The organism is Geomonas diazotrophica (genome assembly GCF_018919385.1).
GTDB lineage: Bacteria > Desulfobacterota > Desulfuromonadia > Geobacterales > Geobacteraceae > Geomonas > Geomonas diazotrophica.
In genome coordinates, this window is sequence record NZ_JAHLMF010000006.1 from 1 (window position 1) to 55,213 (window position 55,213).

Here is a 55,213-nt window from a genome sequence, read left to right on the forward strand (position 1 = left end):
TACAATCGCAAGAGGCTACACTCTGCCATTGGCTATTGCTCCCCAGAAGAGTTCGAGCAGCAGGAGTTGAAGATGGCAGCATAAGGGTTTCTAACGTGTCCTCTATTGCGAAGATAGGCCAGACGTATTTCATGGGGGGGGGCCTCCACGCAGGGGGGATTAGGGGGATTTTATCTTGGTTTTGCGGGAAGGCAATTCCACCTTCGTTAAACGCCTGGCAAGGCCAGGCAACTACGGTGGACTATAGTCCGGAAAAGACTACGGGCGTAAAACCACGCCCGAAGGTAATGGAGTTGGAAACCAGCGGAGGCCCACCTTCGTTAAACGCCTGGCACGGCCAGGCAACTACGGTGGACTTTAGACAGAAAGACTACGGGCGTAACATCACGCCCGGGTGTAATAAAAGACTGCAAAAGGTGGAGGCCCACCTTCGTTAAACGCCTGGCACAGCCAGGTAACTACGGTGGACTATAGGCAGAAAGACGGCGGGCGTAACATCACGCCCGCGTGTAATAAAAGACTGCAAAAGGTCGGAGGCCCACCTTCGTTAAACGCCTGGCACGGCCAGGCAACTACGGTGGTCAACCTCCGCAAAAGACAAGGCTCCGGTCGGCTCGTTAGAGCCAACCGGAGCCTTGGCGGAGGTTGGTGGAGGTGGCGTCCATCCAAAAATATCTAAAAGTAATTGATTTTATTGGCTTTAAAAAATAGACACCCTATAAATACCCCTAAACAGACCCCAAAACGCAGACCAAATCTGCCGTGGCGAGGGACTTTAAGAAAGACATTAGCTCTCTTGTCTCACCTCTCTAACTACGACTGAGCCCGCACCAGACCGGATCTCCTGGATTATACCTGATCTACAGCAACGGGGGCGGCCTTGACCGACGGCGTCAGCCGTCCGCGTCTAAGGCCGTGGTTGACGTCATTTAAAGTCTCTGCCCACTGCCCCCCCTACAAGTAGATCAAACTTTCTCATGACAGCGGCTGCATCGTGCTTCAGCACCTGTCCAAAGAAAAAACTTAGGAAGTGGATTGTATGAAGGAAATAACTCGATCTCAAGTTTTTTGCCGCAATATTCACACCGCAAACTTCCAATAAAGAAAAATGAAACGACTAAGGCAATAATCGAGGCAAGTAAAATAAGCATGCAGGTGCCCAAACTTTCAAGCGAATATAGGCCTAAAGAAAACAACCCCATACTGATCACAAAACTAATTAACGCCATGGCCGATGTGAGCTGATTTTTTCGCATAGACATATCAACTCCGGGGTAATTGAGGTCCAACGTGGTCGAGGCGCAGCGGCGGAGCGAAGCGAAGACCGTCTGCCGCCGAGTGGTTAGGCGCTACGTTGAACAACCTTCAACTCCTCAAGTGCATCAACAATATTGGAGATGCTTTCGTCAACTTCATTTGAACCAGATTTATGTTCATAAAGGTAAACTATCATGTTGATTGTATTGGTTAAGCACCACTCTGCGTTTGAGAAACGGTACGCGGAAAACTTCCAATCAACACCAACTTGAATATCGGGCCTTGTACATGCATTTTTCAATTCTTGTGATGGGTGGACCGCCATATCCCTGTACTTAATAACCTGACTTATACATTTACTAAAATCATTCAAAACGTCGGGCTTCAGCTTGTGTGTGCGCCTGAGCATTTCAACAATTTGTTTGGCCCTGGAGGTCTTATTTTTCCGCCATGCTTCAATTTCTTGAGAACTGATCTTTGCGTAAGGTCGAAGGGTGTCATACAGTGCGTCAAGGCCAATACCACAAGAGACAAATACCTGCATGGATGGAGCAAGCTCCGCCATCAACAGCTCTTTTTGAAGCTCAGAGTTTTCATTCCACTTTTCAGATATGGACTCAGATGCTGATTTAGATTTCTCACCGTTATCATTTACTGAGATACTGAAGTCCCCAGGCAAAAACCCGACCTTCATCCCCTTAAATATTAAAACTCCATCCGCCACACAAACCCCCTTGGCTCTACTTTTAGTCACACGACTACGGGGGCGGCCTTGACCGGCGGCGCTAGCCGTCCGCGTCTAAGGTCGTTGTTGGGATCCTTTGCATTTCCTCTCAAAAGTAGTCATCCTGTTGATGGCCGTAATCTGCCATTACTCTGGAACGGGCATCAACTCGTCTAAACTACAGCTGTCACTATGAAACAAATGGCTGCAGTAACGAGATATACTGAAACCATTGAGTAGTAGCTAGTTGGATTGTTCTCCCTTGTATAGACTTTACCGCGCACATAAATCTGCTTTTTCACCAGTGGCTCTAGCCCCAACACAAGAGACAAGCTTCCGAAAGCTAAGATGACGTAGTGACCATCAACTCTCAAATAGGTCATGATTACAGCGGCAACAACTATCGTTGCTTCAGTAACATCCCATCCATTCGCAAATATTTTCTTGGGTTCCATACCACTGCGCCTCTGCGATTCTTTTGATCTTGTCCAACGGTGTGCCCGGTTGACCCGCCTTGGGCGGTGTCTAACCGGCTGGTTGGGAATCTTTACTCCCTGTCATATTTGAACCAAGTCTTTTCATAAGCGAGGGATGCCTGCCATGAGTCAACCCACTTTTCACCAACTTCTATGATCATAAACTTCAGGAAGTTGGCTATACCCTCTCTCTGGCTTTTCGTGAATATTTTCCATGCCTGTTCCAACTCTTCTGGCTCCTTCTGCAGAGCATAAATAGGAGCGTCAACCGAAGCAGAGGCACTAGATCGGTAGTTTTTAAGAGCAAAGATCATGTAGGCAGGCAAATTGAATCGCAGGCCTTTTGGGTCCATAAAGCAAAGCGCCGAATAATTTTCAGCTATCACTTCATCTGGAATAGTCTCCCAATTTTCCCTATAATCGTTATTTCTGGCTTGCTCTCTTTTCTTGTCGCTCACGCACCCGTCTATTGCGTCGCTCTCAAGAATGCCGATCCCATCCTCAAGTGTCACGCCTGCAAATGCAGCCCTGATTTGTTCTATAACCTCTGCAGAGTCCATCTCATACCTTACCAACGGCTGGCCGGTGACCGGCGCGGGTTTTAGCGACAGGTCCACTGGCCTTGTTGGGATCTATCGCTGGCAGTTATCCATTTCTGAATGCTTGGCCATATTGACTCGCCTCCCCAATCCAACAGTAATTTCACTAATTGGTTCAGCCTTTTAGATCCCCGGTCCACCATTTTCGCGAGCCGCCGGTAGATTTACCGACCGTATCACCGAGATCGGGCCTATATGGGCGCAGCAATAGCAGTCCAGAGGCAACGGCCAACACGAACGTCCCAGTGAGGATGGATGTAATGAAGTCTCCCCCTTCTGGGTGAAAACGAAAGAAGACGCCCCAAGAAATGAAGGCAATTCCTCCAATCGCCCACCAGATCCCAACGCATCTTATCAGGACGGCGAATCTGCGCCAGTGCCTTCGTGTGTATTCTTCGCTAAACATTTTTGATCCGTTAACTTTTCAATCCCCAACGAGGCTGCGGGGTAGTGGCGAAGCCCACTGCCCCCGCTGGTTAGACCAAAATTTTGGAATCAATGTTGTCTTCAGAGGCACACGGCGGCACGGGTTCACCGACGAAATGTGAAGGCGTGCCGTCCTTGTACTCGACTCGCGCCCAAAGGCCGGTTCGTTTCACATAAGCGAGAACATCGTCAGCTTTTGCCTCACCGGTTAGAAACCTACGGCGAAGCTCGGCAAATGCCGCATCCTTGAGAACCGGCCATCCGAGACTAGCAACTTGGGTTGAAAGCGACTGAGCGACATCAGTAAGTATGTAGAATGCAGCCTTTCGCATTTCTGGTACTGAGCATGACAACGGCCACGCGATGTGGCAGAACTCGCTGCATTCGTGCCAATACTTTGAAAGCTTACCTATCTTAGGAGTGTCGAGCGGTGTATCGATCTTCAAAGCGACGAGTACGACACGCATGAACTCGAAGTGCCCATCTATCTCTCGTTGGTGACCAGCGAGTTCGTAGATCCGGTGCTCGACCCGCTTGAAGGACTCTATGTCGCGTAAGTCATGCTCTTCGGGCTTTCGGTCGAGCAAGGTCGCCCAGTAGTGGACAGCAAGGCGCTCCACGGCAAGACGCAGTTCAAATGCGGCATACGAGATCGCCGCAGTGTTCTCGCCTTCAGCGCTGGATGATAGCCATGCCATGCCTTGGTGAATATGATGTTCCAACCCAGGTCTGTGCTGGATGCTTATGTCAGTCATCGAGTGTCCTTGGGTCTAACGGTGCGGGAGATCCCCTGACGGCATTTTGGTCAGGTGCATCTTCCTGGTTAACTACATCCGGTAAGATGTTTCTTAATCACGCGCCAAAACGGGAGATTGCCCCTTTTGAATTTCTGCTTTCCATCGGCTTAGTTTTCCATCATCCATTTTCCAAAACATTTTACATAGGTTTAAGTACTCAATTACAGTGCTTCTCTCGCCTCGTTTTAACAGTTTATTGGCTAACACCATATTAGGCCCAAAAGTGTTGAGTTGAGGAGAACCAGGTGTTTTGCCCGCTTTCAGTAAATACGATTTTGCTTCGTTTATATTTCCATTTTCGACTGCTATTAAACCGAGAACTATATTTGCATCATGAACTGCATTTCCGTAGTTATAGCCGCAAGGGCTTTTTGCAGCTGATTTAAACATTTCTTCTGCGTAAAATTCAGCTGAAATAAAGTCTTTGTGTTTCATTGCTCTATTGGCGGCAAATGGAAGATAGAACTCGTAACGCCCCCCACCCAAAACAAGCCAGTAACTTAATCCAAGAGAGCTGAGAAAAAATAACAATCCAAGCGATATCGCTATGCGTTTAATCCATCTTCGCATTATTTCTCCTAAAGCTAACGGGGTGTCCCCATGACCCGCCCGCCGGGCTTTTTCGGCGGTCGGCGTCCATGGGGCTGGTTGTACGTTACGGTTTTATTTCTACAGGAGTTCCGTTCGCCACCAATCCTCCGATTTCATCAATTTCCTGGTTAGTTACGGCAATGCAGCCCTTCGTCCAGTCTAACCATCTGTGAAATTTGCCAATCCAGCCCAATCCGTTCCTGATACCGTGGATCATGACGCTGCCGCCCGGTGGGACTCCTTGCTGCTTTGCACGCTGAATGTCTTGTGCATTTGGGTAAGAGATATGAAGGGCAAGGTGGTAACTGCTTTTTGTATTGCGGGTGTCGATGGTGTAAATGCCTTCAGGTGTTTTATTATCGCCTTCCTTTTCCTTTGCTCCCTCTGGGTTTCTTCCTAATGCCACTTTATATGTTTTTATGATTTCTCCGTTTGACGACAGGGTGAGAGTTCTCATTCTCTTCTCGATTAGGACCTTGTCGGCCTTTACCGCATTTACCGCTACGACTGGAGGGTGGCTTTCTCGATGCTTTGTCAAATAAGGAATGACTATTGCTGCGACGACACCAATAGCAGGCACTAAGGTCATCCATAACATTATCTTCGCTTCTTTTTTGAAAAATCCGTCTTTCATTTTTCCTCGTACAACGTCGTAGCGCTTGACCTGGCGGGCAGCTTTATCGCCCGATCATGGTCTGAGCGTCTAGTTGGCCATTTTCCTGTTAGCGATGGCACTTCCCCACCACGCAAATAGCATGCATCCTACTAGGAACGTAAGGTGTTCGATAATTGATATTGTCCCGACAAACCAGTTGAACTGCTCAATCACATTCGGGAAGTTGTAAAGATTAAGCCCCGTCCCGACCACTCCAAGTGCCCCACCGACAATAAATGGCCTTTCTTTTGTCAGGTATCCTAGCGGCCACGCAAGAACGAACGCAATAATGACCGAACCCGTTGCCGCTCCTGCTGACAACCATGCTCCACAAACCAGTTTTGTTCGGGGGAGACTCGACGTGAATGGAATATATAGCGTTGCCCAAAGACCTTGAATTAGCGGATAAACCCATGTAGACAGGATGGTGAAACCAATCAGAATGACAATGATTTTTGTGGATTTATTCATCTTGTTTTATTTTCTTCTTTGTCTGGCCAACGGGTTAGCGCTTGACCTGACGGGCGGTCTTATCGCCCAGTCATGGTCTGAGCGCCTGGTTATGCCTTGTCTCCTAGCTCCTCAGTATCAATCCATTTATTCATAAGACCTTGGTAGGAACGTTCCACTCTTGCTTTCGCCTCCTCAACAGTACGGAATCCTCCTTGTACGCCCAATGAATTCCATTCACTGTCACAATGCTCGACCAATATTTCTGTTTCATCCGGGAGTTTGCAGATTGCAAGCCGTGGGACTGGTCCGAGCAACTTGCCGTTAACAAAAAAACAACCACGTTCAACATACTCGATTGAATCGTCGACTTCGGCATATGCAAGGACACTTGCGCCCCACAAAACTCGGGGTGAATTAGTTTGATCCATCTTTAATTCCCATCTCGTTTCCGTTTAGATTCTCTGGCATAACGAGTCAGCGCTTGACCTGACGGGCAGCCTTAGCGCCCGGTCGCGGTCTGAGCGCCTGGTTATGCGTCCCTCTTTTATTTGTAAATTCGTTTCGCAATACCGAAATACCCGATGAGTGCGAGGATAAAAGACAGCACAAAAACTAAGACTTTGTTCGTCAAGCCGAGCGTCAAACCGATTGAGATAATGCCGACTATTCCAAAAAAAAGAGTAACACTGACCCGTTTGGCCTCCTTCTTGGAGATTGTTGCTCCTCGAAAGACTACCTTGTAGTCATCTTCATCTTTATTCATCATTCTTCTCGCATAACGTAGTGGGCGGTGAGCACGTTTCACTGCTCCACCGTCCTGGTTGAAACTGTCTTGTATGCTGTCGGCAGGTGGTGATGTAGCCCATGAAGGCTCATTTACGCTTACACCTGGTGCACTAATTCCTATCGATTGTTTATGTAGATAATCGTGGCTATCACTGCAGCTACGAGAAATACGAGAGCTAAGGCATTACGGGCGTCATTTTCTTTGTTAAATTCGCTTCTAAATGATGAAGGACGGCCACGTAAAATCCATAGACAAAAAACACCGGTTACCAAAATCAATCCCAATATTATTTTTGTTATGGCTTTTTCCATTTTTCCTGTTTCAACGGGGCTGAGGCTGACCCCCGACCGTAGGGAGAGGGGTCGTGCCGATGGTTAGGTGGCTTTGGTTGTTTGTGCTGTTGCAGAAGTGCGTTGTAAGCTAAATAACTGTGCAAGTATTTCTACCTTCCGAAAGAGTTCGTCGTAGGTAACAATTTCCACTTCGCATGATGCGCGAAACAGTTCGAATGATCGCCTTTTTTCCGGGGTATTCAACTCAGCATGTGCGTTGCCAATTATCAGGACGCATTTTGGGGCGAATGCCTGAAGAGTTACAGCAGATCCATCTGTTACAGATTGAAGATTACGAATAAGCTCAGTGCGATAGGTTAACACCTGCACAACTGCACCTGTTAGTTCTGCTGATGGCGCGAAAACACCAGCTCGGTACCGACTACCTAGCAGCCTGCTTAAAGGTGTTTTTATTTCGACAAGAAGTGACTCGCGGGATGACTCAGCTGAGAATAAATAATCAACGAACTTTGCCTCGCTACGATCAACTCTCATTCCTCCGACATATGCTTTTTCCCCTACGAATACTACTGGAACAGCGAAAACCTGTGACAGAACATAAGAATGCTCGCTAAGAGTGAGTTGCCAAAACTCTTCATCTCCTTGTTTTTGATTTGAGTCCCAAATCTGAAGTACGTTGATAACACGCTTTGCAGAGTGCCCCATCCAAACAACCTCTTCAAGATGCTGTTTATAGATGAGCATAGCGCGGCATCTTTCCGCACATGCCGTTGCCCAACTTGCTTTCTCTGCATCATTAGATTCACGAGCATCACGTGCGACTGCCAGAAAGTGTCCCGACAACATTGCCCAGAATTCAGGACGATGCTTTTGCCCAAGAAGTATCTCTAAGATTTTTTCAATATGATCTGGATTATTGATGTCAAGAGGCTGAATTAGCTCCGATGAGTTAACAATAGTATCAATTTGAGCCTCAAGTGCAGTAATATCGACTAAAAAGGTTTCTTCTTTGTCAGGTAGTCCGTCTATAAATATTTGCGAAGCAAACCACTCCAACCCTGCAGTAGAAAAGTTAGCAGAGCTTTTTAGTGGATTGAGTGAAAGCTTTATGTACCCCTCAGGAATAATGAAAGTGTCACCGGCTGATATTTTAATACCTTTACCATGTTCCCCTGGTTCAACAATATGCATTTCCCTACCACATGCCGTACACTTCCTGATGACATGTGGCACGTCTAAACGTTCTTGTACATCACGGCAGACTTCACAGGCCATATCTGTATCCTTAAAATGATTATTTTCACCTAACGTGGGAAAGCACAGCAGTGGAGCGAAGCGGAGACTGCTGCTGCACGTTGTTGGGCGTTGTTTAAAGTTGATATACGAAGCTCAGATACAAAAATGACACGATCACTAGTACTCCGTATTCGATGCTTTTTATCTGAGTAAGAGTTGATTTAACGGTCATTTTATCAGTTTCGGGAAGAACCGTTTGGAAGAACCTCGCAGCTAAAAACGTGGACAATGCGAATGTCGGCAGTAAAAACACCATGATCACTAGAACGTTCAACCATCGATATGCTTCGTCTTGTATTAAGACTACTGATCCAATTGTAAGGCTGAAAATCACGTCTAAGGCTGATGCTGGATTTCGAATTATTGTAAATATTCCTGTGGTTTTGAAATGCATTGCTTCTATAACAAGGTGTCGCACGTAAGTATGAAGCCAACTTTCCAAGACCATGAATACAACCGCAAGCAGGTGGACTGAAATACCAACCTTCAAGACCTTAAATTTCTTTTCAGCAAAATTTCTGGAAAGGTAAACAACTTCACATACAACCAATGGCACGAGAATAATGAGGTATGAGGGAAATGTAACAGTGACAGTTGGAGCATCCATAAAGGCTAATGCGGTTCGTGGAGCAAACATTAATGCTGCCAATATGATAATCGGCCTTATCTTCATTCGTGTCCTTGCCCAACGGGTCAGCGCTTGACCTGACGGGCAGCCTTAGCGCCCGGTCGCGGTCTGAGCGCCTGGTTATGCGTCCCTCTATTATTTGTAAATTCGTTTCGCAATACCGAAATACCCGATGAGTGCGAGGACAAAAGACAGCACAAAAACTAAGACTTTGTTCGTCAAGCCGAGCGTCAAACCGATTGAGATAATGCCGACTATTCCAAAAAAAAGAGTAACACTGACCCGTTTGGCCTCCTTCTTGGAGATTGTTGCTCCTCGAAAGACTACCTTGTAGTCATCTTCATCTTTATTCATCATTCTTCTCGCATAACTAGGGGATATACCGCATCGCTTTTAATCTTTTATTTATTCTGTTTCTACCCAAATTTTTCAAAATCACCCTACCACAGCGACATATTATGTCACAGTGGTGCAATATATTGGCCTCAAATGGGGGGGATATACCGCAACTGCATAAAAAAGGGGGATTTTTATGTTTGCACGATTTGAACAATTTCTAATCAGCAATGGAACAGTCCAGCAAAAACAAATTCCTTATTACGTTAAGTGGGTTACAAATTGCTACGCCGCTTGCAAGTGTCCCACTGACAAAACCCTCTCGGCCGAGCAGAAAAAACAGTTTCTTGATATGTTGGAAAACACTCGTGAAGATTGGCAGGTCAAGCAAGCTGAACAGGCATTACGGTTATACACGTATTTTGTTTCGCGATACGGTCAACGCCCTGCGCCGACAAGTGACGAAGGAAAGGAATGGAATCGAGTCACCGAAAAAATGATTAAGGTTTTGAGGCTCAAGCACTTATCACTGAACACTGAGAAAACTTATACTGGATGGAGCAGGCAATTTCAAGGATTTCTTAATGGTAAGGCTCCTGATGATCTCTCGACCGACGATATCCGAGGCTTTCTCTCGTATCTGGCGGTCGAAAAAAAAATTGCCGCATCAACTCAGAATCAGGCTTTGAATGCCCTCCTGTTTTTATATCGACACGGCCTGGGGAAACAAGTAGCAGACCTGGATGCTGTCAGGGCCAGAAAGAAACGGAGGCTCCCTGTTGTGTTTTCCCCAGACGAAGTCTGTCAGGTTTTCGATCACATGAACGGTACAATGCGGTTAATGGCCATGCTAACGTATGGCGGAGGTTTGCGGCTTACGGAGTGCCTCAGCCTTAGGGTCCAAGACATAGATATTCATCGAGGAACCATAACAGTCAGATCGGGTAAAGGCGACAAGGACAGGACTACACTCCTTCCGGATGTGTTGAAAGACGACTTAGCGGCACATTTAACTAGAATTCGGAAGGTTTACGATCAGGATCGATCTCAAAATGTGCCAGGGGTATATCTGCCGAATGCTCTCGAAAGAAAATACCTTAACGCTGACAAGGAATGGAAATGGTTCTGGCTCTTCCCGGCGCCAAGCTTAGCTGTTGACCCTCGCCTACTGATCGTCAGGAGGCATTTTCTCCATCCATCAATCTTCCAAAAAGCCTTTAAACAAGCAGTTACCAAAACTGGCATAAGTAAGCGGGCAACGGTACATACCCTTCGCCACAGTTTTGCTACGCATCTACTGGAAAACGGCTACGACATCAGAACCATTCAGCAGCTGCTCGGGCATAATGACATCAAAACAACAATGATCTATACCCATGTCACCAGCAAGACATTCCTTGGTGTGCGCAGTCCCCTTGATAGAACTTGAGATGGATGCAGGGTGACGCGAGAACTCTCGGTGAACGGCTTACATTTTCTGATGCGGGAGTACTGGCTGCGCCGATCGGACACCGTCGCGAGCCCTTCAGATAAATCACAAAATATGGTTTACAATAATAACGTAGACAGAACCTACCATCAATCATGCAATATGGTTTTGTACGTCTTTTCCAACTAGGCTGCCCGTAACGCTATACATCACAAATTCTGAATACCCAAAAAAAAAACTCCTCTCAGCGCCAAAGGCGCTGAGAGGAGTTTTAGAAGATAGTTACGAAAGAGGTCCTTCTGAGACTACGGCCGCGTCGCTTTAGATTGCTACGGTCAGCTTGCTGCCGTGGCCGATGGTCTCAATTTAGACCACCGCGGGAAGCTCCTTCCCGATTCGCCCCCTGATTATCCAGCGTGGGACTGTTCGCCGCTGCTACCCTTTGCAACACGTGCCGGTTTGGATAGAACCATAGGCAGATTTACACTTGCGTCGGCTCTGCAGGGCCAATCCGTGTGTCAAAAAGACAAAGCGTCACGGTACGCAAATAATGGTCCTATTCTGCCTATTTATGGGTACAATGTCAAACAGAAATTTCTGATTCATCTTCCGTTTTTTCTATTTGCATGTTGCGTTTAAGCCGTTTTAGCTTTTCCTGCAGACCTATTTTGTCCTTCTCGCAGTTTTTCAATCGCATAGACAACTCTTCATAGTCCTTATGATCAGATCTAAGAGAAATAAGGGCTTCCATCTCTTCTGCTATTGCCTTTCGTTCCGTTTTGATATTATCGCGTTCCTTTCGATTAAGTTTATTTCCCTCATCGATACTACGGCCAAGACCTGAATAAAATTCACTCATTGCACTTGCATCATTCATGATATCATTACTAGTTTGGACCGCAAAACGGGCCCAATCCTCGGCAACCCTAACTCTTTTGGCTGATTTTCCCTCTGACATAACGTACCCTAGACACCACGCTGCTTCAATGAAAGTTAGGTAAAAAGGTGTAGTTGTCGTCAAGACATTACTGCCATACGCAGGTAGAATGATCCACTTTAACCAGATAAGGGACACAAAGGCTAATACAGTCAGGATAACAAAATGTTTGTTGTTCATCTCAGGTATGCCTCCGTCGTTTTTTTTTCAAAATGCCCTACCTCTTGGGCCGTTATAGCCTTCGCCTTGTCATAGGGCATCCCACCTCGCTGCAACTCATCCATTCTCTCCTGGGCATAGCTATGCCTTAAGCCATGAGCCCCATTGGAAAATCCAAGGGCCCGAGTGCTGGCTGCGGAAAAGCTCTGGCTCCACGTCCTGCCGCCTCCGATGTTGTAGAACTGCGAGTATCTCACCACCCGGTCAACAATCTGGTTAGGTACGGCAAGGCGTTTTGATTCCAGTTCCACCGCGAGTGCTTTATCCAAGAGGACTTCACGGATGAGTCCCCCCTTGCCTTCAACGGTATATCTGACCCCGTCTCTACCTAAAAAGCGCCTTGTACTCCATTCTCTGTGACTTGAGGGGGCTCGTTCCTCCTCTCGTCGAATGGTCAATAACTCATGGGCCCTGAGCCCTGCACTATAAGCGATCTTAGTTGCCAAACTGTTCCTCTCTGACTGTGAAGCAGCGATTCGTTGAACTTGTGCTGGCGTGTAACTGCGGGTAGAGAGGATGGTAACCCTCGCGCTCTTCACCACATCTAAGCGTTCCCCCAGATGCATTTGGATGGCTTGCCGGTCCAAGTCTAATGTCTTCTGTGACACGGCTTCTGCCCTTTCAGCGAGATAGCGGATCGCCGTTTCTCGCGTGGCGTCCCCAAGGCTCCCAAACCGGTTCTTCTGGATGTAGTTAGCGAATCCCTTGAGAGCCTGTTGATATCCTCTCGCGGTTCCTACACTGTGGATCTTTCCGTCATCCCTGTGATCGTGGCGTCCAGTTCCAAGAGCCACCTTGTTTGAAACCGCGTGCTCTGCTTGTGATTTAACTGATCGAAATCTCATGCGCCCTCCGATCCGCACAACTCCGCTCGACGTATCGTATCTGCCCGCCCCAGTTCTGGAAGCGTTTTCAGGAAACGATCTATGGAACTGCGATGCACTTTAAGTCGGTGGCATAATCGTAGCCACTCTGCCAAGTCAGCGCATGATGCCCCAGCTTCCCGCATAGCAATCAGTTCCGAGCGGTATTTAGCTAGGCAACTCTTGCGATACCTCTTGCGGCGTAATTCCGCACGAAAAGCTATCACCCGTCTCAACTCACCTGGAGCATCAAATGTCTCATCGATCCTGCTCATTGCTCTGTCCTCCGTATTTTGTCGCGTCAATCTGCCAAAAAGGTCGCCTGTGCTGATTCCGCGCTATGTCGGCGAAGGCTGACATAGCGCGGAAACTTAGGGGGGGCACGGAGAGCCACGTTCTCTTGCACCTGTGCAACGGATTCGAAGGGACAATACGGCATATGACCTTTGGTCCCCCCCTCAGTTTTCGAATTCGCGCGACAGCGCGAATTTGCGTGCGGGGCGAAGCCCCGCCGCCGGTTTCACTCATTCAGACACGAGGAAATATCAGCACCTCCTACACGGTCCTGTTGCGACCGCAAGGCGTCCTCCCATGCAAGAAACTTAGCCGTTTCCACGCACGAGGTCGTCAGGGAAGATGCCAACGCCGAAGGTAACTCACTTCGAGCAGAGGTTTCGTACCTTTGCCGGTCCTCCTTCGGCAGGGATTCCCAAAAAGCATTGCGAGCTGCCGTTTCTGCACGCTCCTTGCTACGCAATTCCTCCAGCTCCGCTTCCTGTGCAGCGTTCTCTCGTTCGCGGGCCTGGATGGCTGCATTTCGAGTCTCAAACGCCACGTACCAACCTGGAAGAATGAGATCAACGCAAAAAGATCTGAGATACCCAGCAGGATTGCCGACATCTCCTTTGCGTCGCCTCCAGGTCTCCGCAGCAACGTCTGCAGCTTCAACAAGACGTTGTTCTCCGTAGGTCTTGCAAAAAGACGTCAACTCCGAATCAAGGATTTTGAGAAACGGAGTGCCAGCGAACAACACACGCAGGTGTTCTTGTGTTGTATCCTCAAGTCTGTGCTCTTCTTTGTTCTCCAGTGTGACGTCACGTGACAGCGATGGACAACTGTCACGTGACGCGGTTGTGAGACTCGGCAAGAAAATTTTTTCGCGTTCGCTGTCCCTTTGGCGTTGCTTACGCTTTCGATCAGATTCCCGCCTGGCCCCTAGCTTGTCCTCGCTCTGGTACTTGGCCCAGTTCTTTATGAACACGGCCCCCTCGTCCTGGTCGATCATCCCTAGCACTGAGAATGTCTCAAGCCCCTTCTGAACGATTCGCAGCGGCATGTTAGCCACCACTCCTATTGTTTCAGGGGTGTAGGGCATTGTGTCAGATATCATCAAGTAGCCTCCGTGGTTTGATTTACCTGCTTCTGCTAATAACACTATCCATAGAAGCGCTAGGCTGTCCCCTTTCTGACCTTTCCGAATCATTTCGATTTTTCGATGATGAATCAGATTACAACTGACTTTAAACCACTCCATTTATCTACCCTCGTAAGCTTCAGTCTGTGCAGATCCGGTTTCGATTAAGCTCCTAATCTCCTCTGCGCGATATACAGCAATCCTTTTACCCAACTTCACTGGCTTTGGGTAAATCCCAGACTTGACTCCGCTATACCAATGGCTGCGTGAGACACTTAGTAGAGCTAAAACTGTTGACAGCCGTACGAACCCTGTTTGAGGTAATGTGATTTGTGCCATAGTAGCCTCCCGACGTCGTTTTAAGCCTCATTGCTGTGTTAGATAATGTACGTTATGAACCTGATAGACACTGTAATGGACTAAATTTGCAAAATCAACACCAATAAAAAACTATTTTACAGTATAAAATATTAAATTTATGAGCTTTTATATAATTAATGTTGTTTGTACTGTTTTGCACACTGTCGAACCTCGACCGTGTACTATTTTATTCAATTTAAATATTGAATTCATAGCAAAGTTGTTGACTGTATGTTTTTTGTGTAATAATCTCAAATCAGGTTAAAAATTGCAGAATAGGTGATTTAAATGCAATCTGAGTCAAAAGTCATAGCTGAACAGTGCATAGAAATTATCAAACGACGCCTACCACTCACGGCGAGCGAGGACAGACTCCTTGGCAAGATCGTTACGGATATTCGGCTGCACTTCGAACTGGAGAATGAGAGGAGCCGATCCGTTTCGGTGACAGCTGAAGATGGGCCAGTGGAATGGTTTTGGTAGGGTTAAGACATGCGAGAGGAGGGGGGGGATGGAAAACCTTATTCCAGAAGACATGAAAGAGCCAAAGTGGATGATGCCGGTCTGCATCCTAACGTTCACCATTGGCATTTTCCTTTTGACAGTGCTCAGTACCGAACTTGTACCAGAGATGAGGGGACGTGCCGCCTCCCGTGGTCTGACTCAGTTCCTAGCTGCGATAGCGATTCTCAATGTTGCCAGTCCTATTGCTGTCCTGTATTACTATTGTGCTCAACAGGATAGCAGCGGAACGCCTCGAGCTTAGATTCAAGCGGCAAATCAAAAAGCAGATGGGTTTCTCAAAATGGGATACGAGTACCGTAGGTACCGAGGGGGAATTATGGCAGGCATTGTTACAGTGGCGACTTTAGAAGCAGCTATAGCGTTTGCACTACTGCCATGGTTACCTAAAACCTTACATGGCTTTGATGCTCTTGCTGTCTCAGGGATTTACATGGGGGTGTTCCTTAGCACCGTCGCCCTTTTGGACTACCGGAGTCGGAAACGGGATAGAGCCAATAAACTTGTGCTTAATTCTCAGAAAGGGAATTGGTTTTAGAGAGAGCACCAGCTAAGGGGCAAGAAGGGGCGAATATGAAGAGAATCACAGCTGGCGTGGCCATATTGGCCATCGACATTTTCATCGTACTAGTGGCTATGAGGCTGCTACCTACAAGCATTTCTGGAATTGATGTGGTATTGGTTGTAGGCGGATTAAGCTCTTTGGGAGGCGTCTCCCTGTTGGCCTGGTATTACCTCTCGACTTGGAGCGGCAGGAGTGGATGAACCCGAACGCAACCCGTAGTATCGCTGCCATACGATCATTCGCAGTTGGAGGTTTCTGGTAAGCAATGTGTAGTCCCCCTTGCCGTGTTCACGCAGAACAGCAGCACAACTCGAATTTAGATACAGGCCCAATGGGGAGTCACGCTGTGGAGGGTCAAATGAAAAAGCAAGATGACAATTACCTGGTTTTCCTTGTCAGCCTCTGCCTCGTAGTTGCATTCCTGGTTTTTGCAGCCGGTTTCATCCTATATCAGATTGGTTGGAGCGGAGTTGCTGCGTTCGGCATATTTGGGATGTTTTTCCTCCCACTGCTCATTGCCCCCGACTTAAAGTCCTCCCGAAAGTCCTCCCGATGCAGGCCGATGGGCGACAACTACTTTCTCGACCCGATATACAAGGGTTGGTTAGGGAACGTCTTCACCAAAAAATAAGTCCTTCTTCGCCGTGTGGCTTTGATCAGCGCAATCTCAGACTCCAGATAATAGCCAAACCATACTTGGCAGCGCACTCTATTGGCTTAGAGTGCGGGCAATTATTCTTGCCCTCGTTGTTTCAGTGGGATCTCCCTGGCCCCGGCCACCAGGTCATCTAGGTAATCAGCCCACACTTGCATCATCTTCCTGCGTTCCGCCAGATGGGCTGTACGATTATAGGCCCTGCCATTGGGGTCTTTAACGGCATGGGCGAGTTGGTGCTCGATGTAGTCGGGGCGGATGTTCAGAACCTCATCGAGTATGGTTCTGGCCGTCGCACGGAAACCGTGTCCAGTCATTGTATCTTTGTCAAAGCCCATCCGCCGCAGCGCGGCGTTGACCGCATTATTGCTCATCGGCCTCGCCACCGACCGCGCACATGGGAAGAGGTAGCGCCCTCTACCGCTGAAACTGTGCAACTCCTTGAGAATCTCTAGCGCTTGAGACGACAGCGGAACCGTGTGGGCCGCTTTCATTTTCATTCTCTCTGCGGGGATCGTCCATAGTGCCTCATCAAAGTTCACCTCTGACCATTCTGCCTGCCGTAATTCCCCAGGGCGAACAAAGAAAAGCGGGGCCAAACGAAGGGCGCATCTAACGACGAAGCCTCCTTCGTATTCCTGGATCGCACGGATTAGGTGCGCGACCTCCTTGGGATCAGTAATAGAGGCATGATGCTTTTCGGGTGGGGGAGGAAGAGCTCCCTTCAAATCGGCGGCCACGTCCCGCGTTGCCCGTCCAGTTGCGACCGCATATCTAAAGACTTGTCCACAGATGGTTTTTATGCGGTGTGCGGTCTCAAGCGCACCGCGTGATTCTACTCGACGTAAGACGGCTAGGACATCAGGCGGCTCAATTTCACTAATCGGCCGATCACCAAGCCACGGGAAAACGTCACGCTCCAGGCGTTTAAGGATCGTGTCTGCGTGACCGACTGTCCATGTATTCAAGAAGCGCGTATGCCACTCCCTCGCTACGATCTCGAAAGCATTTTCGGAAGCAGCCACCTGGGCGGCCTTGAGAGCCTTCTTCATTCCTGAAGGGTCGATTCCCGCTGCTACCTGTTTACGTGCTGCAGCGAGCTTCTCTCTTGCGTCAGCCAACGACACCTCAGGATAAGAGCCGAAAGCCAGCAGTTTTTCTTTACCTCCGAACTGATACTTGAAGCGCCACAACTTTCCACCCGATGGGGTGATAAGCAAAAACAATCCCTTTCCGTCGAACAGCTTCGCTTCCTTTGCCTGGGGCTTTGCCTTCCTTACCTGCTGTTCCGAAAGGGGGAGTATCCTTTTGGGCATAATCACTTACCTCTGCTTGGGGGTATCGAGTTTGCCTTTGGGGTAGATCACTACACTGCGTACCCCTAAAAAGAGTGGATCTCAGGATACAACAGTAAATCTCCGAGGACAATTGAAAAAGAAAAAGCCCTAGAATGTCTAGGGCTTTTACACTTCTCCGGTCCTTGGAGGACCTTCAATTGGTGGAGGTGGCGGGAATCGAACCCGCGTCCGAGAATCGTACACATAAGGCGTCTACATGCTTATACCTGTTTTTACTTTAGCCGCTCGGGACTCCACAGGCCGGGATTCCCGATTGCCGATTCCGCTAAATTTCGCCGCAGGGCCACGGACTCTCCCTGAAACTATCCCACTGAATGACGTTCTATCCTCCCACGTGGGAGATGGCAGGTAGAACGTTAGCAGGTTATTAAGCTGCTAAAGCGTAATCGTAATTGTCGGCGCTTAATGCGTCCCGGATTGTTTAACGAGCCACCCGGACCTCGGCATGCAACCTTAGCTTCTTACCCCCGTCGAAACCTTTACACCCCCGTAAAACCTAAAATTTTAACTTAGTCCCTGTCCCTGGATCCTCGGTTTCTTTCTTTCAGCGCGACCACGACGTCGCGCCGCATGTCCTTCTCCTTCATGACTTCACGCTTGTCGTAGTTCTTCTTGCCCTTCGCCAGACCCAACTCGGTCTTTACTTTGCCATCTTTGAAATAAACCCTGAGCGGAATCAGCGTGTAGCCCTGCTCCCGGATCTTGGAAAAGAGCTTGACGATCTCTTTCTTGTGCAACAACAGCTTCCGCATACGGTCCGGATCGTGATTCTCACGGTTGCCGAAATCGTACGGGTTGATGTGGAAGTTGTGCAAAAAGGCTTCGCCGTTCTTCACCATGGCAAAGGAGTCGTTCAGGTTGGCCTTGCCGTTGCGCAGAGACTTAACTTCGGTCCCCTGCAACACCATGCCCGCCTCGTAACGCTCTTCGATGAAGTAATCATGGAAGGCCTTCTTGTTGTTGCAAATCAGCTTCTCACCCATAAGGGGACATCATATCAGATTACCCCGCAAATGGACAGGGGGAAAAACCGGTACAAAATCCGGGCGAGACACCCCCCTCCGGACCACGGCTTAGTGACAACAAGCAGACGTGAAGGTGAAGAATCCTACCCCTTCTGCAATGACAGTGATGGGAAGTGCTGTATAATCTGAGTCTGAATTCGGCATTAAAATTTAAACATCACTCACTGGGCAGATCCGGAATGAATAGACCACTACCAGCAGGCGAACCAGGACAAGAGAAGGACAGTTTCTTCAGTAGCCTCGTCGCCGGAATCATATTGGTCAATTTGTTTGTCTACCTCATCGTCGGAACCTCCCTCTACAACAGCCGCAAGCACTACGACAAGCTGGCTGAAGTCACTACTCAAAACCTCGCCAAGTCTCTCGAAGCCAACGTCTCCGACATCCTCGACAAGATGAACATCGTCCTTTTTTCCGTCGCCACCGAGACGGAAAGGCACCTCTCCTCGCGCCGCATCGACAAGGCGTCGTTGAGCTTGTTCGCCAGGGAGCAGATCCGGGTGCTGCCGGAACTGGATAGAATTGTCATCGCCGACAGTTCCGGAACGGTGCTTTGCGGCAGCGACAACACGGCGGACTCGGTTAACTTAAGCGATCGCCAGTATTTCAGCAGACTCAGAAGCGACCCCGACCTGCAACTCGTGGTGTCGAACCTGCTCAAGGGAAAAGTCACGGGCCAGTGGAGAGTCGCCGTCGCCAGACGCGTCAACAACCCCGACGGCACCTTCGCGGGCGCGGCGATAGGGACCTTCGACGTCACCTTCTTCGACAAACTTTTCTCTCACCTCGATATCGGCAAAAACGGCGCGGTCGGCATCAGGGACGCGGAGTTCAAACTGATCGCCCTGAACCCGAAGGGGAAAGAGGCCGCCAGCCAGATCGGCTCCGACGTGGTTTCGCAAAAGACGCGCGACATGGTTCGTGCGAATCCGGTCACCGCTACCTACAAGACGGTGTTCGCGCGGGACAATATGGAACGCATGGTCACCTTCCGCAAGGCTGCCAAATACCCCTATTACATCTTCGCCACCCTCTCACCCGTCGACTACATGACCTCCTGGCGCAAGGAAGCCGTCGGGGGGCTGGTACTGTTGCTGCTGTTCACCTCCATGACGCTGATTTCGGCGCGGTTTCTGTACAAGAGCAAGGTCAATGCCCTGCTCCACGCGGAGGCGAAGCGCTACGGCGACGAGATGAGACAACAAAACGAGGAACTGAACGCGGCAATCTCGAGGGTCAAACGCCTGGAAGGAATCATCTCCATCTGTTCCTACTGCAAGAAGATACGCACCGAGGAACAATCCTGGGAACAGCTCGAAAAGTACTTCAGCGAGCATTCCGACGCCATGTTCAGCCATGGCATGTGCCCCGATTGCGCGGCAGAGCAGCAGAGGATCTTTCGCGAGGCGGCCTCTTCCAAAAAGGACCCCAACGATTATCACTAAACCTGTATCGGCAACCTGCCGAATTACTATCCTATAGCGGTGATCACTCGAAACAATACCGACTCAGACCAGGCGGTGCTACTAGATGCTTTCCCGACTCTTCACGACCCGACGATACGCGCTGGCAATAAGCTTCTTCTGGGTGCTCTTCATCGCCGTCTCGCTGGCTTGGTTCTACGTACAGTACAGAAATAACCTCTTTGAACTCGCCAAGGCGCAGGCCCGCATCGCCTTCGAGAAGGACCTCCTCTACCGCAAGTGGGCTTCCCAACGCGGCGGCGTCTACGTCCCCGTCACCCCCGCGACTCCGCCCAACCCGTACCTCTCCCACATCCCGGAGCGAGACATCAAGACCCCCTCGGGGAAGGAGCTCACCCTCATCAACCCCGCCTACATGACCCGTCAGGTCTTCGAACTGGCCGAGACCGAAAAACAGATCGCCAAGGGACACATAACCAGCCTGAACCCGATCAGAGGTGCAAACGCCCCCGACCCCTGGGAACGAAAGGCGCTGGAGGCCTTCGAAAAGGGGGAGCAGGAGGTGAGCGAGGTGGTCTCCGTCGAGGGGCACCGCTTCGTAAGGCTCATGCGGCCTTTCAAGGTGGAGAGTTCCTGCCTGAGATGCCATGCCTCGCAGGGCTACCGAAAGGGGGACATCCGCGGCGGCATCAGCGTGACCGTGCCGCTGGCCATCGTCTCGGCAGGCTCCAGCCGCATACTTGCCACTACCACGGCCACCCTCCTCTTGATGGGCATCGCGGGGGTCGGCCTGATCCTGGCCGGGGCCTCCCGGGTCTCGAAGGATTCGGCCCGGCTGGAGGAGAAGAACGCAGAACTGTTGCACGAGGTGACCGAGCGGGAGATCACCCAGGAACAGCTCAGGGAACAGACCGTCCTCCTGGAGGAGGAAGTGGCGGAACGCGAGGCGGCCCAGGAAGAGGCCGTGGCCAACCAGAGGAAGCTGCGGCTCATCATGGATTCCACCCATGCCGCCATCTACGGCATAGACACCACCGGCAGATGCACCTTCGCCAACAAGACCTGCCTTGAGCTCACCGGTTACAGCCTGGACGAGTTGATCGGCAGGAACATGCACGACACGATCCACCACACCCTCCCCGACGGGATGCCCGCGCCGGTGGCCAAATGCAAGATCTTCCGGGCCTACAGCGAAGGAGAAGGGTGCACCGTGCGCGACGAGGTGTTCTAGCGCAAGGACGGCACCTCCTTCCCGGTGGAATACTCCTCCTACCCGATCCTCAACGACGGGGTGATCGAAGGCGCCGTAATAAGCTTCCTCGACGTGTCCGAGCGCGTGAAACTGGAGGAGCAACTGCGTCAGGCGCAGAAGATGGAGGCCGTCGGGCAGTTGGCCGGAGGGGTGGCCCACGACTTCAACAACATCCTGCAGGTGATCAGCGGCTACGGGAGCATCCTGAAGCTGGATGAGAGGCTGGACGACCGGCAGCAGGAGGAAATCGACCATATCCTCTCCGCGGCAGAGAAGGCGGCACAACTCACCAGGGGGCTGCTCGCCTTCAGCCGCAAGCAGGTGATCACGCTCTCCCCCGTCAAACTGAACGACATCGTCGAGAACGTCCGGAAATTCCTGGCGCGGATCATAGGCGAGGACATCCACCTGAAGACGACCCCGAGCGAGGCCCCCCTGTACGTCATGGCCGACCTGGGACAGCTGGAGCAGGTCCTCTTCAACCTGGCTACCAACGCACGCGACGCCATGCCAAGAGGCGGGGTGCTCGCCATCGAGACGGGGAGCCAGGTGGTGGAGTCACCGCTGGACCAGGAATCGGGCCTGATCAGGCCCGGCAGCTACGCGGTATTGACCGTCACCGATACCGGCTGCGGCATGAGCGCGGAGACCTGCAAGAGGATCTTCGAGCCGTTCTACACCACCAAGGAAATCAGCAAGGGAACGGGACTGGGCATGGCCATCGTCTATGGCATCGTCAAGCAGCATAACGGCTTCATCAACGTCTACAGCGAACCGGGACATGGCACCACCTTCAGAATCCATCTCCCCATCTACCATGCCGAACGGGTCATGGACGAGGAGAGCGCCAAGCAGGCCGCGCCGCCGCGGGGGGGGAGCGAGACCATACTGCTCGCCGAAGACGACGAGGGGGTACGAAACCTGGTCCTGTCCGTGCTGACACGCTTCGGGTACCGCGTGATCCAGGCGGTGGACGGCCAGGATGCGGTCGAGAAGTACAGCGCGCACCGGAACGAAATATCCATGATACTCATGGACCTGATCATGCCGCGCAAAAACGGCAAGGAAGCCTACGACGAGATAGCGCAGCTGGACCCTGAGGTAAAGGTGTTGTACGCCAGCGGCTACACGGCGGATTTCATCAAGAACCGCGGGGTGCCCGAGGAGGGGATCGACCTGATCATGAAGCCGATTCAGCCGATGGAGCTGTTGCGAACGGTGCGGGACGTCCTGGACGCATAAAAAGGCGCGGCGCCTCACCCCGCATGGAGTGCCTTACGGCCGCGCTGTTCCCGCGAGGTATACCCGCTCCAGGCGCCCCCTGGCCAGGACGGTGGACTCGATCCCGGCGCCGGCGTCGTGGTTGCAGCCGCCGAGGACCTGGAAGTCGGCCCGTTTGCCGGCTTGCAGCGACCCGGTGTCGGCGTCGATACGCAGCGCCCGCGCCCCCCCAAGCGTTGCCATGGTGAGCAGCTCCTGGCAGCTGAAGACGCCGGGGGCAACCTGCTGGAGGAAGTTGATCTCGTCCCAAAGGGAGAGCGAATCGTTGCTGGCAAGCGAGTCCGTGCCGAGGGCCAGTTGCAGCCCGGATTCCTTCAAGAGCTTGTGCGGAGCGCAGCCGACGAAGAGACGGTCGTTGCTGCGCGGGCAAAGGACGACGCTTACGCCGCGCTCCTTGAGGATGGAGACGTCGTTCGGGGTGACGTGGACGGCGTGCACCGCAAGGGTCGCGGAATCCAGGACGCCGAGCTCGTCCAGGTAGCGGGTCGAGGTGGTGCGCATCGGGTGCGGCAGGTACTGCTCCCAATGCGCCATGGGGTAGAGCAGTTCGGCGATGGCGCCGCTGCTGTCGTGCATGAAGAGGGCTTCGTCGGCCGTCTCGGAGAGATGCACCGCCTTGGGCGCCGAGATTTTCTCGGAGAGGGCCTGCAGGCAGCGGAACAGCTTTCCGGAAACGGTGTGGGGGGTGTGCGGGGAGAGGCCAGGGAGGAGTCCCCCCTGCAACGTCTCGAGCGTCGCTTCAATCCGCGCCACGAGCGTGTCGCACAAAAGCGGGTCGTGGCCGATCGCTTCCAGGAAGAGCCTCCCGGTGAGCGGTGTGTCGCGGTACAGGGGAACGAGCGAGAGATCGGAGAGGATGTCGCCCACGGCGGTGGTGCCGGATTCCAGGCAAAGCCGCATCCCTTCCCGGACCGAATGCTCCAGATCTCCCGGTTCCAGGGCCCGCTTTATCTTCACCACCTGCTGGATCCACTCGACGTAGCGCTTGGGGAGGTAGTCGAGCTCTTTGCGCAGCTTCCACGCGGGGAAGTGGGTGAGCTCGAGGTGGGTGTGGGCGTTCACCAGGCCCGGCATGATCACGGACTCGTGCAGGTCGGTGACCGGAGCGGAAAACTGCGCACGGAGCTCGTGGACCTTGCCGACCGCGACGATGCGCCCGTCTTTCACGGCCAGGGCACCGCCCGCTATCGGCGGAGACGAAATCGGCAGCAGGTAGGAAGCGGCGTAGATTCTCATTCGGACCCCCCAAAAGCTCTTGCCACAGAGGACACAAAGGAAGATGTGCCCCGTGAACTTGCAACAGATGCAGTTTAACAGGTAGTGGGAGGTTAGGCGAGAGGGAGGTGCGCGAAGCAAACCCAAATCCCCCCGTCCCCCCTTCTCTTCTATTCCAGACCGGACCAACAAAAAGGACGCTGACGAATTCCTTCGTCAGCGTCCCTGTCGTTTCTTCAAAGCGGTTGCTAGTTCTTCCAGTGCACGCTCTTCAGGGTCGCCTGGCCTGCGGCCTCCTTGCGGGTGGGTAGCATCCTGTTTTTCTCGTCGACGAAGACCAGTTTCGGCTCGTGCGCGATCGCCTCGGCGTTTTCCATGTTGACGAAGCTCGCGATGATGACCAGGTCCTGCGGCGCCACCAGCCTCGCGGCCGCGCCGTTGATGCAGATCACGCCGGAACCGCGCTCCCCCTCGATGGCGTAGGTCTCGAAACGGCTGCCGTTGGTGACGTCCCAGATGCAGACGGCCTCGTAGGGTATGATGTCGGCCGCTTCCATGAGGTCGAGATCGATGGTGATGCTCCCCTCGTAATGCAGGTCGGCACCGGTGACGGTGGCGCGGTGAATCTTGCTCTTCAGCATCTTCCTGTCCATATCCTTATTCCTCCCCTAGTACACAGTTGTCGATCAATCTTACCGGGCCGACCCGCACGGCCAGTGCGAGCAGCGTTCTCTCATCCGCTATCTGCAACGGGAGCAGGGTATCCTGATCCCTGAACTCCAGGTAATCGAGCTCCGCGGCGCTCTCGGCCTCGATGAGGGCGAGCGCCTTTTGCCGCAGGACCGCCACTGCGCGCTCGCCGCCCCGGAAGGCCTCGCGGGCGGCCGCTATGGAGCGGGAGAGGCAGAGGGCCTGCCGGCGCTGTTCCGGATCGAGCCGCGCGTTGCGGGAACTGAGCGCCAGGCCGTCGGCCTCGCGCACGATGGGCATCCCGACGATCTCGACGTCGAAGTTGAAGTCCTGCACCATGCGCCGGATCACGGCGAGCTGCTGGAAGTCCTTCTTGCCGAAGAGGGCGACGCTCGGCATCACGATGTTGAAGAGCTTGGCGACCACGGTGGTCACGCCACGGAAATGGCCGGGACGGCTCGCGCCGCAAAGCTCGGTGGTGAGCCCCTCGACGTTCAGGTAGCTCTGGTAGCCGGCGGGGTACATGTCAGCGGCCTTGGGCGCGAAGATCACGTCCACCCCGGCCGCGGAGGCGACCTTCCGGTCGCGCTCGAAGTCGCGGGGGTAGCTGTCCAGGTCCTCGTTGACGCCGAACTGGGTCGGGTTCACGAAGATGCTGACCACGACGGTCTTGGCGCGCTTGCGCGCCTCCACCATGAGGGACGCGTGCCCCTCGTGCAGGTAGCCCATGGTGGGTACCAGGGCGATTTCGCCCCGCCTTTGCCGGGCAAACTGCTGCATCTCGGCGACGGATTCGATGATTATCATTTGAAACAATGCCTTTCTTCGGGAAATGCGCCGCCCTTGACGTCGGCGATGTAGTTGGCGACGGCCTCGCCGATGATCGGCGCGAGCTCGGCGTAGCGCTTGACGAACTTCGGGGAGTACTTGCTGCAAAGCCCCAGGATGTCGTGGATCACCAGCACCTGCCCGTCGCAATGGGGACCGGCACCGATACCGATGGTCGGTATGGTGAGTTCCTCGGTGATCCGCTTGGCAAGGGCCATCGGGATCCCCTCGAGGACCACGGCGAAGGCGCCTGCCGCCTCCACGGCGCGGGCGTCCTCGACCAGTTTCTCCGCCTGTGCGTCACCCTTCCCCTGCACCTTGTAGCCCCCCATGCGGTGCAGCGACTGCGGGGTGAGGCCGATGTGCCCCATCACGGGGATGTCCATGGCGGTGATGGCGGCGATGGTCTCGGCGACGTTGACGCCCCCCTCGATCTTGACCGCGGCGGCACCGCCGTCCTTCACCAGCATCCCCGCGTTGAGGCGGGCGCTCTTCAGGTCGGTCTGGTAGGAGAGAAAGGGCATGTCGGCCACCACGAACGCCTTGGGGCGCGCCCGCATCACGGCTCTCGTGTGGTAGACCATGTCCTCCATGGTGACCGGCAGGGTGTTGTCGTAACCCGCCACCACGACCCCGACCGAATCGCCGACCAGGATCATGTCGATGCCTGCGGCGTCGATGAGCCCGGTCATCGGGAAGTCGTAGCTGGTGAGGACCGTTATCTTTTCCCCTTCCGCCTTCATCCTGTGAAAGTCGAGAACGGTTTTGGTCTTTTGCATCTTTTATGCGGCTCCTGTCAGATAGCGAACGTTGAAGTTTCGGCCGAGAGCCCTCACCCCTGCCCCTCTCCCGGAGGGCGAGGGGTTAACCGTATACAGGTAAACAGAACAGGGTACCGGCGGATTCGGGGCAAGCCGGACAAGCCGCCCTGAGCCCCCTGTCCCGCCTTTCGGGCAAAAAAAAACGTCTCCGGCAGGGAAGACGCTGTATAAAGGAGCATGCGCACACGATTATGGCGCAGCTTCACTCAGCTTATCGCTTCCCGTACCGGTTCCTTGCGAAATCCAGGCGGTATGTACGTGATGTCGGCGCTCTTGGCGGCTCCACTTGTCGATAGCGGGCCAAACGCCGTTAGAAACTAACACAACCGTTGCGGCAAAGTCCAGACTTTTCTGCCTACTCGGCGCTCGCCCTCATCTGCTCGAGGTCCCTGACCACCTGGCTGCTCTCCTGCTGGCGCTGCTCGATGCCGTCGAAGATCGCCTCGGCCATCCTGGTGACGTAGTCGATGCTCCCCTTGATCTCGCCGCTGTCCGCGCTTTGGCGCCCGGCGGCGTTGACCATGTCGTGGCTCATATCCTTGACATCCTCGAGGGCGCTCGCCACGGCCTTGGTCGCCTGCCCCTGCTCCTTGGAGGACTTGAAGATCTGCATGGTCATGGAGCTCACGTCCTCGATGGAACGGGTCACCAGCTGCACGCTGGTCGCCTGCTCCTCGGTGGCGAGCTTGATCTGCTCGGTCATGTCCAGCGCCTTCTGCGAGCTCTCCAGGATGCTTCCCAGCGAGGCGCCGGTCTGCTGCCCGAGCTTGACCCCCTTCTTGACCAGCTCCTTGGTGTTGGTCACGTTGTCGGCCGCGGTGCGGGACTCGGACATGATCTCCTCGATGATGCCGGTGATCTCGCCGGTGGAGAGGCCGGTCTGCAGCGAGAGGTTCCTGATCTCGTCGGCGACGACGCCGAAGCTCTTGCCGTACTCGCCTGCCTGCGCCGCGATGATGGAGGCGTTGAGCGCCAGGAGGTTGGTCCTCTTGGTGATGTCGTTGATGACGCTGACGAACCCTTCGATCCTGCCGCTGTTGGCGCTCAGGCGCTTGATCCCCTCGTAGGAGAGATCGACGGAGCGCTGGATCTCGGCCAGGGCGCCTACCGTCTCCTGCACAATGCGGGTCCCCTGCTCGGCGTGCTCCTTGACCCGGCTGGAGAGGCTGTGGGAGTGCCCGGTGCTCTTCTCCACCTGCCTGAGGGTCGAGGTGATCTGTTCCATGGCGGAAACCGACTTGTACACCGAGTCGGAGAGCGCGTCCATGTTCTGGGTGATCTGGTCGGTGGCAACGGAGATCTGGGCGGCGGAGACGCTGGCGCTGTCGACCGATTCCATGACGCCGTGGCTTGCGGCGTCGATCTTGATGGCGCCCCCGGAGAGGGACTCGGCGGCGTTCATCAGGCGGTAGAGATTGGAGGAGAAGTTCTCCCTCTTTTGGGCAAGATCGGAGAAGGTTCTTCCCAGTTCCAGGGTGAGCCGGTCGATGGACTGCAAGAGGCTGATGCGCATCAGGGCCGCGGCCGCCTGGTCGGCGAACAGGCGGATGGTGTCGACGTCGGTATCGTTGAGGGCGCGGTGGCTCTTCTTGTTGTCCAGGCCGAACACCCCGATGGTCTCACCCTTGAGGATGATGGGGCAGAGGATGAAGGTGGAGGAGCGCAAAGGCTCGATGGAATCGTAGGGGGACTGCAGCAGGTACTCGGCGGGGTACTTGGAGATGTCTTCCACGAAGTAGACCTGCTTCTCCTGGAAGCTCTTGTAGATGACTCCGGAACGGGCGTCGAGCGGGACGGTGACCTCGGGTCCCACGGCGCTCTCGTTGCCGGCGCTGACGGCGAAGTAGAGGTTCTTGCGCTCGGCGTCCACCATGAGGACGTTGACCCGCTCGTACCCAAGCACCTCGTGCAGCCCCTCCACGCAGAGCGCCAGCACGTCGTCGCTGCGCATCGCCTTCTGGATCCGGCTGCCGATCTTGTGGAAGTTCTTGATGTTGTTGTCGAGCACCTTGTAGCGGTTCTCGAAGAGTTTCTTCTGTCCGTCGACTTCCTGGACCAGCTGGTCCAGCTTTTGACCCTTTAGGTGCAGCTCGTCGATGGCACGGCCGATGAAGAAGCCGACGACGGCAAGCACGACCGCGGTCCCAACGCCCATGTAGACGTAAAGGGCCATGCCCTGGGCGCTGTGGGTCATCTCCGAGAAGAGCTGGGAGCTGAGGGGGAGGTTGGGGTCCGAGAACAGCAAAAGACGCAGGATGATCCATCCCAGGGGGGCCATGGACCCCATAAAAAAGCCGGCAAGCGCGTAGAGCTGGCTCCTGTTGGCTCCGGCGATCGGGTTCTTCATATGTAAACCACCTCGTTGCGTTCTTTGCCGCTGGGTGCGGCCGGAGAAATTTTCCGCAGTCTAGTTCAGAGATTAGGCAAAGTCAACCATATCCTTAAAGCTATCTACCCAGCATGATTCCCAATGCCTCGGCATGCCGCACCATCTCCCCGGCGGGATCGATGAGGTTCAGGCTGCGCACGGCGTCCTCGATGGGGACCGAGGTGATGCGCCGCCCCTTGAGGCAGACCATCTGCCCGAACAAACCGGCCTCGACCAATTCCACCGCCTTCACCCCGAACCTGCTGCCGACGCAGCGGTCGAAGGTGGAGGGAGTGCCGCCGCGCTGCAGATGCCCCAGCACGGTGACCCTGATGTCCATCTCGAGGACGCCGCCCAGTTCCCGGGACAGCGCCTCCCCCACCCCGCCCAGCCTTTCCACCACGGATTTGCCGCCGGCCGTCTCCTTGAGCACCCGGTTTCCACCCTTGGGATAGGCCCCTTCGGCGACCACGACCACGCTGAAGCGCCGGCCGCGTTTGCAGCGCTCGATGATGGCGTCGCGGATCCTGTCGATGTCGTAGGGGATTTCCGGGATGAGGATGACGTCGGCGCCGCCGGCGATGCCCGATTCGAGGGCGATCCAGCCGGCGTAGCGTCCCATCACCTCGAGCACCATGACGCGGTGATGGCTTTCCGCGGTGGAATGAAGCTTGTCGAGGGCGTCGGTCGCGGTCTCGAGGGCGGTGTTGTAGCCGAAGGTGACGTCGGTCTCCAGAAGGTCGTTGTCGATGGTCTTTGGAACCCCCACGATGGGGATGCCGCGCCTCATCATCTCCTGGGCGATCTTGAGGGAACCGTCCCCCCCCACGACGACCAGCGCGTCCAGGCCGAGCTTGACAATCCGGGAGCGGACCTCGTCGGAGACGTCGACCAGTTCCACCTTCCCCTCGCGCATGATGGGGAAGGCGAAGGGGTTGCCGCGGTTGGAGGTGCCGAGGATGGTGCCGCCGCGCGGCAGGATGCCGCGCACCTCCTCGAGTCCCAGAGGCCGGCACTTTTCCGGGTGGAGGAAACCGTCGAAGCCGTCCTCTATGCCGACCACCTCCCAGCCGCGCCCGACCGCCGCCTTCACCACCCCCCTGATCACCGCGTTCAGCCCCGGGCAGTCCCCGCCTCCGGTCAAAATACCTATCTTCGTGGTCATCGTCCCCCCCTTAAGAATGCTCACGCAAAGACGCTAAGACGCCAAGCGAAGCAAAAAAATTGACAGACGCCTTTGTCTTTCTTTGCGCCTTTGCGCCTTTGCGTGAGGCGCTTCACCTCAGCGCATCGAGTATGGCCTGCGGCTCCAGGCGGTTGCGGGGATCGCTGTCGGCATAGCTGGTGATGATCCTGCCGTCCCGCCCCACCACGAAGGTGCCGGGCATGGGGAGCTCCCAGGACTCGTCGGCGTTGAACTCGGGAAGGTTCACCCCAAGCCCCTGGTAAAGATCGCGCACCCATTCGGGAAGCCGGTACACGAGACCGTAACGGCGCGCCACCACGTTGCCCAAATCGCTCAACACCTCGTACTGCAGGAAATTGTTCAACAGCGTCGCCTGCGACTTGTCCGGACCCTGCGGCGAAATCGCCATCAGGGAAGCGCCGCGCTCCAGTATCTGCGGGAGAATCTTCTGGTAGGCCCTCAACTGAAGGCTGCAGTAGGGTCACCAGATCCCCCGGTAGAAGGTGACCACGGCGGGACCGTGCGCGAGCGCGTCGGCCAGCGCGACCGGAATCCCCACCGCGTTGGGAAGCACGAAGTCGGGGGCCGTTTCGCCCGCCTTGGGAACCTCGGCCGTGATCACCTTCTGCGCGATCTCGGCGTAGGCGCGCTCCAATTGCGCCTTCACCTCCGGGAGGAACCCCTTGCCCTGTTCCAGTCGTTCGATCTGAGATCTGAGGTCCTGCTCCATGCTGCACCTCCGATTTTTTTTCCGCTGTCGCCCGCTTTTTGCCAGCCACGCCAGCGATCCATTGTACGCGGATTCGGCAAAACGTCAATGTTTCCCCACAATTCGGCGGCAGCGGCACAGATTCAGACAATCGAATATTTTTGACGCAGGTCATAAACAATTTGAGGCGGGAGGGGTATTGTCAGATCATCAAGAACACGGGAGGAAGCAGATGGAATTCAAAAACGGCTTGGGCGATACGGCGATTCAAAACGTGATAGCGAACCACCCGGAGATCGGGGAGATCCTGAACCGCTACGAGATCGGATGCGTCACCTGCAAGGTCGGCATCTGCCTTCTCAAAGATGTGGTTTCCATCCACGGTCTGACTCCGGAGCAGGAGACGGCGGTGGAAAAAGAGATAAATGACTATTTGGACGCAAAAGAGGAAAATCGCAGGGTCGCCTAGAAAAATCGAAACGGCACACGCCACAACCAAAACGAAGACAACCATATAAAAGGGAGAAACGAAAATGGCACATGCAGGATGCGGCTGCCCCGGCAGCATGGCAAGGGTTATCGAGAGGAACGAGGCAACCGAGAACGAGAGCACCGTGAAGGCGGCTTCCGAGCTCAGGCAGTGGCCGGTGCAGCTGCACCTGGTCCCGCCGACCGCACCGTGGTTCCAGGACAGCGAGATACTGATCGCCGCCGACTGCGTGGCCTTCGCCCTGGGGAGCTTCCACAGCGACCTGTTGAAGGGCAAGGCGCTGGCGATCGCCTGCCCGAAGCTCGACGACACCGCCCCGTACGTGGAGAAGCTGGCCCGGATCTTCAGCGAGAACAACGTGAAGAGCATCACCGTCGCGATCATGGAAGTCCCCTGCTGCCGCGGCCTCGACGTGATGGTACGCCAGGCGCTGGCCCAGTCCGGCAAGGAGATCCCGCTGGAGACCGCGGTGATCGGCATCAACGGTGAGAGGAGAAACTAGGTCATGAAACAGGACATCACCCAAAGGCTAAAGGACGAGCACCAGTTGATACTGAGGATGCTCGCCCTTCTGGAGAAAAACGCGCGGCTCACCGAGGAAGGAAGCTTCAAGAATTACCAGTTCTACCTGGACGGTGTGGACTTCATCAGGAACTACGCCGACCGTTTCCACCACGCCAAGGAGGAGGATGTCCTGTTCGAAGCGCTGGTGGCAAACGGCATGCCCCGGGAGAACAGCCCGGTGGCAGCCATGCTGATGGAACACGACCTGGGGCGCTCCTACGTGAAGGGGATGGAAGAGGCGGCGACAAGGGCGCTGAAGGGCGAGGCCGGGCAGGAAGAGGCCATCGTCGCCAACGCCAGGGGGTACCTGGACCTTCTGCGCGAGCACATCGCCAAGGAGGACGACATCCTCTACCCGCTCGCCGAGCGGATCCTTCCCGAGGGTGTCCGTCACGGCATAGTCGCCGGGTATCAGAAGGCGGAGCAGAAGTCGGAGACCGGATTCGAGGAGCACTACCGGAGCGTGGTGGAGAAGTACGAGAGAGGCTGACGGACATCTAAGCCTAAGTTCTATGTTCTACGTTCTAGGTTCTAGGTTCTAGGTTAAACGCAGACCTGAAGACGGAACACGGAGAAACCACGGAGGTCACGGAGTAAGGAAATAGTTCGGCCCCCCCCTGAACTGCCTTTACTCTGTGGCCTCTGCGGCCTCGGTGTCATATGCGGTAACGCCTTAAAAAAGAAAGGGCGGGGATTCGATATCCCCGCCCTTTCTTTGTCCTGGCTGCTACAAGTCCGTTACTCGAGGTTGTCCTCGATCCTGATGTAGGTGCTCTTGGCTCGGATCACCTCGAAGGTGTCGATCTCGGCCAGTGCCTTCCTCACGTCCTCCTCGCGCGCCTCGTGGGTGGTGATCACGATGGGGACTTCGTCGGCGCTCCTGGCACTTTGCAGCATGGAGGCGATGCTGATGCCGCGCGCCCCCAAGGCTCCGGCGATGCGGGCCAGTACGCCCGGACGGTCAAGGGCCTGGAAACGGATGTAGTACTTGTTGACGATCTCGCCGATCGGCTTGATCGGCAGCGTGGTGACATTGTCGTCCAAAAAGCCCAGCGGCGAGCAGCGGCGGGTGATGCCGGCGCACAGGTTCCGGGCGAGATCGACCACGTCACCGACGACGGCGCTCGCGGTGGCCTCCATGCCGGCACCGCGGCCGTAGAACATGACCGGACCGACGAAATCGCCGGTGAGCCTGATGGCGTTGAAGACGCCATGCACGTCGGCCAGCGGGTAGTCGATGGGGATCATGGTCGGATGGACGCGCGCCTCGATCTGGCCGCCGTCCATCTTGCCGATGGCCAGAAGCTTGATGCGATAGCCGAAGGTGTGGGCGAAGTCGACGTCCTCGGAGGTGATCGAGGTGATACCCTCGGAGTAGACGTCCTTGAGGTCGATCCTGGTGCCGAAGCAAAGCGACAAGAGCAGGCAGAGCTTGTGCGCGGTGTCGACCCCTTCGATGTCGAAGGTCGGATCGGCCTCGGCGTAACCCAGTTCCTGCGCGCTCTTCAACACCTCGGCAAAGTCGGCGCCTTCCTGGGTCATCCTGGTGAGGATGTAGTTGCAGGTGCCGTTCACGATGCCGAGCACGGTGGAGAAGCGGTTGCCCGCCATGTTCCCCTTGATCGCGGAGAGAACCGGGATGCCTCCACCCACAGCCGCCTCGAAGAGGACCTCGACGCCGTGCTTCTTGGCCGCGGCGTAGATCTCCTCGCCGTGCACCGCCAAGAGCGCCTTGTTGGCCGTGACCACGTGCTTGCCGTTGCCGATCGCCTTGAGGGCGAAGCTGCGTGCCGGCTCGTAGCCGCCGATCAGCTCGATCACCACGGAGATCTCCGGGTCGGTGAGCACGTCGTCGGCGTTCCGGGAGAGCGTGATCCCCTCGGTGCAGACACCGCGGTCGGTGGTGATGTCCAGGTCTACGATGGTCTTCAGAGAGATCCGGGTGCCGGTCTTCTCTGTGAGGAGGGTGGAGTTTTCCTTGAGCAGCTTCACGACGCCGGCACCGATGGTGCCGAAACCAAGCAGGCCTACCTTAATCTCTTCCATATTCCCTCTTTGATCGATTTCAGATTTAAATTCAAAGGCATTGAACAGGGATAAAAGGGATCAAAGGGATAACAACTGAAGCACATCACCTGAAGCAAATCCCCCTTGTCCCCCCTTCGCAAAGGGGGGGACGTTAGGCAGAGTTCTCATCCCGGGTTCCAGTTTATCCGGTTTCGGTTTAACCCGTTTTATGCTTTAACGGGTTATCCGGTTCATGGTTTATCCCGTTTATCCCTTTTATCCCTGTTATTTATGTTTTCCTGTTTATCCGGTTTATTCCTTGTCGGTCACCGTGGAGGCGATCTCGTCCAGGATGCCGTTCACGAAGGAGGCGGAATCGTCGGCGCCGAACTTCTTGGCGACCTCGATGGCCTCGTTCATGGTGACGTTCTTCGGGATGTCCGGACGGAACAAAAGCTCGAACACGGCCAGGCGCAGGATGTTCAGATCCACGCGCGCCATGCGGGCCATGCTCCAGTGTTTCGATTTCTCGGCGATGCGGCCGTCGATCTCCTGCAGGTGGCTGGCAACCCCGGCGACCAGCTCGGACGCGAAGGCGTAGGCCTTGGAGTTGGCCGAAAGGGTCGGGTCCTCACCTTCGCCGAAGCTCTCGACGATGCGTTTGAGCGTGATGTTCGGGTCCTGCGTCACCAGGTCCTTGGAGTAGAGCGCCTGCAGCGCCAGTTCTCTACCTTCTCTGCGTGTGGTCAATTATTTCATCTCCCTGAACAGGTTTGCGGTTTCGATCACCGTCACGGCGGCCTCGAATCCCTTGTTGCCGGCCTTGGTCCCGGCACGTTCGATGGCCTGCTCGATGGTGTCAGTGGTCAGTACGCCGAAGGCGACGGGAACCCCGGTCTCCAGGGAGACGTGGGCGATCCCCTTGGATACCTCGGAGGAAACGTAGTCGAAGTGGGGGGTGGAACCGCGGATCACGGCACCCAGGCAGATCAGGGCGTCGTAGCTGCCTGTTTTGGCCAGCTTCTGCGCGGCAAGCGGGATCTCGAAGGCACCCGGCACGCGGACCACGGTGATCTGCTGGTCATCGGCGCCGTGGCGCACCAGGGCGTCCAGCGCCCCCTCGAGGAGCCTTTCCCCGATGAAGCTGTTGAAGCGGCCGACCACGATGGCGAACTTGAGCCCTTCGGCGTTCAGCTTTCCCTCTAAATATTTAGGCATAATGACTCCAATCAAAGATTAAGATTAAGATTAAGACTAAGACTAAGATTAAGACTAAGACTAAGACTAAGACTAAGACTAAGAGTAAGACTAAGACTAAGACTAAGACTAAGACTAAGACTAAGACTAAGACTAAGACTAAGATAAAGATAAAGATAAAGATAAAGATGAAGACCAAGTTACAGAGGGGATTCCTCAATCTTAATCTTTATCTTTATCTGCCTTTCAGGATTCCTCAATCTTAATCTTTATCTTTATCTGCTTTTCAAGATTCCTCAATCCTAATTTTTATCTTTATCTGCTTTTCAAATGTTTTCCAGCAGGTGCCCCATCTTCTCCCGCTTGGTCTTCAGGTACTTCTCGTTGGCTTTGGAGGGCTTGATCTCGATGGGCACGCGCTCGACGATGTTGATGCCGTACCCCTGAAGACCGATCAGCTTCTTCGGGTTGTTGGTCATCAGACGGATGTTCTTAACACCCAGGTTGACCAGGATCTGCGCCCCGATGCCGTAGTCGCGCAGGTCGGCCTTGAAGCCGAGCGCCAGGTTCGCCTCGACGGTGTCGTGACCCTGGTCCTGCAGCGCATACGCTTTGAGCTTGTTGGTGAGGCCGATGCCACGCCCTTCCTGGCGCATGTAGAGGACGATCCCCTTTCCTTCCTTCTCGATCTGCCCCATGGCGGCGTGCAGCTGCTCCGCGCAGTCGCAGCGCACGGAACCGAAGACGTCGCCGGTCAGGCACTCGGAGTGCACGCGCACCAGAATCGGCTCGTCACCCTTGACGTCCCCCTTCACGAGGGCCAGGTGCTCGAGCTTGTCGATGTCGTTTTCGAAGGCGACGGCGCGGAAGCTGCCGAAGGAGCTGGGGAGCGCCACGTCGACGGAACGGCGCACCAAGGACTCGTGCTTCAAGCGGTAGGCAACCAGGTCGGCGATGGTGCAGACCTTGATGCCGTGCTCCTTGGCGAACTTCTTAAGCTCCGGCATGCGCGACATGGTGCCGTCTTCGTTCATGATCTCGCAGATGACGCCTGCAGGCTCCAGGCCGGCCAGGCGCGCCAGGTCGACCGATCCCTCGGTCTGACCGGAGCGGACCAGGACGCCGCCGTTTTTCGCGCGCAGCGGGAAGATGTGCCCCGGGCGCGCCAGGTCGGCGGCCTGGGCGTTGGGCGCCACAGCGGTCAGGATGGTGTGGGCGCGGTCCGCGGCGGAAATGCCGGTGGTGACCCCCTTCTTCGCCTCGATGGAGACAGTGAAGGCGGTGCCGAAGGAGGAGGTGTTATCCTGCACCATGGGCGGCAGGTCGAGCCGATCGCAGCGTTCCGCGGTCATGGTGAGGCAGATCAGACCGCGGCCGAAACGGGCCATGAAGTTGATGGCCTCCGGGGTCACGCACTGGGCCGCCATGGTGAGGTCGCCTTCGTTCTCGCGGTCCTCGTCGTCTACCAGGATCACCATCCTCCCGGCTCTGATTTCCTCAATGGCTTCCTCTATGCTTGCTACAGACATTATGTAACCTCTCCTCGTTCAGTATCGGTCGCCGTGGAAGCGACGGCTGTCACGGTCCCGGCGCCGATTTGGTTGGACAACAAACCTTAGGGCGTAGACCATAACAAAATTTTCGTCCAAGTGGAAGCAAAAGCAGCTAGATAAAGCCGTTTTTAGCCAGCAGGTCCAGGGTAACCCCGCCTTCTTTCTCCTCTCTTCCTGCCAGGAGGCGTTCGAGATAGCGGCAGAGCAGGTCGGTCTCGATGTTCACCTCGTCCCCTACCCTCTTGGAGAAAAGCGTCGTCTTCGCGGCCGTGTGCGGGATGATGTTGACGCTGAAGCTGTCCGGGCCGACGCCGTTCACGGTGAGGCTGATGCCGTCGATGGCGACGGAGCCCTTGGCCGCGATGTATTTCGCGAACTCCGCGGGGAACCTGAAGGAGAAGATGATGTTGTTCGCCACCTCGCGGCGCTCGGTGATGGTGGCGACGCAGTCGACGTGGCCGGAGACCAGGTGGCCGTCCAGCCGGTCCGACAGGCGCATGGCCCGCTCCATGTTGAGCGGCGCCCCGCCTTTGAGGTTCTTGAAGGCGGTGCGGTCGATGGTCTCGGGGGAGACGTCGAAGGTGACGGCACCGCCCCCCTTGCGGACCACCGTAAGGCAGGCGCCGTTGACGGCGATGGAATCGCCGATCCGGATCTCGTCCGGGGGGAGCGAGGTCTTGACGGTGAGGCTCCCCGACGCGCCGCGACGCTCGATGGATACCAGCTCGCCTACTGTTTCAATCAAACCTGTGAACATAAAACCTCTTAACGGCAGTTCTACGTTCTACGTTCTATGTTCTACGTTTAAACCAAACCCATTCGTGACATCCGCAGGAGACATCATGACGTGCATGGCAAACACGTAACTTAGAACCTAGAACTCAGAACCCAGAACTTAGAACCTAGAACTTAGAACCTAGAACGTAGAACATGCTTCATTCTCTGGGCGTTTCATCCTCTGGGCGTTCCTTCCACCAGGAGGTCCACACCTATCCGCCTTACCTTCACGTCTTCCAGCCGGATGGCGTCGGCCATGAGACGGACTCCCTCGCCGGCGAAGAGCCCCATGCCGGCGCCGCCGATGAGCTTCGGGGCCAGGAACAGCATGCAGTGGTCGATCAGCCCTTCCCTCAGGAAGGCCCCGGCCAGGTGACTGCCACCCTCCAGCAGGACGGACTGCACGCCGCGCTCGCCCAGCTTGGCCAGGAGGTCGTCCAGGTCGACGCGCCCTTCGCGCTCCTTGCAGACCAGCACCTCAACTCCGTGCGCCGTGAGCGCGTCGATCCGCGCCGGATCGGTGCAGCAGGTGGCGATCACGGTCTGCGCCTGCGACTTCAGGCTGAACAGGGCCGCGTGCCGCGGAATCCTGAGCGTAGAGTCGACGACGACGCGCAGCGGGTCCTTGCCTCCGGGGACCCGGCAGGTCAAGAGCGGGTCGTCCTTGATCACGGTGCCGACGCCGACCATGATGGCGTCCAGCCTGCCGCGCAGCCGGTGCACCTCGCGCCGTGCGGCATCGCCGGTCACCCACTTCGAATCGCCGCTTGCCGTGGCGCTCATGCCGTCCAGGGTGAGGGCGCTCTTCAAGACCACGAAGGGACGCCTGCTCTGGATCCACTTGATGAAGGGACGGTTCAGCTCGCGGCTCTCGTCCCCCAAAAGCCCCACCTCGACCTCGATCCCGGCCTCCCGCAGCATCCCGATGCCGCGGCCGGACACCAGCGGGTTGGGATCAACCATGGCGACGAAGACGCGGGCCACGCGGGCCTCGAGGAGGGCCTTGGCGCAGGGGGGGGTCTTGCCGAAATGGGAGCAGGGCTCGAGGGTCACGTAGGCGTCGGCGCCTTGGGCGAGCGCACCGGCCTCCCTCAGGGCATGGACCTCGGCGTGCGGGGTGCCGGCTTTTCTGTGCCACCCCTTGCCGACGATGGCGCCGTCCTTCACGATGACGCAGCCGACCGCCGGGTTGGGGGCGGTCTTGCCGACTCCCTTTCTCGCCTCGGTAAGCGCCAGCCGCATCATTTTCAGGTGGTGAGCAGACATTTCGCTCCTGGCACTCGGTATCTCTAATCTCCCTCTCCCCCTGGGAGAGGGTCGGGGTGAGGGCGCTGCAATGACCGGCAAGCTTTCCTCTATGGCGATCTCCCTCACCCGGCCTTCGGCCGCCCTCTCCCGGTGGGAGAAAGGTGATCGGACGTGGCGGGGACACCGGGAGCTATTTCTTGAGGAGGTCCTGCAGCTCCACCATGAACTCGTTGATGTCCTTGAAGGAGCGGTACACGGAAGCGAAACGGACGTAGGCGACCTGGTCGATGCCGTGAAGTTCGTTCATGATCCATTCGCCCAGGGTGGTGGTCGGGATCTCGCGCTCGCCGCTCTCCTGCATCCGGGTCTCCAGGCGGTCCACCAGCTTCTCGATGGTCTCCACCGAAACCGGCCTCTTCTCGCACGCCTTCTGCAGACCGGCCACCAGCTTCAGGCGGTCGAAGGGCTCGCGCCGGCCGTCACGCTTGGTTACCAGGGGGAGCACTTCCTCGATCCGCTCGTGGGTGGTGAAACGCTTGCCGCAGGACTCGCATTCGCGCCGACGGCGGATGGCGGCGCCCCCCTTGTCGGGGCGGGAGTCGACTACCTTGCTGTCGCTGAAACTGCAGAAGGGACATTTCATGCTTGCGGCTCCTCGTACTTCTCGACGATGACCCCAGACTCGCGGATCATCTCCTCCGCCAGTTGGTCCGGGTACCCGGAGAGGTAAACGACCCGCTTGATCCCGGCGTTGATCACCATCTTCGAGCAGATGATGCAGGGCATGGTGTTGCAGTACAGGGTGGCCCCTTCGATGGAGGTGCCGTGCTTTGCGGCCTGGATGATGGCGTTCTGCTCGGCGTGCAGGCCGCGGCAGAGTTCGTGGCGCTCACCGGACGGGATTCCCATTTTCTCCCGCAGGCAGCCGATGTCCAGGCAGTGGGCGGTACCGGATGGCGCGCCGTTGTAGCCGGTCGCGAGGATGTTCTTGTCCTTCACCAGCACGGCACCGACCTGCCTCCTCAGGCAGGTGGAGCGCTTGGCGACCAGACGCGTGATCTCGATGAAATATTCATCCCAACTCGGACGCACCATAACTAGCCCCTCTCATGTGAAATTTGGCCAGAATAGCCGTTTTCGCGGGCCCGGTCAAGCGGCGTGAGAGTACGGAGGGACCGATTCACATGAGGACGATGCCGTCGCGGAGGCAACCGCCAGCGTTTTGGGGGACGCGGGGAGAGCGACCTCCGGTTCGCCCTGGCTTGTGTGGAGGGCGAAGAGGGCGACGGCGCCAAGCCCGATGGTCCCCGCCGCATGGAACACGGCGACCAGGCCGAAGGCCCCCTGCAGGAGCGCGCCGAGAAGCGGCCCCGCGGCGAAACCCAGGTTGAGGGCGGCGTTGAAGGTCCCCACCGTCACCGCCATGCCGTGCCGCGCCCCCTCCTCCACCAGGAGCGCGCTGCTCGCCGGCTGCGAGACCACGCTGCAGACGCCGATGGCCAGGGTGAGCAGCAGCATCTGGTAGAAACCGGGTGCCGCAGGGATGAGGAAATAGAGCAGGGATACGGCGCTCCCCCCTGCCAGCACCAGCAATCGGCGCGGCGCGCGGTCCGAGAGGATCCCCATCGGGCGCAGGAGCAGCGTCATGGCGACGGTGCCCGAGGCGAGGACCAGGCCGCTGCGCACTCCGGTCAACCCCAGCTTGCCGGTGAGCAGGATGGGAAGAAAGGCGCCGGTAAGCGAGATCCCGAAGGCCCTGCCGAAGATGAAGGCCAGCAGCGCCCGGTAGCTGCCGGGGCCGCCACTGCGCCAAAGTCGCGGGGCGCCGGTCCGGGCATGGCGCGGGGCGTTGCCGGCGAAGCGCCCGCCGCCGGGGATGCCGCGCAGGGCGGCAAAGAGGGCGATCACGCACAAGAGCGCGACCGCCGCGAAGACCCCCGCAAAGCCCCCGCAGTCCTTGAGTATGCCGCCGGCAAGCGGCCCAAGGCAGAGCGCGCCGTAAAAGGAGATGTCGAAGGTGGCGAGGACGGTGCCGCGCTCCTCCTCCCCGGCGCAGCCTCCCACCAGCGACAGGAGCACCGGGCGAAACAGGGCGCAGCTCACCCCCTGCAAAAGGCGGAGCACGGTGAGCGCCGCAACCGAGAGGTTCAACAGGTAGCCGACCGACACCAGCAGGTAAAGGGCGAGGCTCAAGAGCACGGCCTTTCGGTAGCCGACCCGGTCCGACCAGGCGCCGAGCGCCGGGCCGCACGCTATCTTGGAGAGGGAATAGCAGACCAGCGGCAGCCCGAGCATGAGGCCGCGGGCGCCGAGGCTGAAGAGATAGGTCGAAAAGAAGGCGTCGGCGATGCCGAAGCCGAGCGTTACGGCGAAGTTCACCAGGAACAGGGTGCCCAAAAGCTTGCGGCCTCGCATCGTTTTCACCCCCGTGCGGTCAGAAACGCCTCGAAGGCCCGGTCGTGCACGTCGATGTGCTCCAGCCAGAGACGGCGGATCTGCTCCAATTCGTCGGCCGGCGTCCCCTTCCCCATCGCCAGGCGGTAGCGCAGCTTCGCCGTCCCTATGCTGATCGACTGGTGGCACAGCCGGTGCTCCCTGGCCTTCGGGAAGGCCACCAGTTCCATGAAGCTCTCCTCCGGGCCGATGTGGGTGAGAGTCGCCGTCACCAGTTGGTCGAGTTCCCCGCTCACGTCGCAGCTCGGCTGTCGGCGCAACTGCTCCAACATCCGGTTCAGGCGGTCGATGATGCTGCGGTAGCGGCTGTCCCACTGCCGCGCTTCTTGGGACGGGTCACGCACGGTCGGAGTGAGGAGCTGGCTGTTCTTTTCCATCGTTTTCTTCCATTTGACTATTGAGCATGAGCTTCGCACATGCGTCCACCTCCCCTCTTCCCCTGGGAGAGGGTCAGGGTGAGGCGTTGCCAGGGGCAAGATAACCGCGGCGGGCAGAACCCTCACCCGCCCTTCGGGCACCCTCTCCCGGAGGGAGAGGGACCTGCGGGAGATCATCGCCAATCGGGTTTCATGAAGGCGGGGGGAGCACACCCCCCGCCGCCACTGCTGCGATGTCCGGCTGCCGCCGGAGCATCCGGGTGTTAAAAGGTCATCTGCCACTTGGCGCCGGCGATCAGGGAACGCGGCTCCTTCTGTCCCAGCGAGTTCTTGAAGTCGTTCAGGTAATCGACCTCCGGGACGATGTTGATGTGCTTGCCCAGGGCATAATTCATGTTCACGAAAGCGGCCATGCGGGCGTCGGCATGCGCGATCGGGTTGTCGTCGATCACGTAGGACGCGCCGGTGTAGAGCATGGCCCGGTCGCTCGCACGGTACCCCACCTGGCCGAAGCCGCCGTAGGTGTGCGAGTTCTTGCCGTGCAGGGTGTCGTAGTAGGCGCCGTTGGCCTGGCCCGGGTTGGCCAGCGTGTTGCCGGTGCCGTTGCCGGTGGCGGTGCTCATGAGGTCGCCGGTGTTCTGGCCGGTGAAGACGTTGTAGCTGAACTCGACCGGGGCGAAATCCACCTTGCCGTGGAAGAAGGCGAGGTAGGAGTAGATGTCATGCTTCAACGGGGTGGAGTTGTTGGTCGAGCTGGTCACCTTGTACCAGTTGCCGGCGACGCCGCCGCCGTAGGTCCAGTTGTTCAGCTTCCCTTCGTAGCCGACCACCATCTTGGGGAGCATGGTGTCGTAGTCGGTGTAGGTCGCGGCGTAGCTGTTGCCGGTCTGGCTGTAGGCCGCGGTCACGTCGGCGTTGGGGGAGACGTTGGTGGTGTTGTTGGCCTGGTTGCCGACGCGCGGCTGCATGGCGTCGACGTAGAAGCCGTTGTTCATGGTCACCTTGATGTTGGCGTAGCGGCCGTCCCAGAGCGAGCCGTAGCCGTTGAAGCCGCCGTCGCTGTCCCAGACCTGCTGGGAGCGGAACACGTAGGGGCTCGGCGTCTTACCGATGCGCAGTTTCCCCTCGCCGAAATCCCACTCGCCGTAGAGGAGCCGCACTTCCACCCCCTTGGAGTACGCCTTCGGGTTGTAAAGCCCGATCTCGGCCACACCAGAGTATTCCCCGTCCTTCACCTTGACGCCGACGAAGCTGTCGCCGAAGTTGTCCAGGCTGAAGTCGCTGTCGTGTCTGGCGGCCCCGGTGGCCGGGCTGTAGAAGGAGTTCTGGGTCCAGAAGGTCCCCAGCTTGATGTTGCCGTAGGCGTTGAGGTCGATGGCCAGGGCGGGTGCGGAGCACGCCATGGCGGCAGCGAAGGTCATGGCGGCTAAGTTCATCTTCTTCATGGTACTGTTCCCTTTCGATTGGTAGTCGTTGATTTAGTTGCAATACCTGCGTCTGCCGTGGCGGGGTCACCGCCACGGCAGGAAAAGCGCTACTTGGTCATGCCTGCGTACTTGAGGGCGTTTTCCGCCGCGATGCGCCCGGAGTTGATGGCGTAGCCCGCGGTGCCGCCTCCCAACAGCAGGTCGTAGCTGTCGCCGTACATGCCGCCGGAGTCGGTGCCGACCGCGTAGAGGCCCGGGATCGGCTCGCCCTTGGCGTTGAGCGCCTCGGTGTTGCCGGAGATCTTCACACCACCAAGGGTGCCCAGGTGACGCGGCAGGAGCTTGACCGCGTAGAAGGGACCGGTGGCGATGGGGCGGAGGTACTTGGACTTCTTGTTGAACTGGCTGTCCTCGCGAACGGAGGCGGACTTGTTCATGGTCTCAACGCTCACCTTCAGGATCTTGGGATCCATGTTGAGCTGCTTGGCCAGTTCCTCGATGGAATCGGCCTTGAAGGCGAAGCCGCGTTTTCTGGCCAGCTCCTTGTTGAAGGACTCGTCGAACTTGGCGAGCTTGGTCCCCTGGAGCACCCACTCGCCCAGCGGCATCTCGATCCCCTTCTCGACGGCCTGCTTCCTGGTGGCCTCGTCGAAGATGGAGTAGGCGGTGCCGCCGATCCTGGTGATGGCGTTGCCGGCGTAGGGCCAGAACTCGACGCTGGATTCGTCGACGTAGCGCTCGCCGCGCGGGGTGACCCAGAAGTAGGGCTGCACCGCGAGGGCGATCATCTGGTCGGCCGGGTGGAAGCCGGGGAGGCCCGGGCGGTACGCTTCGACGGTCCCCATCCCCTCAAGCTGCGCGCCGACCTTCTCGGCCATCCTGATGCCGTCCCCGTCCTTGCCGATGTTGCCGACCGGGATCACCTCCGGGTACGCGACGTACTTCTTCATCATCTCCTTGTTGTTGGCGAAGCCGCCGGTGGCGATGATCACGGCCTTGGCCCTGATCTTCAGCTGTTCGCCGGACTTATCCTTGGCCACAACGCCGACCACCTTGCCATTGTCGGTGATCAGGTCGGTGCCCGGGGTCTCCAGGAGGATCTTGCCGCCGTGATCCTGCACGTACTTCTCGAAGACGTTGATCATCCTCTGGCAGTGAAAGTCCCTGGGGTTCTTGTCCGGGTAGTCCGGCCCCGGCGCGATGACGTGCCAGGTGAGCGGGCCGCCGAAGCCGCCGACGCCGACGTACTCGATCTTCACGCCCAGGTCGTCGAGCCAGTCGATGGTCTCGGCGGACTTGTCCACGAAGTTCTTGGCCAGGGCGCCGTTGGCCTTCCAGTGGCTGTAGTTCATGATCAGCTTGAAGGCGAAATCCTTGCTGACGTCGATGCCGATGCGCTTTTGCTGCTTGCTCTCGGCTGCGAAGACCCCTTCGCAGAAGCTGCCGGTGCCGCCGACCTTGGCCTGCTTCTCGAGCACCACCACCTTGGCGCCCTGCTGCAGTGCCTGTACCGCGGCCGCCAGGCCGGAAGTGCCGGCGCCCACCACCACTACGTCGGTCTTCATCTCCTTCTCTGCCATCGCCGGAGCGGCGAAGGCGAAAAGGGCGACGAACACCACCGCCATACCTCGAACTCTCCTCATCGATTCCTCCTCTTTGATTTCCCCTCAGGGGTTGGTGAGACGCGGGGTCGCCGCGTCCTGAACAGTTCGAGCTACTTGTCCTTGAATTCGAAGTCGCTGTGGCACTCCAGGCACAGGTATTCCGAAGGTGCGTGCACCCGGTGGCACTTGAGACACGCCATCCTTCCCAGGTGGGAGTCATGCGGGTTGTTGTGCATCCCCTTGGTGCGCTCGGCGACCTTGTCGTAGCCGCCGTGGCAGTCGAGGCACGCCTCGATCCCTGCCGCCGCGGTCGGCTTGTCCGTCTTGTGGCAGTCGGCGCAGCCAAGCCCCTCGGAGGCATGCTTTCCCTTGATGTCCGCCGCGAAGGCCTCGCTCCGGGTCAGGAACAGCCCCGCCCCCAGGGCAGCCAGCAGCGCCAGCGATACGAAAAATTTCTTACCCACCTTGAACCTCCTATTCGTGTTGTGCGCCTTTACTCGCGGGGGCCAGAGCCGCGGAGCAGGCCCCGTTGGGTCGACGGGCGGCAAAAAACCCGCCTTGCATGGGTGAATAGCAGCGAGCGTGCCACCAGAAAAGAAATGCGAAAACGGCAACTTGCAACAAAGGCACGTATACAGCGTGAAAAATGCCTATCATTATGATAGTGTGCTTTATTATTCTGGTAGGCAGCTAGGAGGCGGGGATGCAATCGGCGGATCTGGATTTACGGGAGCTACTTTCCTTTCGTCCCGACGGGGGGACCATGTTCTTCATGGGGCGCAGGGCGATCATCTTCGATGCCGTCGCGCTGGGACTTTTGCGCAAGGAACTGATCAGCTCGCTCGGCGTGGCTGCCGCGCGCAGCATCCTGACCAGGTTCGGCTATGCCCACGGCAGGATGACGGCGGAAAGCCTGAAGCAGGAATTCCCCGACCTCTTCGCGGACAGCTGGACCGGTCCGAAACTGCACATGCTGCAGGGGATGGTCCGGGTGGAGGAAAACAGGCGCAGCGACGGAAACGACGACCAGCCTCTGGTCCAGTCCTTCTGGTACGACTCCTACGAGGTGGAGCAGCACCTTTTGCACCTGGGGCTTTCCGAAGAGTCGGTCTGCTGGACCCTTACCGGTTTCGCCAGCGGCTACGTCTCCTATTGGAGGGGCGAAAAGGTGTACTTCATCGAGGACCGCTGCTGCGGCAAGGGGGACGCGGTCTGCCACGTCGAGGGGAGAACGAGGGAACAGTGGGGCGAGGCCCTGGAGCCGTATCTCCCCTATTTCGAATCCGAGACCGGCGACGAGGTGTTCCAGAACCTGGCCAAGGCGTTGCGCGATACCGAAGAGCGCCTGAAGAAGCAGCGGCGCCAGATGTCGTGCCTGAGTGCGGGGGCGGAGGAATTCGGCTGCATCACCGCGCGTTCGAGCGCCATGCGGCAGGTGGTCGAGCTGACCCGGCGCATCGCGCGCGTCGATTCTTCGGTGATCGTGACCGGCGAAAGCGGCGCGGGAAAGGAGCGTATCGCCCGGCTGATCCACGAGGAATCGGCCCGCGCCGGGCGCCCCTTCGTCGCGGTGAACTGCGGCGCGCTTACCGAAACCCTTTTGGAGAGCGAGCTCTTCGGCCATGCCAAGGGGGCGTTCACCGGGGCGGATCGGGACAAGATGGGGCTCATCGAGGCGGCAAACGGCGGCACCCTGTTCCTGGACGAGATCGGGGAGGTCTCCCAGTCCATGCAGGTGAAGCTGCTACGGGTGCTGCAGGAACGGGAGGTGAGACGGGTCGGGGAGAACCGGTCGCGGCAGGTGGACATCAGGGTGGTCGCCGCCACCAACAGGAACCTCTCCGACGAGGTGAGCAAGGGGAACTTCCGGCGCGACCTGTACTACCGGCTGAGGGTGATCGAGGTGCGGGTCCCTCCCCTGAGGGAAAGAAACGAGGACATCCTCCCCCTGGCGCGCATCTTCCTGGAGCAGGCGTCCAAGCGCGCCGGGCGCAAGGTGACCGGGTTCACGCCCAAGGCGGCCGACCAGCTGCTGCGCTACACCTGGCCGGGCAACGTGCGGGAACTTCAAAACGCGGTGGAGCACGCCGTGGCGCTTTGCCTGGACACGAGAGCCGACCTCGAGGACCTGCCTGAAGAGCTCAGGTCCGCGCTGCCAAGGCCGGGGATCGTTGAGTCGGTGCGCCCGCTGGAAGAGGTGGAGCGGGAGTACATCCTGGCGGCTTTGAGGGCGACCGGAAACAACAAGTCGCGCACGGCGGCGGAGTTGAACATCGGCGTCGCAACCTTGTACCGAAAGCTCGCCGAGTACGAGAAGCAGGGGTTCCTCCCCCACTAGGCGGGGCGGGAAAGTTCTTGCCCCCGGCGCCCAAAGAGTGTAAGAAGTACCTCTTTTTTTGGAGGAGACCGTTTTGACTATTCACGCAACAGACACACCACAACTTCTTGAAATCGTTGTTGAAGAAAGCGGGCTGCCGCGCGGCGGGGTGCTCGCCACGGTCTCGCTTTTGAACGAGGGGGGCACCGTCCCCTTCATAGCGCGCTACCGCAAGGAGCAGACCGGCGAACTGGACGAGGTGCAGATCCGCGAGATCGAGGACCTGCTCAACTACCACCGCGAACTTGCCGAACGCAAGGCGACCGTGCTGAAAAGCATCGAGGAGCAGGGGAAACTGACCCCGGAGCTCTCCGCGCGCATCGCGACCTGCCGCAAGAAGACCGAACTCGAAGACCTCTACCTCCCCTACAAGCCCAAGCGCCGCACCAAGGCGACCATCGCCCGGGAACGCGGCCTGGAACCACTGGCCCAACTGGTACTGGCGCAGGAGTTGACTGCAGGCTCGGCGGCTGATGCCGCCGCTCCCTTCGTCAGCGACGAACTGGGGGTCCCCGACGCGGCTGCTGCCTTGGAAGGAGCGTCGCATATCCTCGCGGAGCAGCTTTCCGAGGACGCCGACCGGCGCGCCATGGTGCGCGACCTCACCCGCGCCGAGGGGATCTTCGCGTCGCAGCTTTTGAGCGAGGGGGCGGATCGCGAAGGCAAGTTCAAGATGTACTACGAGTACCAGGAGCCTCTCAAAACGATACCGTCGCACCGCATGCTCGCGATGAGACGCGGGGAGAAGGAGGAGGTGCTGCGCCTCACCCTGCTCGCGCCGGAAGAGGAGATCGTGGCGCGGCTCAGGGGGGGGCTCATCAAGCGGGAAAGCATCTTCAAGGAACTGCTCGCCGCAGTCGCCGCCGATGCCTACAAGCGGCTCATCGCTCCGTCCATCGAGGTCGAGCTGAGGCTGGAAGCGAAGACCAGGGCCGACGAGGCCGCCATCGCGGTCTTCGCGCAGAACCTGAGAAACCTGCTGCTCCTCCCCCCGGCGGGCGGCAGGAGGGTGCTGGGCGTCGACCCGGGCTTGAGGACCGGGTGCAAGCTGGCCGCCATCAGCGAGACCGGACGTTTCCTGGAGCAGACGACCATCTACCCGCACACGGGCGGGCCAAAAGCGGAGAGCGCCGGCGCCGAGTTGGTGCGGCTCGTTGAGCGCCACGACCTGCGCCTGATAGCCATCGGCAACGGCACCGGCGGCCGCGAGACCGAGGTCTTCGTGCGCGAGGCGCTCCGTTCGGCGGGCGTCAAGGCCGAGACGGTCATGGTGAACGAGGCGGGCGCCTCGGTCTACTCTGCTTCCGAGATCGCGCGCGAGGAGTTCCCGGAGCTGGACCTCACCATCCGCGGCGCCATCTCCATCGGCCGCAGGCTGCAGGACCCGCTGGCCGAGCTGGTGAAGATCGATCCCAAGAGCATCGGGGTCGGGCAGTACCAGCACGACGTGAATCAGTCGCTCTTGAAGAAGGCGCTGGACGCGGTGGTGGAATCGTGCGTCAACTACGTCGGCGTCGACCTGAACAGCGCCTCCTGGGCGCTCCTCTCCTACGTGGCCGGTCTCTCCGAGAGCCAGGGACGCGCCATCGTGAAGTACCGCGACGAGAGCGGCGCCTTCCCGACCAGGCAGGCGCTCCTGAAGGTGCCGCGCTTCGGCCCGAAGGCCTTCGAGCAGGCGGCGGGCTTCCTGCGCATCCGCGGCGGAGAAAACCCCTTGGACAACAGTGCGGTGCACCCGGAGAACTACGGGGTCGTGGAACGGATGGCGGCCGATCTCGGCGTTACCGTGGCCCAGCTCGCCTCCGACCCCGCCCTTTCCGCCGGGATCAAGCTGGAGCGCTACGTAACCGACGGCATCGGCCTCCCCACATTGCGGGACATCCTGGCCGAGCTGAAGAAGCCGGGGCGCGATCCGCGCGAGCAGTTCCAGACCGCGACGTTCCGTGAGGACGTGGTGACCATAGCCGACCTGAAGGAAGGGATGATCCTGCAGGGGGTGGTGACCAACGTCGCTGCCTTCGGCGCTTTCGTCGACATCGGGGTGCACCAGGACGGGCTCGTGCACGTAAGCCAGCTGTCGCACCGCTACTGCAAGGACCCCAACGAGGCGGTCAAGGTCGGCGAGATCGTCAAGGTGAAGGTCCTCTCCGCGGACCCGCAGACCAAGCGCATCTCCCTATCCATCAAGCAGGCCGAGCCGGAGAAGACACCGAAGAGTGCGGCGCCGAAGAACCAGCCGAAGGCGAAGGAACAAAAGCCTGCCAACGACCTGTCGGCGTGGGAGCGTGCCGGGTTCAGGGTCAGGAAATAATCCTTTTCTCCGTGGCCGATGCGTTGTTTTTTTGAATAAAAAAGGGGCTGCCGGATATGAAAACCGGCAGCCCCTTCTTTTTTCGTGCTCTTTCCGATGCTATCTAGCTAGGCGCTTCTCAAAAGCTTGCGGCCGGTCTTGAAGACCACCTCAACCTTGCCCGCCTGGCAGGATGCCACCACGCCGGTCCCGAAGGTGGGATGGCTGATCAACGTGTTGGACTTGAACTTCCCTTCCATGCTGTAGGGAACCGCGAGATCCGGATCGAGAGGGCGGATCATCTCGTCCCAGATCGCCTCGTCCGATATCGCCGGTGCCTTGGCCGCCCTTGTCCGCGGCGTCTTCACCTCTTTTTCAGCCTTTGCTCCCTTCACGGTGGCGGCCTTAGGTTCTTTTACAGGACGATGGTTGTGTTCGCTGCCGCAGGTGTTGCATTTCACCCGCACCACCTGACCCGCCACCATCGCGACGATGGTGTGGTTCAGCAGTGCCTTGCAACGCGTGCATTGCGAGTCAACCATGTCTCCTGCCGTTAAAGCTCTTCTTTCCATTGGGCCTCCCTGACCTTTTTATGCTCAAACAAAAAGGGCTTAACCGTAGGCGGCTAAACCCTTCCCATGCGTTATCTGATCGCGGTGACAGTCCCCCGCTCATCTGTTACGAATCGTTGGTTTAAGCGTTCCTTCTATCGTCAATGTGCTGTTGAAATATAAGGGATTTCGGCCTGCGATGCAAGGGAAAAAACCCGAAGCAAAGCCACGCTGGGCGCGCCACTACGGGAACCCCCGTCAGTTGGCAGAGGTGCGGCGCCTGCAAAAAATCAGGCGGGAGACCATCACCTCGAGCAGGATGGCGAGGTAAGCCCCGACGACGACGTCGCTCAAGAAATGGTAGTTGGTGGCAACGAGCGCGGCGGCCAGCAGGATCGCGGTTACGATGCCGATGGGGCGGCTTTCTGGGTAGAAGCGCCAAACAGCGGCCAAAAGGGCCACGATGACCAGCATGTGACCGGAGGGGAACCCGTCGCAGTACTCCTTCATCTGGAACCAGTGGAAGCCGTAGTCGCCCGGCTCGTGCAGCCAGTAACGGGTGTTGGACCGCCCGAAGGCGATTTTCAACAGAGCCTTGACAAGGTAGGAGACCGGCGCCAGCCAGACCACCTCTTTGGCGAGCATTGTGGCACGGTCGAGGATGCCCCTGCCGTAGCGGAAAAGGTAAAGCAGGCAGGAGCCGACCGTGGCAACGACGACCACGGCGAGCAACAAGTCGGGAAGCTCGGCAGTGGCCCTGACCCAATGCCGGTTGGCATAGAGATAATCCCTGACGAAAACTGCAACCGGTATGTCGAGGTAAAAGACGCAAAGGACCGTCCAGGGTACCAGAAGAGCCCCGATCGCCGCCAGCCTGCGGGATGTCCTGTCATTCACATCGGTCATGCGGATCCTGCCGTATCGTCTTGATGTCGAACACGGCTACACCTAACACAGATGCGATCCGATATGAAGCCGAATTTGCATCAGCTGCTCACTGACAGTTGCGAGCGAGGCACTGGAGACAGTTCCTGAAGGTGCACACGCCGCAGGCATGTTCCATCAGCACCGGGATGTTGTTTGCCTTGGCCACCTGCATCGCCTCGATCTTCACGCGGTGCGACACCTTGTTGGTAAAGATCACCATCGCGTCAGCCTTCTTGAGCTTTGCGGCTATGTTCGTTTCTGAGGTGCTGAAAAACTGCAGCGTCATGCCGGCGCGTTCGGCCTCCTCCATGTAGTGTTTTCCCAGGCGATCCATCCCGCCGATCAAAGCTATGCACATCTCGCCCTCCCCCCGAGGCGCGCACGCCTCGGTTTTGATATTCACTTTCACGATACTGCCAAAAAAGGGGCACGCTCCTGCAGGTACGAATCTGCAACAGTGGTGGAGCTGTTTCTCAGGCAATCGAGCGGGCTGCACCCGGAAGCCAGGCGCGACGACATCCTGCTGCGGCACTCGCGGTGGCATTCCGCAAGACGCAGACTCTGCTCCGGTTTGCCGAAGATCTTCCAAGGGCCCTGGCAGGTGAAGGCAAGCTGCGCCCACCCCATGAAGCCGACCACGTCTTTCAGCGGATAGCCGAGAAAGACGCCGATCTCGTGAGGGAACCCCTCCCCCACCACGCGCGTCTGCAGTTCGTCCAGAACCTCGTCGAACTCATCGACGTTGCGGTAGCCGGCCTTTCCCAGGATGATGCGCACGCTTTTCTGGGCGAGCAGGCCGCCCAGTGCCTCCTGCGAGTAGAGCAGGAGCAGGATGGAGGAACCGCGGTCGTCGAGGACACGCACCTTGAGCCCGCTCTGTTCGAGGAGTACAGCACCATGTTCTTTCCAGAGGAGATAGAGGTTGCGGCCGCAGGAACGGTTCTTGTTGGCAAGGCAGACGAGGTTTGCCGGCTTGGCGCCCTGCAGCACCTCGGCAAGTTCCAGCGCCAGGAAGGAGGCGAGACATTCTTCGTCGGTCGGGTAAAGTCCGGCAAAATCCTGCCAGGCGGCCCTCGACAGGCGGGTCGAATCGGATGCGCCGACGCCGTTTACCGCTGACAAATCCTCTTTAACCCCAACAGCACCGCTCATATCCCCTCCACAGCCCCTGACAGTGGCTTCCGCCTGATTCACAACACGTTACCCGCACTGACTGAATCTTTTCAAATGGTCACCGCGCGGCGATAATGAAAACTGTTATCAGTTTTATAAAGAAGATCCCGCCTTATGTCAACAGCTAATTTGAGGAAGTTTTTTTGGAGCGGGATGGGGTGGATACAGCAGGGGTGAAGGTGGGACTCCCGTTATGAAAGTCGCCCCGACCTCTGCTGCCGCCAGAGGCCGAGGCGTGGGCCTTTTATGTCAGTTACCCCAAGGCTCGGTGAGCTGCAGCGCCCTTTTCAGGGCGTCATCCGCAGCGGCGACGTCGTCAGGTTCGCCCAGGAGGGCCTCAACCCATTGGTTCAAACCATGAATACGACGCACCTCGGGCAGGGAGGACGTGAGCAGCGACTCCAGTTCCGAGCTCTTGTCCTCGAAGTCGATGTCGAGATACCACAGGGCCAGGACGTACGAGGCTATCCCCTGCTCCGACTTGAACCCCTTGCTCTCCGCCAGTTCCGTGGCGCCGGCAAGGAATTGCCAGCGCTGGTCGCGCTCGATCTTGTGGTAATCGGTCAAGTCCCGCATCAAAGCGGCGTCCAGTCGCTCCAAGAACGCAGCCCGCGCCACGTCGTTCTGCTGCAGGTCGAGGATTCGATCCTGCCGCACCGTTTCCGCCGGCGACGGGTCAATGCGGACCGAGTCCTCCCGCGCCGGCTGCGCCTCGGTGGAAGTAGGTTCCTGCTGCACTGGCCGCTGTCTTCCCCACTGCAGGAGCTTTTTGAGCCCTTCCAGCGCCCCCCACAAAAACAGCACGATAAACGGAAGGAGGATCCCTATGCACCACGTCCAGGAAAGCAGAGGAATCATTACGATGGTGATCAGCGTGATTGGGAGCAGCGCCGCGCCGAAGAGCACGTATTTGCAGTAGGTGAGCACGGTGTACTTCACAACGCACCTCCTCCGCTAGAGGTTCGGAAGGATCAGACCGTTCAGCACGTATCGGTACACGAGGTGCCGAACGACAAACAGGATGAGGGGTGCCGCTACCAGCACCGCCGACCATGGGGTGGTGGCAAATACGGGTTGTCGCGCCTCCAAGGACAACGGAGAGGTTAGCATAAATTTAGTAACTGCAAACACCGGGGGAGGATTTTAATTTCTGCCACCACGAACCGCTGTTATGGTATAAACGATGCTGGTTTGGGAGGTAAGGAAAGGGGTTGTAAAGCGGAGTCAGCAGAGATGCCAGGTTTGTTGGCGGACGACATAACGGGGATCATCCTGGTGGGGGGCAAAAGCCGCCGCATGGGACGGGACAAGGCTTTTCTGGAACTGCAGGGGAGGCCGCTCTTCGAGCGGGTGCTCGACCTGTTCCGGGAATGTTTTCCCAAGGTGATGCTGGTAGGCGATCGGGGAGAGCGCTTCGCAGGCTACTCCCTCGACGTCATCCCCGACCTCATCCCCGGCAGCTCCCTGGGCGGGGTCTACACCGGCTTGTCCGGCGCGGACAGCGAGTGGATCTTCGTGTCGTCCTGCGACCTCCCCTTCCCCAGCAAGGCGATCCTGCAGCACCTCTGCTCGCTCAGACAGGGGTACGACGCCGTGGTCCCGAAAACCAGGCACGGGTATGAGCCGCTCTTCGCGCTGTATTCCAAGAGATGCCTGGAGCCGATAAGGGAACTGCTGGAGGGGGGCGAATGCTGCGCCTACGCCTGGTATCCGCAGGCGAGGGTGAAGGAGGTTGGCCCTGAAGCCATCGCGCATCTCGACCCGGCCGGCACCGCCTTCCTGAATCTCAACACACCGGAAGACGTTATCAATACAGGAGGAATCACATGACGGTAAAGGCAGTATCCTTTGTGGCAAAATCGGGCACCGGCAAGACGACCCTGCTGGAGAAGGTGATCATTCACCTGAAAGAACGCGGATACAAGGTGGGGGTCATCAAGCATGACGCGCACCGTTTCGATATCGATCATCCCGGCAAGGACAGCCACCGGCTCACCGCCGCCGGCGCCGACACCATGCTTATCTCCTCACCGGAGAAGCTCGCCATCATCAAGAAGCACACCCAGTCCCCCCCCATCGAGGAGCTGATCGAGACCTATTTCGGCGACATGGACATCGTGGTTACCGAAGGTTTCAAGAAGAGCGGCATGCCCAAGATCGAGGTGAACCGTCAGGAGAGGAGCACCTCCTTACTCTGCCGCGGCGAAAACTACGATGCCACCCTGATCGCGGTCGCCAGCGACGCCGAGCTCGAGCTCGACGTCCCGGTGCTGGACCTGAACGATCCCTGCGCCGTCACCGATTTCATCGAAGAGACCTTCCTCCAGTAACACCCCTTCCAGGAACTGACGCAAAAAGGGGGACCAGCAGGTCCCCCCTTTTTGTTTTCCCATAGTGTGTATCCCACGAGGGCGCCGGCCTCTCCCCCGAAACTAGAGCGCCCCCGTGCGTTGAAGCTTTACCACGTTAGGACTCATGCTTTCTTCACGTACTCGGACTTCAACTGCATGGCGCCGATGCCGTCGATCTTGCAGTCTATGTCGTGATCGCCGTCGACGAGACGTATGTTGCGCACCTTGGTCCCGACCTTCACGACCGACGAGGAGCCCTTGATCTTCAGGTCCTTGATCACGGTGACCGAATCTCCGTCCTGAAGCACGTTGCCGAAGGCGTCACGAACCACGCTCTCCGTATCCGCACTGTGCGTCTCGGCCTGGGACCATTCGTTGCCGCACTCGGGACAGATGTAGAGCGCGCCATCTTCGTAGGTATATGCGGAACTGCAGGAGGGGCATTCGGGTAGGGTTGTCATGTGATTCCTCTTCAAACCTTTGATGTGCTGGACCAAAGAAAAACCCCGGCTGCCTTTCGGGCTACCGGGGTTCTGGTGATTAATTGGAGCGGGAAACGGGGTTCGAACCCGCGACTTCAACCTTGGCAAGGTTGCACTCTACCACTGAGTTATTCCCGCTCAACAGAGATCCTGTTTATAGCAAAAGCCGCCTCCACAGTCAATCCCTTTTTTTAATGACACGAAAATTTTCATCCGCCAATGCGCTAAAAGTCGTATCATATCGCACACCATCAGCTATACTCGTCACATGAGAAAGGATGACAAGATACGTGGGATGATTGCTAGCGAGGCGGCCCGGCTCATGTACGAGGATGGAGTCCGTGAATACCGCGACGCAAAACGAAAGGCGGCCAAGCGGTTCGGCCCTGAGAAGGCGCTCTCCCTGGGTTCCCATCTCCCGACCAACGCCGAGATCCATGAGGAACTCGCCCGCCTGATCGCGACCAGGGAGGAGGAGGTCCTGCCTCAGCGGCTGCTGGGGCTCAGGGTCACCGCCCTCTCCTACCTGGAGCTGTTCGAGGAATTCTCGCCCTACCTGGTCGGCTCGGTCCTATCCGGCGCGGTCACCGAACGCAGCGACATCGACATCCACCTTTTCTCCGACTCCATAGAAGCGGTGGAAAGCCTCCTGCGGCAAAGCGACATCCCGTTCCAGACGGAAACGGTCCCCATCAGGAAGGGAGGGGTGATCAGGGATTACACGCACATCTACCTCGAGGACCAGGGAGTCGAGATCGAGTGCTCGGTGTACCCGGCGGATGAACGACGCAACCGCACCAAAAGCAGCATCACGGGGAGAGCGATGGAACGGGCCAGCGCCGCTCAGCTCAGAAAGCTCATCGGCGCGACTGCCCGCGCGAACGAGGCCTGATTCCCGCGCCCTGCCGCGACCGATTACGAAAGG

At 57.3% G+C, this 55,213-nt stretch carries 60 protein-coding genes, 1 tRNA gene and 1 other RNA gene; 16 read left to right on the forward strand and 46 right to left on the reverse strand.

Features of this window, described 5'->3' with window-relative positions:
- A partial coding sequence (locus KOM00_RS20995) for an IS3 family transposase (RefSeq protein WP_407931683.1) occupies positions 1-84 on the forward strand: 84 nt, incomplete at its 5' end.
- An 881-nt stretch (positions 85-965) separates the two neighbouring features.
- Here KOM00_RS20995 and KOM00_RS07290 read toward each other — a convergent pair.
- The 12 genes from KOM00_RS07290 to KOM00_RS07345 form a co-directional block, all read right to left on the reverse strand.
- Positions 966-1,262 carry a repressor of yield of DENV family protein gene (locus tag KOM00_RS07290; protein WP_216498267.1) on the reverse strand — a complete coding sequence of 99 codons (297 nt, stop codon included), beginning with the start codon at positions 1,260-1,262 and terminating at the stop codon, positions 966-968.
- 80 nt (positions 1,263-1,342) lie between these two features.
- Positions 1,343-1,981, reverse strand: coding sequence for a hypothetical protein (locus KOM00_RS07295; RefSeq protein ID WP_216498268.1), 639 nt, complete (start codon positions 1,979-1,981; stop codon positions 1,343-1,345).
- A gap of 173 nt (positions 1,982-2,154) precedes the next feature.
- Positions 2,155-2,436, reverse strand: coding sequence for a hypothetical protein (locus tag KOM00_RS07300; RefSeq protein ID WP_216498269.1), 282 nt, complete (start codon positions 2,434-2,436; stop codon positions 2,155-2,157).
- Positions 2,437-2,528: 92 nt separating this feature from the next.
- Positions 2,529-3,017, reverse strand: a complete 489-nt coding sequence (locus KOM00_RS07305) for a DUF6714 family protein (protein WP_216498270.1) — start codon at positions 3,015-3,017, stop codon at positions 2,529-2,531.
- Positions 3,018-3,532: 515 nt separating this feature from the next.
- Positions 3,533-4,237, reverse strand: coding sequence for a hypothetical protein (locus KOM00_RS07310; RefSeq protein WP_216498271.1), 705 nt, complete (start codon positions 4,235-4,237; stop codon positions 3,533-3,535).
- A 93-nt stretch (positions 4,238-4,330) separates the two neighbouring features.
- Positions 4,331-4,849 (reverse strand): hypothetical protein, encoded by a 519-nt coding sequence (locus KOM00_RS07315; RefSeq protein WP_216498272.1) that lies wholly within the window; start codon positions 4,847-4,849, stop codon positions 4,331-4,333.
- Positions 4,850-4,934: 85 nt separating this feature from the next.
- Entirely contained in the window at positions 4,935-5,504 is a 570-nt protein-coding gene (locus KOM00_RS07320; protein WP_216498273.1) for a L,D-transpeptidase family protein, read from the reverse strand.
- Positions 5,505-5,573: 69 nt separating this feature from the next.
- On the reverse strand, positions 5,574-5,996 hold the full coding sequence (locus tag KOM00_RS07325) for a hypothetical protein (protein WP_216498274.1): 423 nt from the start codon (positions 5,994-5,996) through the stop codon (positions 5,574-5,576).
- 89 nt (positions 5,997-6,085) lie between these two features.
- On the reverse strand, positions 6,086-6,406 hold the full coding sequence (locus KOM00_RS07330; RefSeq protein WP_216498275.1) for a hypothetical protein: 321 nt from the start codon (positions 6,404-6,406) through the stop codon (positions 6,086-6,088).
- A gap of 116 nt (positions 6,407-6,522) precedes the next feature.
- A complete protein-coding gene (locus tag KOM00_RS07335; protein ID WP_216498276.1) occupies positions 6,523-6,783 on the reverse strand; it encodes a hypothetical protein in 261 nt (86 codons plus the stop codon).
- A 356-nt stretch (positions 6,784-7,139) separates the two neighbouring features.
- On the reverse strand, positions 7,140-8,333 hold the full coding sequence (locus tag KOM00_RS07340) for a Shedu immune nuclease family protein (RefSeq protein WP_216498277.1): 1,194 nt from the start codon (positions 8,331-8,333) through the stop codon (positions 7,140-7,142).
- Between the two features lie 94 nt (positions 8,334-8,427).
- Positions 8,428-9,027 (reverse strand): hypothetical protein, encoded by a 600-nt coding sequence (locus KOM00_RS07345; RefSeq protein WP_216498278.1) that lies wholly within the window; start codon positions 9,025-9,027, stop codon positions 8,428-8,430.
- Positions 9,028-9,514: 487 nt separating this feature from the next.
- On the opposite strand from KOM00_RS07345, the gene KOM00_RS07350 reads away from it, so the two are divergent.
- Positions 9,515-10,747, forward strand: coding sequence for an integron integrase (locus KOM00_RS07350; protein WP_328758157.1), 1,233 nt, complete (start codon positions 9,515-9,517; stop codon positions 10,745-10,747).
- Between the two features lie 583 nt (positions 10,748-11,330).
- Here the strand turns inward: KOM00_RS07350 and KOM00_RS07355 are convergent.
- The 4 genes from KOM00_RS07355 to KOM00_RS07370 all read right to left on the reverse strand — a co-directional run bounded on the left by KOM00_RS07355 (position 11,331) and on the right by KOM00_RS07370 (position 14,519).
- Positions 11,331-11,864: a hypothetical protein gene (locus KOM00_RS07355; RefSeq protein ID WP_216498279.1), complete on the reverse strand. Its 534-nt coding sequence runs from the start codon at positions 11,862-11,864 to the stop codon at positions 11,331-11,333.
- The gene (locus KOM00_RS07360) at positions 11,861-12,748 is read right to left on the reverse strand and encodes a site-specific integrase (RefSeq protein ID WP_216498280.1); all 888 of its coding nucleotides are present in this window, start codon (positions 12,746-12,748) and stop codon (positions 11,861-11,863) included. Before KOM00_RS07360 ends, KOM00_RS07355 begins: the two co-directional genes overlap by 4 nt.
- A 538-nt stretch (positions 12,749-13,286) precedes the next feature.
- On the reverse strand, positions 13,287-14,300 hold the full coding sequence (locus KOM00_RS07365) for a phage replisome organizer N-terminal domain-containing protein (RefSeq protein ID WP_216498281.1): 1,014 nt from the start codon (positions 14,298-14,300) through the stop codon (positions 13,287-13,289).
- A complete protein-coding gene (locus KOM00_RS07370; RefSeq protein ID WP_216498282.1) occupies positions 14,301-14,519 on the reverse strand; it encodes a helix-turn-helix transcriptional regulator in 219 nt (72 codons plus the stop codon). It lies immediately after the preceding gene.
- A 532-nt stretch (positions 14,520-15,051) separates the two neighbouring features.
- On the opposite strand from KOM00_RS07370, the gene KOM00_RS07375 reads away from it, so the two are divergent.
- The 3 genes from KOM00_RS07375 to KOM00_RS07385 all read left to right on the forward strand — a co-directional run bounded on the left by KOM00_RS07375 (position 15,052) and on the right by KOM00_RS07385 (position 16,258).
- Positions 15,052-15,306 carry a hypothetical protein gene (locus KOM00_RS07375; protein ID WP_216498283.1) on the forward strand — a complete coding sequence of 85 codons (255 nt, stop codon included), beginning with the start codon at positions 15,052-15,054 and terminating at the stop codon, positions 15,304-15,306.
- A gap of 329 nt (positions 15,307-15,635) precedes the next feature.
- A complete protein-coding gene (locus tag KOM00_RS07380) occupies positions 15,636-15,827 on the forward strand; it encodes a hypothetical protein (protein WP_216498284.1) in 192 nt (63 codons plus the stop codon).
- A gap of 158 nt (positions 15,828-15,985) precedes the next feature.
- Positions 15,986-16,258, forward strand: coding sequence for a hypothetical protein (locus KOM00_RS07385; protein WP_216498285.1), 273 nt, complete (start codon positions 15,986-15,988; stop codon positions 16,256-16,258).
- Between the two features lie 101 nt (positions 16,259-16,359).
- On the opposite strand, the gene KOM00_RS07390 is transcribed toward KOM00_RS07385, so the two are convergent.
- The 3 genes from KOM00_RS07390 to smpB form a co-directional block, all read right to left on the reverse strand.
- Positions 16,360-17,598 carry a tyrosine-type recombinase/integrase gene (locus KOM00_RS07390; protein ID WP_216498286.1) on the reverse strand — a complete coding sequence of 413 codons (1,239 nt, stop codon included), beginning with the start codon at positions 17,596-17,598 and terminating at the stop codon, positions 16,360-16,362.
- A gap of 180 nt (positions 17,599-17,778) precedes the next feature.
- Positions 17,779-18,129: a transfer-messenger RNA gene (gene ssrA / locus KOM00_RS07395) on the reverse strand.
- A gap of 20 nt (positions 18,130-18,149) precedes the next feature.
- Positions 18,150-18,623: an SsrA-binding protein SmpB gene (gene smpB, locus KOM00_RS07400; RefSeq protein ID WP_199391107.1), complete on the reverse strand. Its 474-nt coding sequence runs from the start codon at positions 18,621-18,623 to the stop codon at positions 18,150-18,152.
- Positions 18,624-18,922: 299 nt separating this feature from the next.
- On the opposite strand from smpB, the gene KOM00_RS07405 reads away from it, so the two are divergent.
- The 3 genes from KOM00_RS07405 to KOM00_RS07415 all read left to right on the forward strand — a co-directional run bounded on the left by KOM00_RS07405 (position 18,923) and on the right by KOM00_RS07415 (position 22,583).
- Positions 18,923-20,110 carry a cache domain-containing protein gene (locus KOM00_RS07405; protein ID WP_216498287.1) on the forward strand — a complete coding sequence of 396 codons (1,188 nt, stop codon included), beginning with the start codon at positions 18,923-18,925 and terminating at the stop codon, positions 20,108-20,110.
- An 85-nt stretch (positions 20,111-20,195) separates the two neighbouring features.
- Positions 20,196-21,320, forward strand: coding sequence for a c-type heme family protein (locus KOM00_RS07410; RefSeq protein ID WP_216498288.1), 1,125 nt, complete (start codon positions 20,196-20,198; stop codon positions 21,318-21,320).
- A 24-nt stretch (positions 21,321-21,344) separates the two neighbouring features.
- Positions 21,345-22,583 (forward strand): ATP-binding protein, encoded by a 1,239-nt coding sequence (locus KOM00_RS07415; protein ID WP_328758162.1) that lies wholly within the window; start codon positions 21,345-21,347, stop codon positions 22,581-22,583.
- A gap of 33 nt (positions 22,584-22,616) precedes the next feature.
- Here the strand turns inward: KOM00_RS07415 and KOM00_RS07420 are convergent, their stop codons facing one another.
- From KOM00_RS07420 to KOM00_RS07450, 7 genes are all read right to left on the reverse strand, one after another.
- On the reverse strand, positions 22,617-23,858 hold the full coding sequence (locus tag KOM00_RS07420) for an amidohydrolase family protein (RefSeq protein ID WP_216498289.1): 1,242 nt from the start codon (positions 23,856-23,858) through the stop codon (positions 22,617-22,619).
- Between the two features lie 227 nt (positions 23,859-24,085).
- Positions 24,086-24,490 (reverse strand): aspartate 1-decarboxylase, encoded by a 405-nt coding sequence (gene panD / locus KOM00_RS07425; RefSeq protein WP_216498290.1) that lies wholly within the window; start codon positions 24,488-24,490, stop codon positions 24,086-24,088.
- A gap of 4 nt (positions 24,491-24,494) precedes the next feature.
- Complete coding sequence (panC, locus tag KOM00_RS07430) at positions 24,495-25,334, reverse strand: pantoate--beta-alanine ligase (RefSeq protein WP_216498565.1); 840 nt, start codon at positions 25,332-25,334, stop codon at positions 24,495-24,497.
- Complete coding sequence (gene panB / locus KOM00_RS07435) at positions 25,331-26,134, reverse strand: 3-methyl-2-oxobutanoate hydroxymethyltransferase (RefSeq protein WP_216498291.1); 804 nt, start codon at positions 26,132-26,134, stop codon at positions 25,331-25,333. Before panB ends, panC begins: the two co-directional genes overlap by 4 nt.
- Positions 26,135-26,531: 397 nt before the next feature.
- Positions 26,532-28,523, reverse strand: coding sequence for a methyl-accepting chemotaxis protein (locus KOM00_RS07440; RefSeq protein ID WP_216498292.1), 1,992 nt, complete (start codon positions 28,521-28,523; stop codon positions 26,532-26,534).
- A gap of 100 nt (positions 28,524-28,623) precedes the next feature.
- Positions 28,624-29,709 carry a 6-phosphofructokinase gene (locus tag KOM00_RS07445; protein ID WP_216498293.1) on the reverse strand — a complete coding sequence of 362 codons (1,086 nt, stop codon included), beginning with the start codon at positions 29,707-29,709 and terminating at the stop codon, positions 28,624-28,626.
- Positions 29,710-29,821: 112 nt separating this feature from the next.
- Complete coding sequence (locus KOM00_RS07450) at positions 29,822-30,460, reverse strand: peroxiredoxin-like family protein (protein ID WP_216498294.1); 639 nt, start codon at positions 30,458-30,460, stop codon at positions 29,822-29,824.
- 211 nt (positions 30,461-30,671) lie between these two features.
- Here KOM00_RS07450 and KOM00_RS07455 point away from each other — a divergent pair, with 211 nt between their 5' ends.
- The 3 genes from KOM00_RS07455 (at position 30,672) to KOM00_RS07465 (ending at position 31,983) form a co-directional block, all read left to right on the forward strand.
- Entirely contained in the window at positions 30,672-30,908 is a 237-nt protein-coding gene (locus tag KOM00_RS07455; RefSeq protein ID WP_216498295.1) for a hypothetical protein, read from the forward strand.
- A 64-nt stretch (positions 30,909-30,972) separates the two neighbouring features.
- Positions 30,973-31,431, forward strand: a complete 459-nt coding sequence (locus KOM00_RS07460) for an iron-sulfur cluster-binding oxidoreductase (protein ID WP_216498296.1) — start codon at positions 30,973-30,975, stop codon at positions 31,429-31,431.
- Positions 31,432-31,434: 3 nt separating this feature from the next.
- Entirely contained in the window at positions 31,435-31,983 is a 549-nt protein-coding gene (locus tag KOM00_RS07465; protein WP_216498297.1) for a hemerythrin domain-containing protein, read from the forward strand.
- Between the two features lie 248 nt (positions 31,984-32,231).
- On the opposite strand, the gene KOM00_RS07470 is transcribed toward KOM00_RS07465, so the two are convergent.
- The 13 genes from KOM00_RS07470 to KOM00_RS07530 all read right to left on the reverse strand — a co-directional run bounded on the left by KOM00_RS07470 (position 32,232) and on the right by KOM00_RS07530 (position 44,601).
- Positions 32,232-33,539 carry a homoserine dehydrogenase gene (locus tag KOM00_RS07470; protein WP_216498298.1) on the reverse strand — a complete coding sequence of 436 codons (1,308 nt, stop codon included), beginning with the start codon at positions 33,537-33,539 and terminating at the stop codon, positions 32,232-32,234.
- Between the two features lie 273 nt (positions 33,540-33,812).
- Positions 33,813-34,250, reverse strand: a complete 438-nt coding sequence (gene nusB / locus KOM00_RS07475) for a transcription antitermination factor NusB (RefSeq protein ID WP_216498299.1) — start codon at positions 34,248-34,250, stop codon at positions 33,813-33,815.
- The gene (ribH, locus tag KOM00_RS07480; protein WP_216498300.1) at positions 34,251-34,718 is read right to left on the reverse strand and encodes a 6,7-dimethyl-8-ribityllumazine synthase; all 468 of its coding nucleotides are present in this window, start codon (positions 34,716-34,718) and stop codon (positions 34,251-34,253) included. It abuts the gene before it with no gap.
- Positions 34,719-35,023: 305 nt separating this feature from the next.
- Entirely contained in the window at positions 35,024-36,226 is a 1,203-nt protein-coding gene (locus tag KOM00_RS07485; protein WP_216498301.1) for a bifunctional 3,4-dihydroxy-2-butanone-4-phosphate synthase/GTP cyclohydrolase II, read from the reverse strand.
- A gap of 136 nt (positions 36,227-36,362) precedes the next feature.
- Entirely contained in the window at positions 36,363-37,007 is a 645-nt protein-coding gene (locus KOM00_RS07490) for a riboflavin synthase (RefSeq protein WP_216498302.1), read from the reverse strand.
- 194 nt (positions 37,008-37,201) lie between these two features.
- On the reverse strand, positions 37,202-38,293 hold the full coding sequence (gene ribD, locus KOM00_RS07495; RefSeq protein ID WP_216498303.1) for a bifunctional diaminohydroxyphosphoribosylaminopyrimidine deaminase/5-amino-6-(5-phosphoribosylamino)uracil reductase RibD: 1,092 nt from the start codon (positions 38,291-38,293) through the stop codon (positions 37,202-37,204).
- 172 nt (positions 38,294-38,465) lie between these two features.
- A complete protein-coding gene (nrdR, locus tag KOM00_RS07500) occupies positions 38,466-38,918 on the reverse strand; it encodes a transcriptional regulator NrdR (protein ID WP_216498304.1) in 453 nt (150 codons plus the stop codon).
- Positions 38,915-39,370 carry a deoxycytidylate deaminase gene (locus KOM00_RS07505; RefSeq protein ID WP_216498305.1) on the reverse strand — a complete coding sequence of 152 codons (456 nt, stop codon included), beginning with the start codon at positions 39,368-39,370 and terminating at the stop codon, positions 38,915-38,917. Before KOM00_RS07505 ends, nrdR begins: the two co-directional genes overlap by 4 nt.
- A 54-nt stretch (positions 39,371-39,424) precedes the next feature.
- Complete coding sequence (locus KOM00_RS07510; RefSeq protein ID WP_216498306.1) at positions 39,425-40,690, reverse strand: MFS transporter; 1,266 nt, start codon at positions 40,688-40,690, stop codon at positions 39,425-39,427.
- 5 nt (positions 40,691-40,695) lie between these two features.
- Positions 40,696-41,106, reverse strand: coding sequence for a hemerythrin domain-containing protein (locus tag KOM00_RS07515; protein ID WP_216498307.1), 411 nt, complete (start codon positions 41,104-41,106; stop codon positions 40,696-40,698).
- Between the two features lie 263 nt (positions 41,107-41,369).
- Positions 41,370-42,551 (reverse strand): hypothetical protein, encoded by a 1,182-nt coding sequence (locus tag KOM00_RS07520; RefSeq protein WP_216498308.1) that lies wholly within the window; start codon positions 42,549-42,551, stop codon positions 41,370-41,372.
- A gap of 89 nt (positions 42,552-42,640) precedes the next feature.
- Complete coding sequence (locus KOM00_RS07525; protein ID WP_216498309.1) at positions 42,641-44,176, reverse strand: FAD-dependent oxidoreductase; 1,536 nt, start codon at positions 44,174-44,176, stop codon at positions 42,641-42,643.
- Between the two features lie 71 nt (positions 44,177-44,247).
- Positions 44,248-44,601, reverse strand: coding sequence for a cytochrome c3 family protein (locus KOM00_RS07530; RefSeq protein ID WP_216498310.1), 354 nt, complete (start codon positions 44,599-44,601; stop codon positions 44,248-44,250).
- Positions 44,602-44,840: 239 nt separating this feature from the next.
- On the opposite strand from KOM00_RS07530, the gene KOM00_RS07535 reads away from it, so the two are divergent.
- Positions 44,841-46,475 carry a sigma-54-dependent Fis family transcriptional regulator gene (locus KOM00_RS07535; protein WP_216498311.1) on the forward strand — a complete coding sequence of 545 codons (1,635 nt, stop codon included), beginning with the start codon at positions 44,841-44,843 and terminating at the stop codon, positions 46,473-46,475.
- Positions 46,476-46,548: 73 nt separating this feature from the next.
- Complete coding sequence (locus KOM00_RS07540) at positions 46,549-48,825, forward strand: Tex family protein (protein ID WP_236026820.1); 2,277 nt, start codon at positions 46,549-46,551, stop codon at positions 48,823-48,825.
- A 107-nt stretch (positions 48,826-48,932) separates the two neighbouring features.
- Here the strand turns inward: KOM00_RS07540 and KOM00_RS07545 are convergent, their stop codons facing one another.
- From KOM00_RS07545 to KOM00_RS20620, 5 genes are all read right to left on the reverse strand, one after another.
- On the reverse strand, positions 48,933-49,376 hold the full coding sequence (locus KOM00_RS07545) for a hypothetical protein (RefSeq protein ID WP_216498312.1): 444 nt from the start codon (positions 49,374-49,376) through the stop codon (positions 48,933-48,935).
- 237 nt (positions 49,377-49,613) lie between these two features.
- A complete protein-coding gene (locus tag KOM00_RS07550; protein WP_216498313.1) occupies positions 49,614-50,261 on the reverse strand; it encodes a phosphatase PAP2 family protein in 648 nt (215 codons plus the stop codon).
- An 88-nt stretch (positions 50,262-50,349) separates the two neighbouring features.
- On the reverse strand, positions 50,350-50,640 hold the full coding sequence (locus KOM00_RS07555; protein ID WP_216498314.1) for a DUF2325 domain-containing protein: 291 nt from the start codon (positions 50,638-50,640) through the stop codon (positions 50,350-50,352).
- A gap of 47 nt (positions 50,641-50,687) precedes the next feature.
- A complete protein-coding gene (locus KOM00_RS07560; RefSeq protein ID WP_216498315.1) occupies positions 50,688-51,434 on the reverse strand; it encodes a DUF3793 family protein in 747 nt (248 codons plus the stop codon).
- 270 nt (positions 51,435-51,704) lie between these two features.
- On the reverse strand, positions 51,705-52,394 hold the full coding sequence (locus KOM00_RS20620) for a hypothetical protein (protein WP_236026821.1): 690 nt from the start codon (positions 52,392-52,394) through the stop codon (positions 51,705-51,707).
- 294 nt (positions 52,395-52,688) lie between these two features.
- On the opposite strand from KOM00_RS20620, the gene mobA reads away from it, so the two are divergent.
- Both mobA and mobB read left to right on the forward strand, forming a co-directional pair.
- The gene (mobA, locus tag KOM00_RS07570; protein WP_216498316.1) at positions 52,689-53,285 is read left to right on the forward strand and encodes a molybdenum cofactor guanylyltransferase; all 597 of its coding nucleotides are present in this window, start codon (positions 52,689-52,691) and stop codon (positions 53,283-53,285) included.
- On the forward strand, positions 53,282-53,785 hold the full coding sequence (mobB, locus tag KOM00_RS07575; protein WP_216498317.1) for a molybdopterin-guanine dinucleotide biosynthesis protein B: 504 nt from the start codon (positions 53,282-53,284) through the stop codon (positions 53,783-53,785). Before mobA ends, mobB begins: the two co-directional genes overlap by 4 nt.
- 143 nt (positions 53,786-53,928) lie before the next feature.
- Here mobB and KOM00_RS07580 read toward each other — a convergent pair whose 3' ends face one another.
- Together KOM00_RS07580 and KOM00_RS07585 are read right to left on the reverse strand one after the other, a co-directional pair.
- Positions 53,929-54,267, reverse strand: coding sequence for a zinc ribbon domain-containing protein YjdM (locus KOM00_RS07580; RefSeq protein ID WP_216498318.1), 339 nt, complete (start codon positions 54,265-54,267; stop codon positions 53,929-53,931).
- 84 nt (positions 54,268-54,351) lie between these two features.
- A tRNA-Gly gene (locus KOM00_RS07585) sits at positions 54,352-54,426 on the reverse strand.
- A gap of 130 nt (positions 54,427-54,556) precedes the next feature.
- On the opposite strand from KOM00_RS07585, the gene KOM00_RS07590 reads away from it, so the two are divergent.
- Positions 54,557-55,180: a hypothetical protein gene (locus KOM00_RS07590; protein WP_216498319.1), complete on the forward strand. Its 624-nt coding sequence runs from the start codon at positions 54,557-54,559 to the stop codon at positions 55,178-55,180.
- Positions 55,181-55,213 lie beyond the last annotated feature (33 nt).

Coding starts and splice junctions, on each gene's coding strand:
- ribD (WP_216498303.1), bottom strand. CDS start 38,293: ATGTCTGCTCACCACCTGAAAATGATGCGGCTGGCGCTTACCGAGGCG.
- KOM00_RS07520 (WP_216498308.1), bottom strand. CDS start 42,551: ATGAAGAAGATGAACTTAGCCGCCATGACCTTCGCTGCCGCCATGGCG.
- KOM00_RS07440 (WP_216498292.1), bottom strand. CDS start 28,523: ATGAAGAACCCGATCGCCGGAGCCAACAGGAGCCAGCTCTACGCGCTT.
- KOM00_RS07390 (WP_216498286.1), bottom strand. CDS start 17,598: ATGCCCAAAAGGATACTCCCCCTTTCGGAACAGCAGGTAAGGAAGGCA.
- KOM00_RS07325 (WP_216498274.1), bottom strand. CDS start 5,996: ATGAATAAATCCACAAAAATCATTGTCATTCTGATTGGTTTCACCATC.
- KOM00_RS07290 (WP_216498267.1), bottom strand. CDS start 1,262: ATGTCTATGCGAAAAAATCAGCTCACATCGGCCATGGCGTTAATTAGT.
- KOM00_RS07305 (WP_216498270.1), bottom strand. CDS start 3,017: ATGGACTCTGCAGAGGTTATAGAACAAATCAGGGCTGCATTTGCAGGC.
- KOM00_RS07525 (WP_216498309.1), bottom strand. CDS start 44,176: ATGAGGAGAGTTCGAGGTATGGCGGTGGTGTTCGTCGCCCTTTTCGCC.
- KOM00_RS07515 (WP_216498307.1), bottom strand. CDS start 41,106: ATGGAAAAGAACAGCCAGCTCCTCACTCCGACCGTGCGTGACCCGTCC.
- mobB (WP_216498317.1), top strand. CDS start 53,282: ATGACGGTAAAGGCAGTATCCTTTGTGGCAAAATCGGGCACCGGCAAG.
- KOM00_RS07310 (WP_216498271.1), bottom strand. CDS start 4,237: ATGACTGACATAAGCATCCAGCACAGACCTGGGTTGGAACATCATATT.
- KOM00_RS07410 (WP_216498288.1), top strand. CDS start 20,196: ATGCTTTCCCGACTCTTCACGACCCGACGATACGCGCTGGCAATAAGC.
- KOM00_RS07345 (WP_216498278.1), bottom strand. CDS start 9,027: ATGAAGATAAGGCCGATTATCATATTGGCAGCATTAATGTTTGCTCCA.
- KOM00_RS07300 (WP_216498269.1), bottom strand. CDS start 2,436: ATGGAACCCAAGAAAATATTTGCGAATGGATGGGATGTTACTGAAGCA.
- KOM00_RS07550 (WP_216498313.1), bottom strand. CDS start 50,261: ATGACCGATGTGAATGACAGGACATCCCGCAGGCTGGCGGCGATCGGG.
- KOM00_RS07375 (WP_216498283.1), top strand. CDS start 15,052: ATGGAAAACCTTATTCCAGAAGACATGAAAGAGCCAAAGTGGATGATG.
- KOM00_RS07470 (WP_216498298.1), bottom strand. CDS start 33,539: ATGGAAGAGATTAAGGTAGGCCTGCTTGGTTTCGGCACCATCGGTGCC.
- KOM00_RS07590 (WP_216498319.1), top strand. CDS start 54,557: ATGAGAAAGGATGACAAGATACGTGGGATGATTGCTAGCGAGGCGGCC.
- KOM00_RS07350 (WP_328758157.1), top strand. CDS start 9,515: ATGTTTGCACGATTTGAACAATTTCTAATCAGCAATGGAACAGTCCAG.
- KOM00_RS07555 (WP_216498314.1), bottom strand. CDS start 50,640: ATGTGCATAGCTTTGATCGGCGGGATGGATCGCCTGGGAAAACACTAC.
- KOM00_RS07315 (WP_216498272.1), bottom strand. CDS start 4,849: ATGCGAAGATGGATTAAACGCATAGCGATATCGCTTGGATTGTTATTT.
- KOM00_RS07580 (WP_216498318.1), bottom strand. CDS start 54,267: ATGACAACCCTACCCGAATGCCCCTCCTGCAGTTCCGCATATACCTAC.
- KOM00_RS07535 (WP_216498311.1), top strand. CDS start 44,841: ATGCAATCGGCGGATCTGGATTTACGGGAGCTACTTTCCTTTCGTCCC.
- KOM00_RS07355 (WP_216498279.1), bottom strand. CDS start 11,864: ATGAACAACAAACATTTTGTTATCCTGACTGTATTAGCCTTTGTGTCC.
- KOM00_RS07460 (WP_216498296.1), top strand. CDS start 30,973: ATGGCACATGCAGGATGCGGCTGCCCCGGCAGCATGGCAAGGGTTATC.
- KOM00_RS07380 (WP_216498284.1), top strand. CDS start 15,636: ATGAAGAGAATCACAGCTGGCGTGGCCATATTGGCCATCGACATTTTC.
- KOM00_RS07455 (WP_216498295.1), top strand. CDS start 30,672: ATGGAATTCAAAAACGGCTTGGGCGATACGGCGATTCAAAACGTGATA.
- mobA (WP_216498316.1), top strand. CDS start 52,689: ATGCCAGGTTTGTTGGCGGACGACATAACGGGGATCATCCTGGTGGGG.
- KOM00_RS07445 (WP_216498293.1), bottom strand. CDS start 29,709: ATGACCACGAAGATAGGTATTTTGACCGGAGGCGGGGACTGCCCGGGG.
- panB (WP_216498291.1), bottom strand. CDS start 26,134: ATGCAAAAGACCAAAACCGTTCTCGACTTTCACAGGATGAAGGCGGAA.
- KOM00_RS07365 (WP_216498281.1), bottom strand. CDS start 14,300: ATGGAGTGGTTTAAAGTCAGTTGTAATCTGATTCATCATCGAAAAATC.
- panD (WP_216498290.1), bottom strand. CDS start 24,490: ATGGACAGGAAGATGCTGAAGAGCAAGATTCACCGCGCCACCGTCACC.
- KOM00_RS07320 (WP_216498273.1), bottom strand. CDS start 5,504: ATGAAAGACGGATTTTTCAAAAAAGAAGCGAAGATAATGTTATGGATG.
- nrdR (WP_216498304.1), bottom strand. CDS start 38,918: ATGAAATGTCCCTTCTGCAGTTTCAGCGACAGCAAGGTAGTCGACTCC.
- KOM00_RS07485 (WP_216498301.1), bottom strand. CDS start 36,226: ATGTCTGTAGCAAGCATAGAGGAAGCCATTGAGGAAATCAGAGCCGGG.
- KOM00_RS07560 (WP_216498315.1), bottom strand. CDS start 51,434: ATGAGCGGTGCTGTTGGGGTTAAAGAGGATTTGTCAGCGGTAAACGGC.
- smpB (WP_199391107.1), bottom strand. CDS start 18,623: ATGGGTGAGAAGCTGATTTGCAACAACAAGAAGGCCTTCCATGATTAC.
- KOM00_RS07545 (WP_216498312.1), bottom strand. CDS start 49,376: ATGGAAAGAAGAGCTTTAACGGCAGGAGACATGGTTGACTCGCAATGC.
- KOM00_RS07510 (WP_216498306.1), bottom strand. CDS start 40,690: ATGCGAGGCCGCAAGCTTTTGGGCACCCTGTTCCTGGTGAACTTCGCC.
- ribH (WP_216498300.1), bottom strand. CDS start 34,718: ATGCCTAAATATTTAGAGGGAAAGCTGAACGCCGAAGGGCTCAAGTTC.
- KOM00_RS07505 (WP_216498305.1), bottom strand. CDS start 39,370: ATGGTGCGTCCGAGTTGGGATGAATATTTCATCGAGATCACGCGTCTG.
- KOM00_RS07360 (WP_216498280.1), bottom strand. CDS start 12,748: ATGAGATTTCGATCAGTTAAATCACAAGCAGAGCACGCGGTTTCAAAC.
- KOM00_RS07385 (WP_216498285.1), top strand. CDS start 15,986: ATGAAAAAGCAAGATGACAATTACCTGGTTTTCCTTGTCAGCCTCTGC.
- KOM00_RS07490 (WP_216498302.1), bottom strand. CDS start 37,007: ATGTTCACAGGTTTGATTGAAACAGTAGGCGAGCTGGTATCCATCGAG.
- KOM00_RS07465 (WP_216498297.1), top strand. CDS start 31,435: ATGAAACAGGACATCACCCAAAGGCTAAAGGACGAGCACCAGTTGATA.
- KOM00_RS07340 (WP_216498277.1), bottom strand. CDS start 8,333: ATGGCCTGTGAAGTCTGCCGTGATGTACAAGAACGTTTAGACGTGCCA.
- KOM00_RS07330 (WP_216498275.1), bottom strand. CDS start 6,406: ATGGATCAAACTAATTCACCCCGAGTTTTGTGGGGCGCAAGTGTCCTT.
- KOM00_RS07420 (WP_216498289.1), bottom strand. CDS start 23,858: ATGAGAATCTACGCCGCTTCCTACCTGCTGCCGATTTCGTCTCCGCCG.
- KOM00_RS07370 (WP_216498282.1), bottom strand. CDS start 14,519: ATGGCACAAATCACATTACCTCAAACAGGGTTCGTACGGCTGTCAACA.
- panC (WP_216498565.1), bottom strand. CDS start 25,334: ATGATAATCATCGAATCCGTCGCCGAGATGCAGCAGTTTGCCCGGCAA.